General features: G+C 70.9%; 50 protein-coding genes (1 of these 50 only partly in view). 25 read left to right on the forward strand and 25 right to left on the reverse strand.

From position 1 onward, the window contains the following. Window positions 1–429, reverse strand: partial view of an N-acetylmuramoyl-L-alanine amidase gene (locus tag OG379_RS02610; RefSeq protein WP_405658805.1) — the 5' end (the start) only. It extends 903 nt beyond the left edge of the window; the window shows 429 of its 1,332 coding nt (coding positions 1–429); it begins with the start codon at window positions 427–429; its stop codon lies off the left edge, out of view. Between the two features lie 239 nt (window positions 430–668). On the opposite strand from OG379_RS02610, the gene OG379_RS02615 reads away from it, so the two are divergent. After that, entirely contained in the window at window positions 669–2,930 is a 2,262-nt protein-coding gene (locus OG379_RS02615; RefSeq protein ID WP_393754355.1) for a family 2 encapsulin nanocompartment cargo protein terpene cyclase, read from the forward strand. On the opposite strand, the gene OG379_RS02620 is transcribed toward OG379_RS02615, so the two are convergent. Together OG379_RS02620 and OG379_RS02625 are read right to left on the reverse strand one after the other, a co-directional pair. Beyond that, window positions 2,869–3,369: a hypothetical protein gene (locus tag OG379_RS02620; RefSeq protein WP_031095964.1), complete on the reverse strand. Its 501-nt coding sequence runs from the start codon at window positions 3,367–3,369 to the stop codon at window positions 2,869–2,871. The two genes, OG379_RS02615 and OG379_RS02620, sit on opposite strands and share 62 nt — an antisense overlap. Window positions 3,370–3,415: 46 nt before the next feature. After that, window positions 3,416–3,817, reverse strand: a complete 402-nt coding sequence (locus OG379_RS02625; protein WP_405658807.1) for an ACT domain-containing protein — start codon at window positions 3,815–3,817, stop codon at window positions 3,416–3,418. A gap of 120 nt (window positions 3,818–3,937) precedes the next feature. Between OG379_RS02625 and OG379_RS02630 the strand changes: the two genes are divergently transcribed. Continuing rightward, complete coding sequence (locus OG379_RS02630; RefSeq protein WP_405658809.1) at window positions 3,938–5,041, forward strand: nitrous oxide reductase family maturation protein NosD; 1,104 nt, start codon at window positions 3,938–3,940, stop codon at window positions 5,039–5,041. 34 nt (window positions 5,042–5,075) lie between these two features. Continuing rightward, entirely contained in the window at window positions 5,076–6,161 is a 1,086-nt protein-coding gene (locus tag OG379_RS02635; RefSeq protein WP_405658812.1) for a methyltransferase, read from the forward strand. 70 nt (window positions 6,162–6,231) lie between these two features. On the opposite strand, the gene OG379_RS02640 is transcribed toward OG379_RS02635, so the two are convergent. From OG379_RS02640 to OG379_RS02670, 7 genes are all read right to left on the reverse strand, one after another. After that, on the reverse strand, window positions 6,232–6,564 hold the full coding sequence (locus tag OG379_RS02640) for a TcmI family type II polyketide cyclase (RefSeq protein ID WP_393754364.1): 333 nt from the start codon (window positions 6,562–6,564) through the stop codon (window positions 6,232–6,234). A gap of 19 nt (window positions 6,565–6,583) precedes the next feature. Further along, complete coding sequence (locus OG379_RS02645) at window positions 6,584–7,063, reverse strand: SRPBCC family protein (protein WP_401515545.1); 480 nt, start codon at window positions 7,061–7,063, stop codon at window positions 6,584–6,586. A 1-nt stretch (window position 7,064) separates the two neighbouring features. Continuing rightward, entirely contained in the window at window positions 7,065–7,322 is a 258-nt protein-coding gene (locus OG379_RS02650; protein WP_393754368.1) for an acyl carrier protein, read from the reverse strand. A 15-nt stretch (window positions 7,323–7,337) separates the two neighbouring features. After that, a complete protein-coding gene (locus OG379_RS02655; protein ID WP_405658816.1) occupies window positions 7,338–8,597 on the reverse strand; it encodes a ketosynthase chain-length factor in 1,260 nt (419 codons plus the stop codon). Next, on the reverse strand, window positions 8,594–9,862 hold the full coding sequence (locus tag OG379_RS02660; protein ID WP_393754372.1) for a beta-ketoacyl-[acyl-carrier-protein] synthase family protein: 1,269 nt from the start codon (window positions 9,860–9,862) through the stop codon (window positions 8,594–8,596). The genes OG379_RS02655 and OG379_RS02660 overlap by 4 nt, the downstream gene beginning before the upstream one ends. Next, on the reverse strand, window positions 9,859–10,302 hold the full coding sequence (locus OG379_RS02665) for a cupin domain-containing protein (protein WP_393754374.1): 444 nt from the start codon (window positions 10,300–10,302) through the stop codon (window positions 9,859–9,861). Before OG379_RS02665 ends, OG379_RS02660 begins: the two co-directional genes overlap by 4 nt. Window positions 10,303–10,371: 69 nt before the next feature. Continuing rightward, complete coding sequence (locus OG379_RS02670; RefSeq protein ID WP_401515555.1) at window positions 10,372–11,490, reverse strand: TcmI family type II polyketide cyclase; 1,119 nt, start codon at window positions 11,488–11,490, stop codon at window positions 10,372–10,374. Window positions 11,491–11,761: 271 nt separating this feature from the next. Between OG379_RS02670 and OG379_RS02675 the strand changes: the two genes are divergently transcribed. After that, window positions 11,762–13,399 carry an FAD-dependent oxidoreductase gene (locus OG379_RS02675; RefSeq protein WP_405658819.1) on the forward strand — a complete coding sequence of 546 codons (1,638 nt, stop codon included), beginning with the start codon at window positions 11,762–11,764 and terminating at the stop codon, window positions 13,397–13,399. A 38-nt stretch (window positions 13,400–13,437) separates the two neighbouring features. Here the strand turns inward: OG379_RS02675 and OG379_RS02680 are convergent, their stop codons facing one another. Together OG379_RS02680 and OG379_RS02685 are read right to left on the reverse strand one after the other, a co-directional pair. Beyond that, window positions 13,438–14,958 (reverse strand): alpha/beta fold hydrolase, encoded by a 1,521-nt coding sequence (locus tag OG379_RS02680; protein ID WP_405658820.1) that lies wholly within the window; start codon window positions 14,956–14,958, stop codon window positions 13,438–13,440. A 56-nt stretch (window positions 14,959–15,014) separates the two neighbouring features. Beyond that, entirely contained in the window at window positions 15,015–15,578 is a 564-nt protein-coding gene (locus tag OG379_RS02685) for a TetR/AcrR family transcriptional regulator (protein WP_405658823.1), read from the reverse strand. 146 nt (window positions 15,579–15,724) lie between these two features. On the opposite strand from OG379_RS02685, the gene OG379_RS02690 reads away from it, so the two are divergent. Beyond that, window positions 15,725–16,192 carry a DUF1348 family protein gene (locus OG379_RS02690; RefSeq protein ID WP_405658826.1) on the forward strand — a complete coding sequence of 156 codons (468 nt, stop codon included), beginning with the start codon at window positions 15,725–15,727 and terminating at the stop codon, window positions 16,190–16,192. Window positions 16,193–16,307: 115 nt separating this feature from the next. Continuing rightward, a complete protein-coding gene (paaK, locus tag OG379_RS02695) occupies window positions 16,308–17,597 on the forward strand; it encodes a phenylacetate--CoA ligase PaaK (RefSeq protein ID WP_405658828.1) in 1,290 nt (429 codons plus the stop codon). Between the two features lie 88 nt (window positions 17,598–17,685). On the opposite strand, the gene OG379_RS02700 is transcribed toward paaK, so the two are convergent. The 4 genes from OG379_RS02700 to OG379_RS02715 form a co-directional block, all read right to left on the reverse strand. Next, the gene (locus OG379_RS02700) at window positions 17,686–18,570 is read right to left on the reverse strand and encodes a class F sortase (RefSeq protein ID WP_405658830.1); all 885 of its coding nucleotides are present in this window, start codon (window positions 18,568–18,570) and stop codon (window positions 17,686–17,688) included. Window positions 18,571–18,656: 86 nt separating this feature from the next. Continuing rightward, entirely contained in the window at window positions 18,657–19,157 is a 501-nt protein-coding gene (locus tag OG379_RS02705) for a sortase (protein WP_405658833.1), read from the reverse strand. Window positions 19,158–19,444: 287 nt separating this feature from the next. Next, complete coding sequence (locus OG379_RS02710) at window positions 19,445–20,125, reverse strand: DNA alkylation repair protein (RefSeq protein ID WP_405658835.1); 681 nt, start codon at window positions 20,123–20,125, stop codon at window positions 19,445–19,447. Between the two features lie 33 nt (window positions 20,126–20,158). Continuing rightward, window positions 20,159–21,718, reverse strand: a complete 1,560-nt coding sequence (locus OG379_RS02715; protein ID WP_405658837.1) for an acyl-CoA synthetase — start codon at window positions 21,716–21,718, stop codon at window positions 20,159–20,161. Between the two features lie 229 nt (window positions 21,719–21,947). Here OG379_RS02715 and OG379_RS02720 point away from each other — a divergent pair, with 229 nt between their 5' ends. From OG379_RS02720 to OG379_RS02730, 3 genes are all read left to right on the forward strand, one after another. After that, window positions 21,948–23,810 (forward strand): serine hydrolase, encoded by a 1,863-nt coding sequence (locus tag OG379_RS02720; RefSeq protein WP_405658840.1) that lies wholly within the window; start codon window positions 21,948–21,950, stop codon window positions 23,808–23,810. Between the two features lie 27 nt (window positions 23,811–23,837). After that, window positions 23,838–24,482: an SIMPL domain-containing protein gene (locus OG379_RS02725; RefSeq protein WP_405658843.1), complete on the forward strand. Its 645-nt coding sequence runs from the start codon at window positions 23,838–23,840 to the stop codon at window positions 24,480–24,482. Window positions 24,483–24,961: 479 nt separating this feature from the next. Next, window positions 24,962–26,353, forward strand: a complete 1,392-nt coding sequence (locus OG379_RS02730; protein WP_405658846.1) for an endo-1,4-beta-xylanase — start codon at window positions 24,962–24,964, stop codon at window positions 26,351–26,353. Window positions 26,354–26,547: 194 nt separating this feature from the next. On the opposite strand, the gene OG379_RS02735 is transcribed toward OG379_RS02730, so the two are convergent. Next, window positions 26,548–27,711, reverse strand: coding sequence for a LacI family DNA-binding transcriptional regulator (locus tag OG379_RS02735; protein WP_405658849.1), 1,164 nt, complete (start codon window positions 27,709–27,711; stop codon window positions 26,548–26,550). A 224-nt stretch (window positions 27,712–27,935) separates the two neighbouring features. Here OG379_RS02735 and OG379_RS02740 point away from each other — a divergent pair, with 224 nt between their 5' ends. Genes OG379_RS02740 through OG379_RS02790 form a run of 11 tightly spaced genes read left to right on the forward strand, consistent with a single transcriptional unit; the run spans window position 27,936 to window position 41,870 of the window. After that, window positions 27,936–29,204, forward strand: a complete 1,269-nt coding sequence (locus tag OG379_RS02740; protein ID WP_405658851.1) for an ABC transporter substrate-binding protein — start codon at window positions 27,936–27,938, stop codon at window positions 29,202–29,204. 12 nt (window positions 29,205–29,216) lie between these two features. Beyond that, on the forward strand, window positions 29,217–30,182 hold the full coding sequence (locus OG379_RS02745; RefSeq protein WP_405658854.1) for a carbohydrate ABC transporter permease: 966 nt from the start codon (window positions 29,217–29,219) through the stop codon (window positions 30,180–30,182). Then, on the forward strand, window positions 30,169–31,074 hold the full coding sequence (locus OG379_RS02750) for a carbohydrate ABC transporter permease (protein WP_405658857.1): 906 nt from the start codon (window positions 30,169–30,171) through the stop codon (window positions 31,072–31,074). Before OG379_RS02745 ends, OG379_RS02750 begins: the two co-directional genes overlap by 14 nt. Window positions 31,075–31,119: 45 nt before the next feature. Further along, window positions 31,120–31,884: an SDR family NAD(P)-dependent oxidoreductase gene (locus OG379_RS02755; RefSeq protein ID WP_405658860.1), complete on the forward strand. Its 765-nt coding sequence runs from the start codon at window positions 31,120–31,122 to the stop codon at window positions 31,882–31,884. Then, on the forward strand, window positions 31,872–33,659 hold the full coding sequence (locus OG379_RS02760; RefSeq protein ID WP_405658863.1) for a heparinase II/III family protein: 1,788 nt from the start codon (window positions 31,872–31,874) through the stop codon (window positions 33,657–33,659). Before OG379_RS02755 ends, OG379_RS02760 begins: the two co-directional genes overlap by 13 nt. Before the next feature lie 3 nt (window positions 33,660–33,662). Continuing rightward, a complete protein-coding gene (locus tag OG379_RS02765) occupies window positions 33,663–35,657 on the forward strand; it encodes a hypothetical protein (protein ID WP_405658866.1) in 1,995 nt (664 codons plus the stop codon). A gap of 2 nt (window positions 35,658–35,659) precedes the next feature. Beyond that, entirely contained in the window at window positions 35,660–36,262 is a 603-nt protein-coding gene (locus OG379_RS02770) for a hypothetical protein (protein ID WP_401515599.1), read from the forward strand. Then, window positions 36,259–37,338, forward strand: a complete 1,080-nt coding sequence (locus OG379_RS02775) for a DUF1565 domain-containing protein (RefSeq protein WP_405658868.1) — start codon at window positions 36,259–36,261, stop codon at window positions 37,336–37,338. Before OG379_RS02770 ends, OG379_RS02775 begins: the two co-directional genes overlap by 4 nt. Continuing rightward, window positions 37,326–38,477 (forward strand): GDSL-type esterase/lipase family protein, encoded by a 1,152-nt coding sequence (locus tag OG379_RS02780; protein ID WP_405658870.1) that lies wholly within the window; start codon window positions 37,326–37,328, stop codon window positions 38,475–38,477. The genes OG379_RS02775 and OG379_RS02780 overlap by 13 nt, the downstream gene beginning before the upstream one ends. 11 nt (window positions 38,478–38,488) lie before the next feature. Continuing rightward, window positions 38,489–40,891 (forward strand): polysaccharide lyase 8 family protein, encoded by a 2,403-nt coding sequence (locus tag OG379_RS02785; RefSeq protein ID WP_405658873.1) that lies wholly within the window; start codon window positions 38,489–38,491, stop codon window positions 40,889–40,891. A gap of 4 nt (window positions 40,892–40,895) precedes the next feature. Next, window positions 40,896–41,870 (forward strand): acetylxylan esterase, encoded by a 975-nt coding sequence (locus tag OG379_RS02790; RefSeq protein ID WP_393754427.1) that lies wholly within the window; start codon window positions 40,896–40,898, stop codon window positions 41,868–41,870. 9 nt (window positions 41,871–41,879) lie between these two features. On the opposite strand, the gene OG379_RS02795 is transcribed toward OG379_RS02790, so the two are convergent. Next, entirely contained in the window at window positions 41,880–43,454 is a 1,575-nt protein-coding gene (locus tag OG379_RS02795) for a phytoene desaturase family protein (protein ID WP_405658875.1), read from the reverse strand. Between the two features lie 153 nt (window positions 43,455–43,607). Between OG379_RS02795 and OG379_RS02800 the strand changes: the two genes are divergently transcribed. Further along, window positions 43,608–44,234 (forward strand): DinB family protein, encoded by a 627-nt coding sequence (locus OG379_RS02800; RefSeq protein WP_405658878.1) that lies wholly within the window; start codon window positions 43,608–43,610, stop codon window positions 44,232–44,234. Between the two features lie 28 nt (window positions 44,235–44,262). Here the strand turns inward: OG379_RS02800 and OG379_RS02805 are convergent, their stop codons facing one another. Both OG379_RS02805 and OG379_RS02810 read right to left on the reverse strand, forming a co-directional pair. Further along, window positions 44,263–46,503: a tetratricopeptide repeat protein gene (locus OG379_RS02805; protein WP_405658879.1), complete on the reverse strand. Its 2,241-nt coding sequence runs from the start codon at window positions 46,501–46,503 to the stop codon at window positions 44,263–44,265. A 34-nt stretch (window positions 46,504–46,537) separates the two neighbouring features. Beyond that, window positions 46,538–47,428 carry an oxygenase MpaB family protein gene (locus OG379_RS02810; RefSeq protein ID WP_405658881.1) on the reverse strand — a complete coding sequence of 297 codons (891 nt, stop codon included), beginning with the start codon at window positions 47,426–47,428 and terminating at the stop codon, window positions 46,538–46,540. Between the two features lie 157 nt (window positions 47,429–47,585). Here OG379_RS02810 and OG379_RS02815 point away from each other — a divergent pair, with 157 nt between their 5' ends. Continuing rightward, window positions 47,586–48,041 (forward strand): hypothetical protein, encoded by a 456-nt coding sequence (locus OG379_RS02815; protein WP_405658883.1) that lies wholly within the window; start codon window positions 47,586–47,588, stop codon window positions 48,039–48,041. A gap of 5 nt (window positions 48,042–48,046) precedes the next feature. Here OG379_RS02815 and OG379_RS02820 read toward each other — a convergent pair whose 3' ends face one another. Continuing rightward, window positions 48,047–49,204: a methyltransferase gene (locus tag OG379_RS02820; RefSeq protein WP_405658886.1), complete on the reverse strand. Its 1,158-nt coding sequence runs from the start codon at window positions 49,202–49,204 to the stop codon at window positions 48,047–48,049. 72 nt (window positions 49,205–49,276) lie between these two features. Beyond that, entirely contained in the window at window positions 49,277–49,489 is a 213-nt protein-coding gene (locus OG379_RS02825) for a hypothetical protein (RefSeq protein ID WP_362942088.1), read from the reverse strand. 212 nt (window positions 49,490–49,701) lie between these two features. Between OG379_RS02825 and OG379_RS02830 the strand changes: the two genes are divergently transcribed. Next, on the forward strand, window positions 49,702–50,541 hold the full coding sequence (locus tag OG379_RS02830) for an endonuclease I family protein (protein ID WP_405658889.1): 840 nt from the start codon (window positions 49,702–49,704) through the stop codon (window positions 50,539–50,541). 70 nt (window positions 50,542–50,611) lie between these two features. On the opposite strand, the gene glsA is transcribed toward OG379_RS02830, so the two are convergent. Continuing rightward, window positions 50,612–51,964 carry a glutaminase A gene (gene glsA, locus OG379_RS02835; protein ID WP_405658892.1) on the reverse strand — a complete coding sequence of 451 codons (1,353 nt, stop codon included), beginning with the start codon at window positions 51,962–51,964 and terminating at the stop codon, window positions 50,612–50,614. 64 nt (window positions 51,965–52,028) lie between these two features. Continuing rightward, on the reverse strand, window positions 52,029–52,523 hold the full coding sequence (locus tag OG379_RS02840; protein ID WP_405658894.1) for a DUF1269 domain-containing protein: 495 nt from the start codon (window positions 52,521–52,523) through the stop codon (window positions 52,029–52,031). Window positions 52,524–52,659: 136 nt separating this feature from the next. On the opposite strand from OG379_RS02840, the gene OG379_RS02845 reads away from it, so the two are divergent. Beyond that, the gene (locus OG379_RS02845; protein WP_405658896.1) at window positions 52,660–53,775 is read left to right on the forward strand and encodes a chemotaxis protein; all 1,116 of its coding nucleotides are present in this window, start codon (window positions 52,660–52,662) and stop codon (window positions 53,773–53,775) included. 111 nt (window positions 53,776–53,886) lie between these two features. Beyond that, window positions 53,887–54,294, forward strand: coding sequence for a hypothetical protein (locus OG379_RS02850; protein WP_405658898.1), 408 nt, complete (start codon window positions 53,887–53,889; stop codon window positions 54,292–54,294). Between the two features lie 81 nt (window positions 54,295–54,375). Here OG379_RS02850 and OG379_RS02855 read toward each other — a convergent pair whose 3' ends face one another. Further along, window positions 54,376–56,763: a phosphoketolase gene (locus OG379_RS02855; protein ID WP_405658900.1), complete on the reverse strand. Its 2,388-nt coding sequence runs from the start codon at window positions 56,761–56,763 to the stop codon at window positions 54,376–54,378. Window positions 56,764–56,773 lie beyond the last annotated feature (10 nt).

A 56,773-nucleotide genomic window follows, 5' to 3' on the forward strand; every position in this document is an offset into this window, starting at 1 on the left:
CTGCTCGATGCCGATGGAGTGGGAGTTGAGGTACCAGTTGCCCGCCTGCCAGGCGACGTCCTTGTTCTTCACCATCTGTGTGACATGACCGTCGGCCGAACGCACCACGTAGTGGGCGGAGGTCTGGTTGGCCGGGTTCTGGAAGATCTTCAGGGTGGTGTCGTAGTCGACCTCGGTGTCGTGCAGGACGATGAACCGGATGGCGTTGCTGTCGGGACGGTTCGCCGTGTCGTAGTTGCCGTAGGTCTCCTTGTCCGCCGGGTCACCGGTCTGCTGGTAGGCGGCGGGGACCCAGTCGCAGGCGAGCCCGCGCGGACATTCCGGTCGCACGGTGTCCGCTCCTGCCGCGGCCGGGGAGAGGAGCGCCACGCTCAGCGCCCCTGCCGTGGTCAGTGCGAGCGCGAGTCTGATCCTCTGCTTCGACGTCATGACAACCCTTCTTGGCCCGGTGGCAAAGCGGTTCCCGGGGGGACGCTCCCCGCGTTCATCGGTCGGCGCACACTCTGTGGCGGGAGGTGTTGGTGAGTCAAGAGTGCAGTGTGCAGCCGGTCATGCGTTTGTGTGACTATTTCGCGCTGTGCGTGCCCCGTATGGCCGAGGGGTAGTGCTGGCGCCGACAGGACCGGTCCATGTGGATCGCGCGAAGTTCTCGGAAAGGCCGGACGCACATGGCACAGCCCTTCTCACTGCCGGACTTCTACGTGCCGTACCCGGCGCGTCTCAACCCTCATCTGGAGGCTGCCCGGACCCATACCCGGGAGTGGGCGCGCGGAATGGGGATGCTGGAGGGCTCAGGTATCTGGGAGGAGAAGGACCTCGAGTCCCACGACTACGCGCTGCTCTGCGCGTACACCCACCCGGACTGCTCGGCCGAGGCCTTGTCCCTGGTCACCGACTGGTATGTGTGGGTCTTCTTCTTCGACGACCACTTCCTCGAACTGTTCAAACGCACTCCGGACCGTGAGGGCGGGAAGCGGTATCTGGACCGGCTGCCCGCCTTCATGCCGATGGAGCGGGGCGCGGCGACACCGGAGCCGGACAATCCGGTGGAGGCGGGGCTGGCCGATCTCTGGGCGAGGACCGTGCCGGCCATGTCCGATGCCTGGCGGGCCCGCTTCGCCGAGGCGACGGAGAACCTGCTCAACGAGTCCCTGTGGGAGCTCTCGAACATCAACGAGGGGCGGATCGCCAACCCCGTCGAGTACATCGAGATGCGCCGCAAGGTCGGCGGCGCACCGTGGTCGGCGGGGCTGGTGGAGTACGCCGCGAACGCGGAGGTTCCCGACTCGGTTGCGGGTTCGCGCCCGCTGCGCGTGCTGAGGGATGCCTTCTCCGACGGCGTGCATCTGCGCAACGACCTGTTCTCGTACCAGCGCGAGGTCGAGGACGAGGGCGAGAACAGCAACGGTGTCCTGGTCCTGGAGAGGTTCCTGGGCTGCTCGACCCAGGAGGCGGCCGAGGCGGTCAACGATCTGCTCACGTCGCGACTGCAGCAGTTCGAGAACACCGCCCTCACCGAACTCGGGCCGCTCTGCGCGGAGAAGGGTCTCACCCCCGACGGGACGGCCGCTGTCCTGGCGTACGTCAAGGGGCTTCAGGACTGGCAGTCCGGCGGCCATGAGTGGCACATGCGCTCGAGCCGCTACATGAACGGCGGCGGCGCGGGTGAGAGCGTCCCCGGTTTCGGGATGGCCGCGGCCTCGCTGCGCCTCACCCCCCGGTCCGAATCGCTCCGGCTGCGCAGCCACACACATGTGCCGTTCCAGCGCGTCGGTCCGTCGCTGCTGCCCGACTTCGACATGCCGTTCAGCACGACGCTGAGTCCGCACCTGGACGGGGCGCGCGTACGGATCGTGGACTGGTCCCGCCGGATGGGGCTGCTGGAGGCTCAGCCAGGTGTGCCGGGTTCGCACATCTGGGACGAGGAGCGGCTCGTCGCGACCGATCTGCCCCTCTGTGCGGCGGGGCTGCATCCGGACGCCACCCCGGACGAGCTCGACCTGTCCTCGGGATGGCTGACCTGGGGGACGTACGGCGACGACTGGTTCCCCGTGGTGCACGGCCGGACGCGTGACCTGGTGGGGGCGCGGCTGGCCAACGAGCGGCTGTCGCTGTTCATGCCGCTGGACGGGTCGTCCGTGCCCGAGCCGGTCAACGCGCTGGAGCGCGGCCTGGCGGACCTCTGGCAGCGGACGGCGGGGCCGATGGACGAGGGCGCGCGCCGCACCTTCCGGGAGGCGGTGGAGTCGATGACGGCGAGCTGGCTCTGGGAGCTGGCGAACCAGGCGCAGAACCGGATTCCCGATCCGGTTGACTACATGGAGATGCGCCGGGCGACGTTCGGCTCGGATCTCACGATGAGCCTGTGCCGGCTGGGCCACGGCAGGAAGGTGCCGGACGCCGTCTACCGCAGCGGCCCGATGCGTTCCCTGGAGAACGCGGCTGCGGACTACGCGTGCCTGCTGAACGACCTGTTCTCGTACCAGAAGGAGATCGAGTACGAGGGCGAGGTGCACAACGGCGTCCTGGTCGTCCAGAACTTCTTCGGGGTGGACTATCCGACGGGTGTCGCGATCGTGCACGACCTGATGAACTCGCGGATGCGCCAGTTCCAGCATGTCGCCGAGCAGGAACTGCCGGTTCTCTACGACGACTTCGACCTGGACGCGGAGGCGAGGGAGGTCCTGGCCGGTTATGTTCTGGAGCTCCAGCACTGGATGGCGGGCATCCTGATCTGGCACCGGGACTGCCGGCGCTACCGCGAGGAGGATCTGCGCCGGGGCACCGGGACCCCGTGGCACATCAGTGGCCCCACGGGGTTCGGGACATCGGCGGCGCGGGTCACACGACTGCTGACGCAGGGACGTTTCAGCCCTGCTGGAACAGCTCCGCGGGAAGTGGCTTCAGCAGGGCGTACAGATCGTCGGTGATCGGCCGGTCCCAGCTGGCGATGGTGACGAGCACGCCGTCGCTGCGATCGAACTGGACGCAGGAGATCCGGCTCTCGGAGAGCTTGATGCGGCGCACGATCAGCAGGCTGTCACCCTGCATGACGGGCACGTCCTCGGTGCCGGTGACTTCGACCGGCTCGTCGTTCTCGAGAGCGAGGAGCAGCTGGGCGACCTCGAAGGGGACCTGGCCCTCCTCGGTCTCGCGGGCCGGTGAACCCTCCGGCAGATTACCGATGATCATCGCGGGGCCGCGTCCGCCGAACAGGTCGTAACGCAGGAAGACGCCCTGACAGCTCCCGTCGGGAGCGGGGAGCAGACCGGCGCCGAGGTTGCCGGGCCAGTCCCCCGGGTCCATGGCCAGGACGTCGAAGTCCGGGCCCGCGGGTGTGGCGGCGCTGCGGCGGCGGAGGAAGGACATGGGGCCATGTTACGTGTCCCGGCTCACGTTGCGGAGCCGGGCACTCCTAGGCGGACTCCGCTGCCAGCGCTTCGAGCGCCCGGACCGCGTCGGCCGCACGCGCGTACGGCACGAACAGGTGGTCGTGGTGGAATCCGGCGACGACGTTGCAGCTGATCCCCTCGTCCGTGAGGGCCAGGGAGACCGCGGCCGTCAGTCCGACGGCGTCCAGTGCGGAATGCACACGGAGAGTGATCCACGCGGCGACGAAGTGGTACGCGAGCCCTGACTCCTCGGCCTGCGCCTGGGGGACGACGAGCGTCAGCCCTTCCTGCTCGGAGACGGTGACCACCGGGGTGACACCGGTGGGCGCCTCGCCGCCGGGAAGTGTCGTGTAGACGTAGCGGCCGGGCCTGAGCTCCGGTCGTATGGCCCGCAGCAGTGTTCGAAGATCGCGCTCGCCCGTCATGGGGCCACGGTACGGCTGCGGAAGCCGGGGGCGCGGACGCAGTAAGCCATTCAGGCACGCCATGTATCCATACGCTCACCCTGCGTGGCACGGGCGGTTGATCGCCCATAGCTTCGGCTCATGAGCAGAAGACACATGAAATGCCTGGCGGGTGTCACCGTCTCCACAGCCACGGCGCTGGGCCTCGCGGCCGTTCCCTCCGCCGCGTCCGGGCACAGTGACCTCGTGGTGCACCCGGGCGAATCGATCCAGAGCGCGGTGGACGCGGCCCGGCCCGGAGACACCGTCCTCGTCCTGGCCGGCACCTACCGTGAGAGCGTCCTGATCACCAAGCCCGGCCTGACCCTGCGCGGCACCGGTGAGCGGACGGTGATCGCCCCGCCGGCCGCGAAGGGAGCCAAGACCGCCAAGAAGGTCAAGGCCGCCAACGCCTGCGCCAAGGGCGGGAACGGTATCTGCGTCATCGGGACGAAGAGCCGCACGGTCGACGATGTCCGCATCCGTTCGCTGACCGTCTCCGGCTTCACCAAGAGCGGTATCTGGGCGTCCTGGACCGACGGGCTCTCCGTCCGCAGGGTGGCAGCCGGCAAGAACGGCACCTGGGGCATCGCCCAGGAGCGGTCCACCCGCGGTGACTTCCGGCACAACACCGCCACCGGCAACGGCGACGCGGGCATCTTCGTCGCCAACTCGGTCAGCGAGGAGGGCGGAGCGACCGACACCGGCGGGACCCTGGTCGTCGACAACTCCGTGAGCGGGAACCGCATCGGTGTCACCGCCCGCCGGGTGAGGAACCTCGTCATCGACGGCAACACCCTGACGGGCAACTGCAGCGGGGTCTTCGTCGTGGGCGACGAGTCCAAGCCCGCGGCGGGGGCGATGACCATCAGCGGCAACCGGATCGTCAAGAACAACAAGTTCTGTCCGGCCACCCCGCGCCTGTCCGCGATCCAGGGATCCGGCATCGTCCTCACCGGCAGCGAGGCCACGACCGTACGTTCCAACGTCATCCGCGACAACGTCGGCTCCACCCCGCTCTCCGGTGGGATTCTGCTGTTCAAGAGCTTCGTGGGCGCGCTCAACACCGACAACACCATCAGCCGCAACCTCGTGCAGGGCAACAAGCCGGCCGACCTCGCCAACCGCGACACCTCCGGTACCGGCAACACCTTCGTCAACAACACGTGCGGGACGTCCGTCCCGGCCGGGATGTGTGCCGGATGACGGCCCACCCCCGCACAAGGAGAAACGAGACGGTATGACCACCGTGAGTCCCACCCCCGACACCACCCCCGTCGCGGCCCCTCTCACCGCGCCCCCGGTCTCCGCCGCCCAGAACCCGCCGCCGTCCATGCGGCTCCGGGAGCTCGCGTTCGGGGCCGCCTGCGCCGCGGCCGTGCGCGCGGCGGCGAGGCTGCGTGTGGCCGACGCGCTGGGCGAGGCACCGGCATCGGCGGCCGAGCTCGCCCTGATCGTGGACGCCGAGCCCGTACCTCTGCGCCGGCTGCTGCGCGCACTGTGCTGCTACGGGATCTTCGAGGAGACGGCGGACGGGAAGTTCGTCCACACCGAGATGTCCCGGCTGCTGCGCGAGGACGACCCGAACAGCCTGCGCTACATCTCCCTGTGGTGCACCGAACCCTGGACCTGGGAGGTCTGGCCGCGGCTCGACGACGCGGTGCGCTCCGGCACGAGCGTCTTCCCCGAGACGTTCGGCAAGGGCTTCTTCGAATATCTCCACCAGGACGCGGGCGAGTCCGCGCAGGTGTTCAACCGGGCGATGACCACCTCCAGCGTGCAGTCGGCGCAGGATGTCGCCGACCTCCTGGACCTCACCGGGGTGTCCTCGGTCGCCGACATCGGCGGCGGCCAGGGACACGTTCTCGCGAGTCTGCTGGAGAAGCACCCCTCGGTCCAGGGAACGCTCCTGGACCTGCCGGGTGTCGTGGCCCGTGCGGACGCCAGGCTGCGGGACGGCGGCCGCCTCGCGGACCGCGTACGGATCGTGCCCGGCGACTGCCGTGAGGACATCCCGTTCGAGGTGGACCTGTACATCATCAAGAACATCCTCGAATGGGACGACGAGAGCACCCGCAGGACCCTGCGGAACGTGGTCGCCGCGGCCCGCCCCGGCGCGCGAGTGGTGATCATCGAGAATCTCGTGGACGAGACCCCGTCGATGAGGTTCACCACCGCCATGGACCTGCTGCTCCTGCTCAACGTCGGGGGTGCCAAGCACACCCGGGAGAGCCTGGTGGGGCGGATGTCCGACGCCGGCCTGCGGGTCGGCGAGGTCCACCCGGTCAACGCGTACCTGCACGCCTTCGAGTGCGTCGTGCCGTAACGCGGGGCACACGCGGAGATCGCCCCGGGTCCGGCACCTGAGTGCCGGACCCGGGGCGATCAACTGTGTGTCAGGCGGAGCCGTCGCTCTGCCACCGGTAGAACTGCTGCGCCATCGCGTCCTTCGGACCGCGCCAGGTCTCCGGGTCGTACGGGCTCACGAAGGCTGTCAGCCGGTCGCTGATGGCCTTGAACTCCGGGTGCTCCGTCACCTTGGCGATCTCCGGGCCCGGGGGCCGTTCGGATTCGATCAGGTGGAGATACACGTCGCCGAACTGGAACAGGGTGCGCCTGTTGACGCCGACGAGGTGCGGCAGCTCGGTGTTGTCCGAGGCCGCGAACAGCTTCGCGATGTCCGGCGCGGACTCCGGCGCCATCCGGGCGACGATCAGTGCATGGTGCATCTGGCTGCCTTTCGGGGCATCAGTTGGCGGGGACCGAGGCGGAGCGGCGCTCGCGGTCGCGCTGTTCGATCTTGTCGCGGATGAGCTCCAGCTGGACGCGCGAGTTGCGGTTGATGTTGTCGGTCATCCACGCGTCGTCGACCGGTGCGTCGGGGCGCATCGCGAAGTCCTGGCGCCAGTGCATGCGCGTGCCGCCCGGGACCTCCGAGTACTCCCACCGGATGTCCATGTGCTGGAACGGTCCGGTCTCGACGCGCCGGGCTCGTACGTTGCGTCCCTGGCGGTCGGTGGTGCGCTCGGAGACCCAGCTCCAGACCTTGCCGTTGTCGTCGGGGTGCATGGTGAGGCGGAAGGTCGTCTTCTGGCCCTCCCGCTTCATCACCTCGACGGACGCGTACTCGCTGAACAGCTGCGGCCAGTTCTCGAGATCGTTCGTCATGTCCCAGACGAGGTCCAGGGGGGCGGCGATGGTGATCTCGTTCTCGGTGTGTCCAGTCATGTCAGGCTCCTGTCACGAGAGTGTTGTTCACGAGGTCGAGGAACTCGCCGGGCGTCTTGCACCGGTCGGCGTCGACCGGCAGCGGGTGGCCGTACCGGTTCTCCAGCGCGGCAACGATGCCGAGCAGGCCGAGCGAGTCCAGGCCGTACGCGTCGAAGGCGGAGGCGGGACGGCTCGCCATCTCCGACGGGTCGACCGTCAGGCCGGCGCCGCTCTTCATCAGCGCGGCCAGTTCTTCGTACGTCAGCTGAGCGGTCATGAGGGGTACTCCTTCTCAGAGCGGGGTGTCGGTGGGACGGCGCAGCACCAGGGCCGAGTTCGAGCCCATCAGCCCGCGGCTCAGGACGAGCGCGGTGCGCAGTTCTGCGGGACGCGCGCGCCCGGTGACCACGTCCAGGTCGTGGCACACGTCGAAGACGTTGGGCGTCGGCGGGACCATGCCGTGTTCCATGGCGAGTACCGCGGCGGAGGTGTCGAGCACGGGTGCGCCGCAGTAGGCGCGGCCGGTGCCGGTCTTGGGCGCGGTCACCGGGACCCGGCGTCCGTGCGCGCCCAGGGCATCGGCGATGGCGAGTGCCTCGGCCCGGTCCGCCGCAGGCACGCCGAGGGCGTCGGCGAACACGACGTCGATCTCCTCCGGCGCGCAGTTTGCCTCGCGGAGCGCGCCTTCGATCGCCCGGGCCAGTCCCGCTCGGGACTCCTCCCAGCGAGCCGCGCCGGTGAAGGTCGCGGCGTGGCCGGCCAGTTCGGCCCGGACCTTCGCGCCGCGTTCGCGGGCCGTCGTCTCCTCCTCGACCACCAGCATGGCGCCGCCCTCGGCGGGCACGAATCCACAGGCGTCCGCGGTGAACGGCCGATAGGCGCGGGTGGGGTCGTCGCAGAGGCTGAGCTCCTCGTAGCCGAGCTGGCAGACCACCGAGTACGGCGCGAGGGGTGCCTCGGCCGCGCCGACCACGACGGCGTCCGTACCCCGCCGGATGGACCGTGCGGCGTGCATGAGCGCGTCCAGGCCGCCGGCCTCGTCGCTGGCGACGACGGCGCACGGCCCCTTGAAGCCGCCGCGGATCGAGATCTGTCCGGTGCTGGCCGCGTAGAACCAGGCGATGGACTGGTACGGGCCGACGAACCGGGAGCCCTCGCCCCACAGCCGTTGCAGCTCGCGCTGGCCGAACTCACCGCCGCCGGAACCAGCGGCGGTGACCACGCCCACCTTGAACGGTGCGCCCTCGTAGTCCGCGCGTCCGAGCCGTGCGTCGTCCAGGGCGAGATCGGCGGCGGCCATCGCGTAGTGCGTGAAGCGGTCGGTCTGGACGAGGAAGCGCTCCTCGATGAAGGCGACCGGGTCGAAGTCCCTCACCTCGCCCGCGACGCGCAGCGGGAGGTTCTCGCAGCCCTCGCGGGACACCATGTCGAGGACGCTGACCCCTTCCTGGGTCTGCTTCCAGAAAGCACCGGCGCCGGTCCCGTTGGGGGCGACGACACCGATCCCCGTGATGACGGAACTGCGGCGTGCCGGGGTTGCCGGAGCGTTCATGGGGTCCTCCCGCCTGATCTGGTCATGGCGACGGCGGACTGGAATCCGCCGAAGCCACTGCCGACCGAGAGCACGCTGCGCAGCTTGAGTGGCCGCGCGGTGCGGGGTACGTAGTCGAGATCGCACTCGGGGTCCGCGGTCTCGTAGTTGGCCGTCGGCGGCACCGTCTGGTGCTTGAGGGCCAGGACACACGCGGCGATCTCGATCGCGCCGATGGCGCCGAGGGAGTGGCCGACCATCGACTTGATGGAGCTCATCGGAACCTTGTACGCGTGCGCGCCCAGGGCCCGCTTCACCGCTGCCGTCTCGTGCCGGTCGTTCTGCTTGGTGCCCGAGCCGTGTGCGTTGACGTAGTCGACCTGCGATCCGTCGAGCCGGGCATGCGCGAGGGCGGTGTTGATGGCCTCGGCCATCTCCAGTCCCTCGGTGGTCAGCCCGGTCATGTGGTAGGCGTTGCCGAACGTGGCGTAGCCCGATATCTCGCAGTAGACGGTCGCGCCGCGGGCGCGGGCGTGCTCCAGTTCCTCGAGGATGAGGACGGCGCCGCCCTCGCCCATGACGAAGCCGTCCCGGCGGGCGTCGAACGGCCTGGAGGCGTGCTCCGGGTCGTCGTTGTTCGCCGAGGTCGCCTTGATCGCGTCGAAGCACGCCACCGTGATGGGGGTGATCGGTGTGTCGGACGCTCCGGCGACACAGACGTCCACGCGGCCCTCCTCGACGGAGTGGAAGGCGTACCCGATCGCGTCGAGGCCGGAGGTGCAGCCGGTCGAGACCGTCTGCACGGGTCCGTGCGCGCCGACCTCCTCCGCAACCGCGGAGGCGAGGGTGCTGGGAGCGAACGCGCGCTCCAGGTGGGCACCCGCGGGCCGGTGGTCGACGTCCCAGCGCGCACCGCTGCCGCTGACCGCGACGTAGTCGTGCTCCAGGCGCGTGGTGCCGCCGACCGCGGTCCCGAGGGAGACCCCGATACGCCAGGGGTCCTCCTTCTCGAGGTCGAGTCCGGCGTCGCCCAGCGCCTCCCGGGCCGCCACCAGGGCGAACTGGATGTACCGGTCCGAGCGGGCGATCAGGTCCGCGTCCAGGCCGTGGGCGACGGGATCGAAGTCGCACTCGGCGGCGATGCGCGATCGGAACTCCGCCGGGTCGAACAGTGTGATCCCGCGTGTCGCGGTACGGCCGTTGGCGAGCAGGTCCCAGAACGCCGGGGCTCCGATGCCACCGGGTGCGACGACGCCGACCCCGGTGACGGCCACGCGCCGGGTCATGAGGCCGCCCCCGTTCGTTCTGGCGGCGCGTAGCCGTCACTGGCGTCCGCGGTCTCGGTGACCTCGGTGTCCACGTGCCCGAGTTCGGGCCGGGGGGCGAGCGGGCCGAGGTGGAAGACCATGCGCGCCTCCACGTCACCCACGTTGCGGAAGCGGTGCCGGACGTGCGGCGGGATCAGCAGACCCTGGTCGGGACGCATCGGGTGTGATTCGCCGTCCAGGTCCACTTCGAGGAGCCCGTCCACGACGTACACGAATTCCTCGGAGTACGGGTGGTAGTGCTCGCCGATCCGGTCTCCCGGGGCGACGATGGCCAGCCCCATGAAGCCGCTGGTGGCGCCCACCGCCGTGGGTGTGAGCATGGCGCGCAGGTCGCCTCCGCGCCTGCGGTTGGGCTGAGTCTCGCTGAGGTCCACGATGCGAGGCCGGTGGGTGGTCATGGCTGTTCTCCTCCAGGCACGTTGTGCGGTGTGACGGCAGCACGGGGTGGCCCCGCTGCCGGTGACGCGTCAGGACTCGGTGGCCCGACGGTCGGTGATCAGGTTCATCTCGGCCTGCGCGAGGAAGCGCGCGGCCTCCTGGTCGGTCGTCGGCATGCCGTTCGCACCGCCGTCGAGCAGCCGGCCGAGCATGGCCGCCTTGCGGTGGCCGCCGATGCCGAGTGCCTGTGAGGGCTGGGCGTCGAGCGGGCCGCTCACCTCGAGAAGCCGCACCACGATGTCGTCGCGCTGGAAGATGGTGCTGCTCTCGATCGGGCTCGACGCGTCGTTCGCCGCTTCCTCGTCCTGGCCCGCGAGCAGCCGGGCCAGTGCCATGCCGCAGCCTTCCTTGGCCTGGTAGAACAGCGAGTGCCGCTGGACACCCTCGGGGGCGTGCCGGCCCGCTGTCACGTGGTGGACGGTGGGAAGCGCGGCCCTGGTGAAGAACATCCGGGCGGAGTCGGGGTCGCTGAGGTCGCGGTCCTGCTCCAGGTACGGGTTGATCGCCTCCTCGACGGCCCTGACCTCGGGCTGGCGGGAGACGTGGCGCAGAGCCGCCATGAGGTCTCCCTCGACCTCGACCGCTCGCACTACACGGTTTCCGTGCATGAAGAGCGAGGTACGGCGCAGTCGGGTGTTCTCGTCGACGCGGGACTGCGGGGAGTCGTAGTCGGCGAGGATCTTCGCGACCATCTCCTCCGTTCCCGGCTTCACCGTGAAGGTGAGCGCGTGACGTACGACGCCGTCGCCCAGTCGCGGCGCGGCCTGGAGGCGGCCCTTGGCAGGCTCGGGAGTGCCCTCGAAGGCGACCCCGGTCTCCCGCAGGACGCTGAAGCGAAGGGAGCGTGTGTCGCGGACACAGCTGTGCAGCGGCTGCACCGTGGCCACGTGCTCCTCGCTGTTCACCCAGGCGAGGAAGGGCGGCGCGCTCTCCCACTCACTGGTGATGAGCCACTGCGAGGGATTCTCGATGGACTGGCACAGCTGATCGCTGATGTGTCCGGGGATCGAGGCCACCTGGTTGCGCATGTGCTCGTACGCCTCGAGGAACTGGTTCTGGGCGCCGTCGTGCAGGTCCAGCAGCAGTATGACCCGGAGCCTCGAACCGTCGAAGGCGGACTGAGATATCCGTTCCGAGAGGGTTGTCATCTTTCGCTCTCCTTCGAGACGGTGCGGCGGCCACGTCCCGTGGCCTCTCGTCATCCGTCGGTTTCGGTGGAAGCGGCGCAGGTCCCTGCCCGCCGGCATGAAGTCCGCCCCCGCATGGCGAGCATCGCTCCCGCGACTGATCGTGGAACGCTGGTACGAGCGGCGCGAGATTTATGCACCGTTCAGGTGAGGCGTCGGCCGAAGCCCCGCCGAAGACCTCCCGCGAGGGCATGGACACTGCATCCGTCCCGCGTCCGAGCTGGAGCAACTGATGAACGAGAACGTCGACCTCCGCGTACCGGTCCTCATCGTGGGCGGCTCCCTGGTGGGCCTGTCCGCCTCCCTCTTCCTGAGCCGGCTCGGCGTCCGCCACCTGCTGGTGGAGAAACACAGCAGCACCTCGACCCACCCGCGAGGGCGGGGGAACAACGTCCGGACGATGGAGGTGTTCCGGACCGCGGGGGCGGAGCAGCTGATCCGGGACGCCGCATCCGTGCTGGCGGACAATCACGGAATCCTTCAGGCCGGGTCGCTCACCGGCGACGACCAGGAGTGGCTGTTCAAGGAGATCGACCCGGGCGGCGGGATCGCCAGGTTCAGCCCGAGCGGCTGGTGCCTGTGCAGCCAGAACGACCTGGAGCCGGTGCTGGTGTCGCACGCCCGGGCGCAGGGCAGCGAGCTGCGGTTCTCCACCGAGCTGCTCAGCTTCGAGCAGGACGCGGACGGGGTCACCGCCGTGGTCAAGGACCGGGAGACCGGAACGCACACCACGGTGCGCGCCGACTATCTCGTCGCGGCCGACGGGCCTCGCAGTCCGATCCGGGAGCAGCTGGGTATCGGCCGGACGGGCCCCGGAGACCTCTTCCACAACGTGAGCATCACGTTCCGCTCGCGGCGGCTCGCCTCCGTGGTGGGCGACCGGCGCTTCATCGTCTGCTACCTGACCACCCCGGACGCGGACGGGGCGCTGCTGCCCGTGGACAACGAGGAGCAGTGGGTGTTCCACGCACCGTGGCAGCCCGACCGGGGCGAGACGCTGGAGGACTTCACCGACGAACGGTGCGCGGAGCACATCCGCAGGGCGGTCGGTGCCCCGGACCTGGACGTCGAGATCACGGGCAAGGCGCCGTGGCACGCCGCCGAGCGGGTCGCCGAGCGGTACGGTTCCGGCCGGGTCTTCCTGGCCGGGGACTCGGCGCACGAGATGTCCCCCACCGGGGCGTTCGGCTCCAACACCGGTATCCAGGACGCGCACAACCTGGCGTGGAAACTGGCTGCCGTGCTCGACGAAGCGGCGGGGCCGGGGCTTCTCCAGACGTACGAGGCGGAGCGGTTGCCCGTGGCGAAGGCCACGAGTGCGCGTGCGTCGGCCCGTTCGGGAGAGCACAGCCACCCGGGGTACGCCGGATCACCCGGCCCGGGTGGCGGCGGCCGCAAGGGCGGCATGCTCACGGTCGCCCTCGGCTACCGCTACGTGCGCGGCGCCGTCCTGGACGTCGACCCCGGCCTTCCGGTGGTGCCCGACGGCATGGGCCTGACGGGTGAACCCGGCACCAGGGCCCCGCACATGTGGCTCGGGCGGGACGGCGGGCGTGTGTCGACGCTGGATCTGTACGAGAAGTCGTTCGTGCTGCTGTGCGACGCCCGGTATCCGGACTGGCGTACGGCGGCCGAGCAGGTGGCCAAGCGCCTGTCGGTCCCGCTGGAGGCCTTCGGGATCGGCGCCGCCCCGGGCGCCGACCTGGCGCCCGAGGAGGGGGCCGACTGGGCCGCCGCCCATGGAACGTCCGCCGAAGGCGCCGTGCTGGTGCGGCCCGACGGCTTCGTGGCCTGGCGTTCGCACGGCGCGGCGGCGGACCCGGAGGCGACGCTGTACGAGGTCATGGTGACTCTGCTCCACCGCGGCTGACGCGGCTGGAGTGCGGTCGGTGGGCCCTGCGGGGCCCGTCAGCCGACGCCGAAGGACTTGAGGGCATCGAGGAACGCCTTTGGATTGTCGGCGTGCACGAGGTGGCCGGCGTCGACGGAGGCAAACCGTCCTCCGGGTATCTGCTCTGCCATCCAGGCCAGTTGCCCCTGGTCGACATGGCTGCGGGACCCTCCCACGACAAGTACCGGGGCGGTGATCTCGCCCAGGCACTCCCGTGCGGCCGGGTCAGGGGCGTTGAGCTGGGCGTCGATGGACGGAACGACCTGCCAGTCGAAGCCGAGCTCGCCCGGCGGCCGTTCGGCCGGCGCACGGGGCGGGTCGAGCGGGAGCAGGGGCGGGGCGTCCTCGACGACCAGGGACCCGACCAGTTCCGGGTGCCGCTCGGCCAGCAGCAGGGCCGCCGCTCCGCCCATCGAGTGCCCGATCACCGTGGCGCCGGGAAGATTGCGGGCCTCCAGGAAGGCGTGCAGGTCGTCACGGAAGAACTCGAAGGAGTAGCGGCCCGGCCAGTCGCTGAGGCCGTGGCCCCGGAAGTCGAGTGCGTACACCCGGTGGCGTGCTGCGAGTTGTTCGGCGATGCCCGTCCAGTCCAGGCTGCTCCCGCCCCGCCCGTGGGCGAGGACGACAGGCGGGGCCGAGGGGTCGCCCCATGTGCGGTACGCGAGCCGGATCCCGCCCGCCTGCACACTGCTGACGTCGGGGTCGAGGAAGGCCGTGACGGTGCGGACGAAGGCACCGGGGTCGTCCATCCACGGAAAGTGGCCGGCTCCACGCTGGACGACGAACTCCGAGTGGGGGAAGAGCGCGGCAAGTTCCGCCGCGCGGTCGGGGCTGGGGCCTCCGTCGTACTCCCCCGCGAGGACGAGCACGGGCACCGGCAGCTCGCGGAGTGCGGCGACCGCGGCGTCGGTCTCGAGGCCGCCCTCCGGGTAGTAGAGCGACCCGGCCAGGGCGTTCCGCTGCGCGGGGGATTCGGCGGCGTGGGCCTGGGCGGCGGCGTCCCAGCGCCCGTACATGAACGGCCGGATCCCCGCCCACGCCTCGGGCGTGGCGCGTCCGGCCTGGATCTCGTCCAGCGCGGCCCTGGCCTCGGCGTACCAGGGCTCGTGGGCGCGCAGCGCTGCGGCGTCGCGCCGGTCCTGGTCGGTGGCGGGAAGCCCCAGGGTGCCCGTCCCGGGCGTGACGAGGGTGAGGGAGCGCAGTCGCCGGGGGTACTTCGCGGCGTAGAGCGCTGCGAGTTCACCGGAGGCGGAGTGGCCCAGCACGTCGGCCTGTTCGAGCCCGAGGTGCGCGCGGAGCGCCTCGACGTCCTCGACGAGACGGTCGATCCGGTAGGTCGAGGGGTCGTCGGGGACGGCGGATTCCCCGGTGCCCCGCAGATCCAGCAGCACCAGCTGCCGCACCCGGGACAGGCCGCCGAGGTCGCCGAAGTAGCGGGCCGCCCGCATGGGTCCGCCCGGCAGGCAGATCAGCGGTTCGCCCTCGCCCACCAGGTGGTAGGCGAGTCCGGTTCCGTCGTACGTGCTGAAGATCGGCATGGAAGTCATCCAAACAGTGCGGGCGTCCCGTTGCAGGTGCGTACGCCCAGAGCGAATCAGGTGACGGCGGCATCCGACAGGAGCCGCGCGGCCGCCCTCCGGGCCTGGTGTGCGGGCTCGGGTGTTCCGGAGACGGCCGCGGTGACGATCGCGCCTTCGGCGAGCAGCACGTAGGCGACGGCGGATTCCTCCGGCTCTCCCGCGGCCACGACCAGGCCGGCGACGTAAGCACGGAAGGCTTCCTTGTGAAGGCGCGCGACGCCGGCGACGGAGGCGTCCGTCGCACCGATCTCGCCGAAGCTGTTGGTGAAGGCGCAGCCGCGGAAGCCGGGCTCGGAGAACCACAGGTGCAGCCAGTCGAAGACCGCGAGGACCCGGTCCTGGGGCGGGCCCGGGCGACTGTCCACGTATGCGGCGAGTTGTGCGCGCCACCGGGTGTCCCTGGCCTCGAGGCAGGCACGGACCAGCGCGGACTTGGAGGGGAAGAGCGCGTACAGGCGCTTGAGCGAGACACCCGAGGCGGCGCGGATCTCGTCCATGGAGACCACTTGGATGCCGCGGGCGTAGAAGAGGTCCTCGGCGGCTTCCAGCGCCGCGGACCGAGCTTGTGCGGGATCCACCGCGATTTCCCCCTCGTCGCCGTATGTGCGTACCCGCGTCCGCGTGCCGTGTCCGCCCTGTCGGCGGCCTTGCGGGAGAACGAGCGTTCTCCTACAGTACGGCACCGTGAGGAGAACGCTCGTTCTCCCGCCTCCGGAGGGGTCGTATGAACGCACAGCCGCTCGTTCCGCCGTTCACGCAGGAGTCCGCCGTCGCAAAGGTCCGCCGCGCAGAGGACGCCTGGAACACCCGGGACCCGGAGAAGGTGGCGCTCGCCTACACACCGGACTCCCGCTGGCGCAATCGCTCCGAGTGGGTGACCGGGCGGCAGGAGATCATCGGCTTTCTGACACGGAAGTGGGCCCGGGAGCTGGACTACCGTCTCGTCAAGGAACTGTGGGCGTACGACGGCAGCCGGATCGCCGTGCGTTTCGCCTACGAGTGGCACGACGACGGAGGCCGCTGGTACCGCTCCTTCGGCAACGAGAACTGGGAATTCGACGGCGACGGGCTCATGCGGGTGCGCCACGCGTCGATCAACGACGCCCCGGTCGAGGAGTCGGGGCGCCGGTTCCGCTGGACGCCCGGCCGGCGGCCGGACGACCACCCCGGACTCACCGAGCTGGGCTTCTGACCAGGAGTTGTCCACAGGCGACCCGCACCCCTTGCCAGAACCCCCCACCTCCTGAATTACTGCTTCCAGGAGGCGACCGAATGGTCGGTCGCCGGTCGGTGAGGGGATGATCCGTATGACCGCGCTGCTTGACGCCGGCGAGCGGCTCGGCCGCGACGAGCTCGAATCCCTGCAGCTGAAGCGGCTCCAGGCCACGCTGCGGCACGCCTACGAGAACGTCGCCTTCTACCGCGCGGCGTTCGACAGGGCAGGGCTGCGCCCCGAGGACTGCCACACGCTCGCCGATCTCTCCCGCTTCCCGTTCACCGTCAAGGCCGACCTCCGCGACAACTACCCGTTCGGGATGTTCGCCGTCCCTGAGGACCGGGTGCGGCGGATCCACGCGTCCAGCGGCACGACCGGCCGGCCCACGGTGGTCGGGTACACGGAGCGCGACCTGGACACCTGGGCGGACGTGGTCGCCCGGTCGATCAGGGCGGCGGGCGGACGGCCGGGCCACAAGGCCCATGTGGCCTACGGATACGGTTTGTTCACCGGCGGTCTGGGGGCGCATTACGGGGCGGAGCGCCTCGGCTGCACCGTCATTCCGGCGTCCGGGGGCATGACGGCGCGCCAGGTGCAGCTGATCCAGGATTTCCGGCCGGAGATCATCATGATCACGCCCTCGTACATGCTGACCCTGCTGGACGAGTTCGAGCGCCAGGGAGTCGATCCCAGGGCGACATCGCTGAAGGTGGGCATCTTCGGCGCCGAGCCGTGGACCGAGCAGATGCGCGGCGAGATCGAGGAGCGGTTCGCCATCGACGCCGTCGACATATACGGGCTGTCGGAGGTGATGGGCCCCGGGGTGGCTCAGGAGTGCGTCGAGACCAAGGACGGGCTGCACATCTGGGAGGACCACTTCTATCCGGAGGTCGTCGACCCGTTCACCGGTGAGGTCCTGCCGGACGGGGAGGAGGGCGAGCTGGTCTTCACCTCGCTCACCAAGGAGGCCATGCCGGTGATCCGCTACCGCACCCGCGACCTGACGCGGCTGCTGCCGGGGACGGCCCGTGTCTTCCGCAGGATGGAGAAGATCACGGGTCGCAGTGACGACATGGTGATCCTGCGCGGGGTGAATCTCTTTCCCACGCAGATCGAGGAGATCGTGCTGCGGACTCCGGGAGTGGCTCCGCACTTCCAGCTGCGACTGACCCGGCAGGGGCGGATGGACGCGCTGACCGTACGGGCGGAGGCACGGGGCGGCGCCTCGACAGCCGAGCGAGAGGAGGCGGCCCGGTCCATCGCGGCGGCGGTGAAGGACGGTATCGGCGTGAGCGTCGGGGTCGAGATCGTCGATCCGGAGACGCTGGAGCGGTCGGTCGGCAAGATGAAGCGGATCGTCGACCTGAGGGAGGCCCGCTGAGGGGGCCGGGCGGGGCGGCCGGGCTGGGGGGCATGGGCGGCCGGCCGGTCGAGCGAGGCCCCCGGATGCACGGTGCGGCCCGGGGTGTTCAGCGCGAGGCGGTCATGGAGGCGAAGACCACGACGTTGTCCTGGTAGCCCGTCTTCTTGTTGTAGGCGCCCCCGCAGGTGATCACCCGCAGTTCGGGCCGGGCGGAGGGGCCGTAGACCTTGTCGTCCGGGAAGTTCGTCTTGTTGTAGACCGCGACGGCGTAGACGGTGAAAACGGCCGTGCGCCGGTCTGCCCGGACGATCTCGATGGTCGCGCCCTTGCGCACGGATCCCAGCTTGTGGAAGACGCCGGGCCCGAGGCGGGTGTCCACATGCCCGGCCGCGACGGCGGTGCCCACGGCGCCGGGCACCGTCCCGCCCGCGTACCAGCCGGCGAGTACGGGGTTGTTGTCGGGCGGAGGCTCGAGCGCTCCCGCCGTGTTCAACGCGAGCTTCATCATGGGCGCGTCCACCTTGAGAGCCGGGATCCGAAGCCGGAGCGGAGTCGCGGGCGGGAGCGGCTGTACGGAGGGGGGCGGGGCGGAGGCGCCGCCGCCGGCCGCCGGGCTCGTGGAGGCCGGACGGGCGGGGGCCTGGTCCGGCGGACTCACCGGCATGGGGGCCAGGGGGCCCGGGCGGGCGGACGTCGGGGCCGCAGGCGCCGGTGCCATGGCGGGGCGGCGCAGGTAGGAGGGCGGCCGGGCCACAGGCCGTTCCGGGGCCAGGTAGGCGAGAGCCTGCGCGGGCCTCGTGGGGGGCGACGGGGCCGACGTGGCGGACGGCGCGGCGGCGGGAGCGGCTGCCCCGGCCGCGGGTGGCTGGGGCGGGCGGTCGTCGCGCATTCCGCTGATCACCAGGGCTGTACCCGCCACCAGGGCCCAGGCGAGGTGCTTCACCGCCGGGAACGACGGCGGTGTCGTGTGGTCGGTACTCCCGGATTCCATCGCATGCCTCTGCTTCGCAGCGGGTGGGTGGGGCGCCGCGGGCCGGGAGCGTACGGCTTCCCGGCCCGAGGACGTGGGCCGCGCTGTCAGGAGCGCGCCGCGGCGGTCCTGCGGCGCATCCTGAGCACTCCCCCGGCCGCCGCCGCGGCGAGCAGCACACTGCCGGCGGCGAGCTGCGTGTTCTGGTCGGTGGGCGCTCCGAAGCCGGCGTCGACCCCGCCGGTGGGTGCGCGGTCGGCGATCTGGTAGGTGTCCGTGATCCTGGTCCGCGGCGGGCACTTCACGGTGACGGTGTCGGTGCCCGGCCGGGTCCCCGCCGGGATGACGAACACGCCGACCAGCACCCCCGCCCGGTCACCCTTGAAGAGGTGAAAGGCCCCTCCTGCCTCCGACGTGCCCTTGCCGTAGGTCTCCTTGCCGCAGGCTCTGGTGACGACGGTCACCTCTGAGCCCGGTGAGGCTTTCGCCGGGCTGATGCGAATGGTCTGTTCACCTGCGGAGTCGGCCGCCGCTCCGGCGGCCGGGGCCGCGAGTGCGAGAGAACCGACGGCCAGACAGATACCCGCGCCGATGCGTGTGTTGCGCATGTGGATCCTCCAACGGGAGCAGGGTCCGGCCGGTCTGCGCGGTACCTCTGCTGTGTTCCGCTTTCGAGGCAACCGACAGCACGTCACCCGCGCAACAGGAGGTCCTGCCGCACACGTCACCCGGCCAGGCTCCGGGCTCGGCGGAGGGACGGCCGTTTCCGCAGGTCACCGGAGCCGGGAGGAGATCTGAAAGGGGATCACACCCGGGACGGCGAACGGGCTAAGACGCACCTCGGCCGATGGCTCCGCGGCTCCGCGGCTCTGCGGGAAAGGGCCGCTGCCGCCGGTCAGGCCGCGGGCCCGCCCTGCCGACGGCTCACCATCTCGGTGATCCAGACGGGCGCGTACGGAGACGTGCAGCCCGGGGAGGTCGGGTAGTCCTTGAACACCTCCAGGCGCTCACCGATCTCCATCGCACGGGCGCGCTGACCGGCATGTTCGATCCCGATCTGAGCCAGGCAGTGGTTCATCGCCCACTGCAGACGGGGCGGGGCGCTTTGCATCCGTGCCTCGATGACGTCGAGCAGTCCCGCGAGGTCGAGCCCCTCGGGCTTCTTCGCCACACGTTCGGTGGTCAGCGCCCACCCGGCACCGGCGACCACCGGGTCCGGATCGGCGGACCAGGCCAGACGCAGCTCTTCGGCGTGCGGGTTCTTCTTCACCACGTAGTTCACGAGCCAGTCGTGCACCTTGGGTGTGCGCGCCTGGCGCAGCATGGCGTCCAGTTCGTCACGTCCGAACGCCTTCGGGCGGCAGATCAGGAGCGCCAGCAGCCTCGCCGCGGTGTCCTCCGTCTCCCAGAGCCGGCATGCGAGTTCCTGCTGCGTCTTCAGCCGCTTCGCGAGCGAGCGCAGCCTGCCGAGGTTCACACCGTGATCGTCGCCGTGTCTCTCGTTCACCTGGCGTGTCTTCGGGTCCTCGAGCTCGGCGAGCTCGGCCATCACCTCGGCCACCGTCGTCCCGGCCACGCCACTCTCCTGTCCCTCACGTGAGGCCTCAGCCTACGAGGGGAGCCGGTCCTCCGTCGTACCGGCCGGCGGCGGAGCCGCTGCGGCGTCCTTCTCCGAGAAACGGTCCCGCAGCTCCCTCTTCAGGATCTTGCCACTGGCGTTGCGTGGGAGTTCACCGACGAAGAGGACCCTCTTCGGTGCTTTGAAGTGGGCGAGTGCCGAGCGGGCGTGCTCGATCAGTTCCGATTCCGAGGCCTCGCCCCGGAGCACAACGATCGCGGTGACGGCCTCGATCCAGCGCGCGTCGGGCAACCCCACCACGGCGGCCTCGGCCACCGCGGGGTGGGTGTAGAGGGCATCCTCCACCTGCCGGGAGGCGACGAGCACGCCTCCTGAGTTGATGACGTCCTTCACCCGGTCGACGACCGTGAAGTAGCCTTCCGGGTCGCGCACGGCGAGGTCACCGGAGTGGAACCAGCCGTCGCGGAAGGCCTCTGCGCTCTCCTCCGGTTTGTCCCAGTAGCCCTGGCACAGCTGAGGGGAGCGGTAGACCACCTCGCCCGCCGTGCCGTCGGGCACCTCCTTGCCGTCCTCGTCGACCACCTTCGCCTCCACGAAGAGCACGGGTCGCCCGCAGGAGTCCATGCGCCCCTCGTGCTCGTCAGGTCCGAGGACGGTGGCGAGGGGGCCGATCTCGCTCTGTCCGAAGCAGTTGTAGAACGCCAGCTCCGGCAGTTGCTCGCGCAGCCGCTCCAGGACGGGCACCGGCATGATCGATGCGCCGTAGTACGCCTTGCGGAGCGCTCCGAGCTCACGGGTGGCGAATTCCGGGTGGTTGGCGAGTCCGATCCAGACGGTCGGCGGGGCGAAGAGGCTGTCCGCCTGACCGGCTTCGACCAGATCGAAGATCCGGCCGGCGTCGGGAGCGTCGAGGATGGTGTTCTCGGCGCCCACGGCGAGATAGGGCAGCAGGAACACATGCATCTGCGCGGAGTGGTAGAGGGGCAGTGAGTGCACCGGCCGGTCCGTGGCTCGCAGGTCCAGGGCGGTGACGGCACTGACGTACTCGTGGACCAGTGCGCCGTGCGTCATCATCGCGCCCTTGGGCTGGGCGGTCGTGCCGGAGGTGTAGAGCAGCTGCACCAGGTCGTCGGCGCCGGGTTCGCGCGCGGGGGTGAAGGCGCGGGGGGTGTCCAGTTCGCCGAGGAGCGAGCCCGGCGCGTCGCGCAGCGGCCGTACGTGGTGGCCCGCCGGGACACGGGGGGCCAGTCCGGGGTCGGTGAGGACGAGTGCGCTGCCGGACTGGCGGAGGATGTACGCCAGGTCCTCGCCGGTGAGGTTCTGATTGACCGGCACATGGACCAGCCCGGCACGGGCGCAGGCCAGATAGGCGATCAGGTACACGTCCGAGTTGTGGGCGTAGGAGGCCACCCGGTCGCCGGGGCGGAGTCCGTGCGCGGTGGTCAGCACGGCGGCCGCCGTACTCACCGCCTCGTCCAGGGCCGCGTAGGTCCAGGACCGCTCGGTGTACCGCACTGCGGTGCGTTCCGGGGTGCGCCGTGCGCTGCGGGTCAGGACGCCGTCCACTGTGCTGCTGCGTACACCTGTCATGGCGTGATCCTGGGTGGCCGGCCGTCGAGGGTCAAGGGCCCGGAACGCCCGTGTCGACGTAGACCCCCTCCGCCTTCTGACGCTATGTCAGATTCTTTGTTCCGCGAGGGGCCCCTCGGGCGGCAGTGGTGACAGTAATCTCTGCTTCGGCAGGAAGTTTCATCACCGTACGAGAATTCGAAAGTTACTTTCGCGCAGGTGCTTTCGACGTGAGGGGAAGGGGTTCCGGATGGCCGGAGACGTGTCGGGACGGGGAATGAGCCGCCGGAGGCTGGGCGGCGGGATACTGGCGCTGGGCGGGGCGTTCGCTCTCGCCCCGATCCCCTTCGCGGGGGCGGCGGGAGCGGCGGCCGGCGCCGAGCGGGGCACCGGGCCGCTGGGCGGCGGAGCATCGGAGACCGGGACGGGTATGGGATCAGGGCGGGGGCGGCCGACACTGCGCCGCGGGTCGGCCGTACGTGCCGGGCTGCTGCCGGACCAGCTCGACCTGCTCGTCGCCGATGCGGAGAAGTACCTCACCGACTCCCCGGCACATCCCTGGTACGCGGGCGCGGTCCTGCTCGCGGGCCGGGGCGGCACCGTGGCCCTTCACCGGCCGATCGGCCACGCGGTGCGCTATGCGGCGTACGACGAGAAGACCGACACCGGAGTCGAGTTCCCGCCCGGCCGGCAGATCGCGATGGCCGAGGACACCGTCTTCGATCTGGCCTCGGTGTCCAAGCTGTTCACCTCGATCCTCGCCGTACAGCAGATCGAGCGAGGCGCGCTGGAGCTCGAGGCGACCGTCGCGTCCTACCTCCCCGATTTCGCCGGCGGCGGCAAGCAGGACATCACGGTCCGTCAGCTGTTGACGCACACCTCGGGCTTCCGGTCCTGGATCCCGCTGTACAAGGAGCCGACCCGTGAGGGGAAGCTGCGCCTGCTCTGGGACGAGGTGCCGGCCTCGGCTCCCGGCACGGCGTATCTCTACTCCGACCTCAATCTGATCTCGCTGCAGCTGATCCTGGAGAAGATCACCGGACGCACCCAGGACGCCCTGCTCCGCGACGAGATCACCGCTCCGCTCGGGATGCACCGCACCCGTTACAACCCGCCCGCCTCCTGGAAGCCGAAGATCGCGGCCACCGAGGACGCCCGGCTGCCCTGGTCGGGGCTGGAGCGCGGGCTGGTCTGGGGCGAGGTCCATGACGAGAACGCGTACAGCCTGGGCGGGGTCGCCGGCCACGCGGGTGTCTTCTCGTGCGCCTGGGATCTGGCCGTGCTGGCCCGCACGCTGCTCAACGGCGGAAGCTACGGCACCTCCCGGATTCTGTCCGCGGAGTCCGTGGAGCTGCTGTTCACCGACTTCAACACCGCGTTCCCCGGCGATGAGCACGGCCTGGGCTTCGAGCTCTACCAGCACTGGTACATGGGCGCGATGGCCACCCCGCGCACGGCGGGCCACACCGGATTCACCGGCACGAGTCTGGTCCTCGATCCGACGACGGACTCGTTCCTGATCGTTCTGGGCAACTCCGTCCACCCGGTGCGCACATGGCGTTCCGGCAGTGCTCCGCGGGTGGCGGCGGCCAACCGGATGGCACGCGCGGTGCCCGTCCGTCCGGCCCGGGGCCGTACCGCCTGGTTCTCCGGCATGGCGAGCGCCGCCACCGCGACACTCACACTGCCCGCGGTGCGCCCGGTCTCCTCCCGCCCGGCGCTGAGCTGCGCGTTGTGGTGGGACACCGAGCCGGCTTCGGACGTGCTCCGCCTGGAGGCGTCGTCGGACTCCGGGGCCACATGGCGGCCCGTCCCCTTCACCACCGTACCGACGCACGAGGACCGGCCCGGGGAGTCGCGGTCGCACCCGGACGGATCTGCCTCCGGCTGGTCGGGACGCGTCTGGCACCGGCTGGAGGCCGGCCTCGAAGCATGGCGGGGCACCGAGGTCCGGCTGCGCTGGCGTTACGTCACCGACCAGTTGTACGTCGGGCGCGGTGTCTACGTGGACGACGTCCGGGTGGAGGACAGCGGCCGCACGCTCTTCGACGGGAACAGGCCTCGCGACGCCGGACGCATCGAGGCCGAGGGATGGACCGTCTCCTCCGACTGAGCCGGCCCGCCTGGTTGGATGACCGGCATGAATGGAACCCAGTCCATAGACACCCCATGGGGCGTGTCGGTGTTCGGAGCGGCGAGCGTCGACGCCGTCCCCGACCTGGCACGCCTCCGCGTCGCGATATCGCAGACCAGGAACCAGCCGGGCGAGGCGTTCGCCGCCACACGGAGCGGGGTGAACCGGATCCGGGAGGTCCTGCGCGGGCACCAGGTGCCGGAGGCCGCCGTGTCGACTTCGAGGCTGAACCTGTCGTCGCAGTGGAGCTACGGCAATGAGCGCACGTTCCTCGGTTACGAGTGCACGGCCTCCTTCGTGATCGAGCTGCGCGAGCTGGATCTCCTGGAGACCGTGCTCATCGACGTCGTCGACGCCGGGGCCAACGAGGTCAAGGGTGTCGAGTTCGACGTACGCGCGAAGAGGGAACTGCGCGCCCGTGCGCGCACGGCGGCCGTGACCGCGGCGCGGGAGAAGGCGGCTCTGTACGCGGAGGCGGCCGGAGCGCAGCTCGGGCCCGTCATCCACATCAAGGACGTGGACGCGGAGCAGGTGCAGAACTACCGCAGCCACAGCAGCCACCAGAGCGGTGGCGGCGAAGGTGATCTGTCACCCGGCAAGGTGACCGTCTCGGCGGGGGTCGTCCTCGGCCTCTCGCTCATCGGCGGCTGAGGACACCCGCGCCGGGAAGATCCGCACCGGCGCGAGACCGAGCGCGGGCCCCCAGGGGCCCGCGCTTCCTCATTTCCCGGCCGTATCCGGAGTGTCTTCCCCCGCCATGGAAGCATTCCGAAAGTTTCGCCATGTGGCATGAACGCCTTTCGTCGCGCCTATGCCCGATTACCGGAGTCTTCGCGAAACGACCTCGCACAGCCCTCCCGGATTCCCCGTACATGCAGGCTTAATGGACAACTGCCCTCAGATGAGCGGCAGTTCACTCGGAAATATTTCGGAAATACGGCGTTGACGCGACTTCCCATGGGGCGCATACTCTCCCTCGCTCCCCTTGTTCCGCAGCTCGTCCTTCCGCCGACGGACGCCCTACCGGCGTGTCCGCCGATGGCTCGACAGCACCTCGAACGGTCCGAATCCCCCTGCCCGGGCGCCCAGTTCGACCCGCCCGGCAACCGGAAGAAGAGGCTGGAAACGTGATGGCCCAGATTCCCCCAGGCGGCGTCCCCGCCCGCCCGCACCTGCCGGCCCGTGCCGGACGGGCACTGTCCCTCGTCACGGCGGGCGTCCTCGCCGCAGCCGGTGTCGTCGCGCTCGCCGGCAACGCCCATGCCGTCGGAGCCCTCGGCGACGCCGCCGCGGCGAAGGGCCGCTACTTCGGCACGGCGGTGGCGGCCAACCACCTCGGCGAGGCGGCGTACGCGTCGACGCTGGATGCCCAGTTCGACTCGGTGACGCCCGAGAACGAGATGAAGTGGGACGCCGTGGAGAGCTCCCGCAACTCGTTCAACTTCTCGGCGGCCGACCAGATCGTCAGTCATGCGCAGAGCAAGGGGATGAAGGTCAGGGGCCACACCCTCGTGTGGCACTCACAGCTTCCCGGCTGGGTGAGCGGCCTGGGCGCCGCGGATCTCCGCTCCGCCATGAACAACCACATCACCCAGGTGATGACCCACTACAAGGGCAAGATCCACTCGTGGGACGTGGTGAACGAGGCCTACCAGGACGGCAGCAGCGGGGCCCGGCGCAGCTCGCCGTTCCAGGACAAGCTCGGCAACGGCTTCATCGAGGAGGCGTTCCGCACCGCCCGTACGGTCGATGCCGATGCCAAGCTCTGCTACAACGACTACAACACCGACGGTCAGAACGCGAAGAGCAACGCGGTCTACGCCATGGTGAAGGACTTCAAGCAGCGCGGTGTCCCGATCGACTGCGTGGGCTTCCAGTCGCACTTCAACAGCAACTCGCCCGTCCCCTCCGACTTCCAGGCCAACCTGCAGCGCTTCGCCGATCTCGGTGTCGACGTGCAGATCACCGAGCTGGACATCGAGGGCTCCGGATCGGCACAGGCCGCGAACTACACCAAGGTGGTGAACGCCTGCCTGGCCGTCACACGGTGCACGGGCATCACCGTCTGGGGCGTCACGGACAAGTACTCGTGGCGCAGCAGCGGCACCCCGCTGCTCTTCGACGGTGACTACAACAAGAAGCCGGCCTACGACGCGGTGCTCGCCGCGCTCGGGGGTTCCGGCGGAGGCGGGGACGACGGCGGTGAGGACGGCGGCGGCACCGGCGCCTGCACGGCGACGTACACGCAGACCTCGACGTGGAACGGCGGTTACAACGGCCAGGTGACCGTCAAGGCCGGCGGTTCGAGCATCACCGCCTGGACGGTTCCGGTGACCGTACCGTCGCCTCAGAAGGTCTCCGCCGTCTGGAACGGGACCGCCACCACATCGGGCGACGTGATGACGGTCAAGCCCGCCTGGAACGGGACACTGGCGGCAGGCACCTCGACGAGCTTCGGGTTCACCGTCACCACGAACGGCAACACCTCGGCGCCGGTCGTAGGAGCCTGCACCGCTTCCTGACCACCCCGGACCGCCTCCCCGTCACAAGGAGGGACCCCGGCCGGAACCGGGCGCGGTGAGGCCCGCACCCCCTTCCGTCCCCTCCGGCCGGACGGGACGGGGCGGGACGAGCCCGCACTCGCCGCCCCGTCCTCCCACAGCGCCTCGCCCCGCCCGGTCGGCCGACCGGGCGGGGCGAGGCGCTGTCCGTCCGGTCAGCCGGCGGCCCGGCCGCCGGCCCCCGTGGCGGCGAGTGCCGGCGAGGGGGTGGACGGGGAAGGGACGGTGGAAGCCGACGGGTCGGCGGATCCGGCCTGAATCCCGGCCCCGCCCGGTACCGGTGCCGGTGCTGTCGATTCACGCACCACCAGCCGGGGTCTGATCAGCAGGGACCGCCCGGCCACGGGGGCCGAGTCGATCCGGGCCCGCAACTGCTGGAACGTCTCGGCGGCCATCTCCGGAAGCGGCTGACGGACCGTGGTGAGCGGCGGCTCGAAGAGGTCGGCGAGCAGGATGTCGTCGAATCCGACCACCGAGACGTCCCGCCCCGCGCCGCGTCCGGCGTCCTTGGCACCCCGGCAGATACCGATCGCGCACATGTCGTTGATCGCGACGAAACCGGTGGGCGGGTCCGGCCGGTTGAGGAGCTCCCTGGCCGCGTTCCGGCCGAGTTCGGCCGCGTCCTTGTCCCCGAACTCGGTGGTGTCCGCGCCGGGCCAGACGATCGCCCCGGCCGGATCGAGGCCGCCTGCCTCCAGGGCCGCCCGGAAGCCCCGCAGCCGCTCGCGCCGGTTCACACTGTGGACGGAACCCGAGACGAAGGCCAGTTTGCGGTGGCCCAGTTCGATCAGATGACGGGTGGCGAGCTCGGCCCCCATCGCGTTGTCCACACTGATGCTGGCCAGTGACGACGGGTCCCCCGCCTGCGCCGTCCGGTCGAAGGCCACCATCTTGAGTCCCCTGCTCAGCAGCGGGGTCATATGGTCGAGCGAGGGCAGCGAGGAGCAGAGCACCACACCGCTCACCCCGTCGGCGAGCAGCTCCTCGCCGTACTTCAGCTCACGGGCGGGATCGCGCTCGCTGTTGCAGAGCAGTACGTGGTAGCCCTCGGCCAGCGCGATGGCCTCCAGCTCTCTGGCCAGCGCCCCCCAGAACGGGTTGGCGACGGACGGCACGATCAGGCCGATGACCTTGATACGGCCGGTGCGGAGCATGCGGGCGGCCCGGTTGGGTCGGTAGTTGAGCTGCTCGATCACCTGCTCCACGCGAGCCAGGGTGGCCGCCTGCATGCGGTCGGTACGTCCGTTGAGGACGTTGGAGACCGTGCTCGCCGAGACCCCTGCGGCCTCCGCGACCTGATGGATCGTTACCCCGCTCATGCCACCTCCGGTTCGGAACGCACTGCCGATCCTAGTGTACCGATTTACTGAACGCGCTCTACCGGTACACCCGTTAACATCCCTGAAAATTGTTGTGCATCAGCTGTTGACGCCACTCTCAAGGCGTTCCTAGCATCACTGCATCGATTTACCAGCACTTCCCAGCCATGTCCGGGACGTCCGCGCTGGATCGATCCACCGCTCCACCTCAAAAGGGGTGCCCCATGGAACTCAACAGACGGTCCGTGCTCGCCGCGATCGGCGCGGGCACCGCTGCTGCCGCTCTCGCGGGCTGTGGCGGCGGCGCGTCGTCCGCCGGTTCGGCCGACGGCCCGGCCGAGGGCGAGATCACGCTGCTCACGCCGATCTACGAAGGCGCCGACGGAAAGACGCTGCTGGAGAAGAAGATCCTCGGCGGGTTCCGGAAGAAGTATCCGGACGTCAAGGTGAACGTCGACTACACCACCTACGCGCAGCTCAACGAGAAGATCACCACCGGGCTCGCCGGCGGCCTGCTGCCCGACGTACTGATGATGGGCGTCGGCTGGATCCCCCCGTTCGCCTCGAAGAAGGCGATCGCCGAGCTGCCGGAGGCGCTCGCCTCCGCGCACGACTACGAGAAGCGCGTGCTGGAGCCCTCGCGCTACGACGGGAAGCTCTACGCCCTGCCCGTCGTCCTCGACACCCGCATCGTCGTGTACCGCAAGGACCACTTCGCCGAGGCCGGGGTGAAGAAGACGCCGGAGAACTGGACCGAACTGCGCGCGGTCGCGAAGCAGCTGACCCGGGACGGCCATGTCGGCTTCGACCCGTTCTCCATCGACCTGCGCCAGTGCTGGGAGACGTTCCTCTTCGCCAACGGCGGTCAGCTCTTCAGCGCCGACGGCAAGAAGGTCCTGTTCAGCGGGGCGCGCGGGGTCGAGGCTCTCCAGTTCTTCAAGGACCTGATCCAGGACGGTTCGGCCGACTACGCGAAGAAGACGGACGCCGGCGCACCGTCCAACGTCCAGACCGGCAAGGCGTCGATGATGATGACGACCAGCGCCCTGTGGGTCCAGGTGAAGGACCAGAACCCCGATCTCATCGAGGACGACAAGCTCGGCTCGTTCGTGCTCGCCAACCGTCGGCCCGCGATGCTCCAGGGCGGCACGCTCGTCACACAGGCCGCGCGCTCCAGGCACCCGGCGGCGGCCCGCGCGCTCGTCGAGTACCTCGGCACCCCCGAGTCGATCCTCGGGGCCGCCGAGCAGCGCGGTTCGGTACCCGGCCTGCGGGACCTCGACGACACCGGATACGTCAAGGAGAACCAATTCGTCGATCTCTCCCTGAAGAACCTCCAGCACGCCTTCTCCGAGGGCGGTACCGCGGCCTGGATGGAGATCCGGGAAAAGATCAAGCCGACGCTGGAGCCCGCGATCGTCGGCGATCAGTCCGCGAAGGACGCCATCGCGGAGCTCGGCCGTCTCGCCGAGGCCGCCATCGGCCGGATGTGAGGACCCGTCACCATGGGAGCGACAACCGTAGTGAAGGCCAGGCCGGCGCGGCCGCCTTCCCCTCCTGACACCTCGGCGCCGCGGCGTACCGGCCGGGTCCCCACCGGCCCGGGACGCCGTCGCCGCCGGGCGGGCATGCTCATGGTGGCGCCCGCGCTGCTGCACGCCTCGCTGTGGATCGGTCTTCCGGTCGTGGTCTCGGTGTGCCTGGCCTTCACGAAGTACGACGTGCTGACCGCGCCGGAGTTCGTGGGCCTGGCCAACTTCCGGGACATGCTGGACGACGCGGTCTTCCGTAAATCCATCGTCAACACCCTTCTGTACACCTTCTTCACCGTGCCGTTCGGGATGGCGCTGGGCCTGCTGGTGGCCCTCGCCCTGCACACGGGGCTCAAGGCGCGAGGTATCTTCCGCACCGCCGTGTTCCTGCCCCAGGTCACCGCCACCGTCGCGATCGCGCTGGTCTGGCTGTGGATCTACAACCCGGGCAACGGGCTGCTCAACACGCTGCTGTCCTTCCTCGGCATCGAGGGCCCGGCCTGGCTGTCCTCGACCACCTGGGCACTGCCGTCGGTGATCCTGGTCGGCATCTGGCAGGGCATCGGCATGAAGATGCTCATCTACCTCGCCGCACTGCAGTCCCTGCCGAGGGAGCTGTACGAGGCGGCGTCGGTGGACGGGGCGTCCAGGGTGCGGCAGTTCTTCTCGATCACACTGCCGCTGCTCAAGCCGGCGACGTTCTTCGTGCTCATCACCTCGATGATCAGTGCGTTCCAGTCCTTCGACCAGATCTACATCCTGACCGACGGCGGTCCCGCCAACAGCACCACGATGATGACGTACGAGATCTACAAGTCCGCCTTCCGGGAGTTCCGCGTCGGTTACGCCAGCGCGCAGTCACTGGTGCTCTTCGTGCTGCTGATGGGCTTCACCCTGGTCAACAAGCGGATCATGGGAGGCAGTCGTGGCCACAACTGAGCTGCTGAAACCGGCTCCCGCGCCGCGGAGGCGGGCCGTTCCCCTCGGCCGGATCGCGCTCTACGCGACGCTGTCCGTCGTCTCCCTGCTGATGGTGGTGCCGTTCGCCTGGATGGTGCTCACCTCGCTCAAGACCCCGGTCGAGATCGCGTCGCAGGACGCCGGGCTGCTGCCGGAGCACTGGGAGTTCGGGAACTACGCCGAGGCGTTGAAGGCGGCCCCGTTCGCCACGTACGCCCGGAACAGTTTCGTCATCGCGTTCAGTCACACCGTGCTCAACGTACTGGTGGCGTCGATGGCGGGGTACGCGCTGGCGCGCATCAGGTTCCGCGGAAGCGAGACGATCTTCTATCTCTTCGTCGCGGCCCTCATGATCCCCACATACACCAAGGTGCTGCCGGAGTTCCTGATCGTCCGCTTCATGCCGCTGGCCGGGGGGAACGACATCCTCGGACAGGGCGGCAGCGGCTGGCTGGACAGCTGGTGGGCGCTCATCATCCCGGGTGCGGTCACCCCGTTCGCCGTCTTCCTCTTCCGGCAGTTCTACCTGGACCTGCCGGTGGAGCTGGAGGAGGCGGCCCGGCTCGACGGGCTGGGCGAGTTCCGGATCTACGCCCGGATCATGTCGCCGCAGGTCAAGCCCGCCTTCATCACCGTGGCGCTGCTGACCTTCGAATCATCGTGGAACAACTTCCTCTGGCCGCTGCTGGTGACCCACACGGACAGCCTGCGGGTCATCCAGGTGGGGCTCTCCGTCTTCAGGACGGAGAACGGCACCCAGTGGCACTTCCTGATGGCGGGCACCACGCTCGCCACCCTGCCCATGGTCGTCCTCTTCCTCATCGGCCAGCGCTACTTCGTGCAGGGCTTCGCAACCGCCGGTCTCAAGTGACCGGTTCCGGCCCGCTGCGGGCCGGCCACCGAAAGGGCTTCACCCATGTCTGCTGATCTCAACGGCTCCCGCGCTCTCGTCACGGGGGCGGGGCACGGCATCGGCCGCGCCATCGCTGTCGCCCTGGCCGAGGCCGGCGCCGATGTCGCCGTCCACTACCACTCCTCGGCGGACGAGGCGGCGAGGACCGTCTCCGCGATCGAGGCGCTGGGCCGCAGGGCCAAGGCGTTCCGGGCCGACGCGACGGTCACCGCCGAGGTGGACCTGCTGGTCGAGGAGGCCACCGGGTTCCTCGACGGGCTGGATATCCTCGTCTGCAACGCGGGCCATCTCATCGGCCGCGAGAAGATCGCGGAGATGTCCGACGACCATTTCGAGCGGGTCATCTCCACCAATCTCACGTCGACCTTCCGCACGGTGCGGGCAGCCCTGCCGCATCTGACGCAGTCCTCCGCGGGACGCGTCATCACGATGTCGTCGCTGGCCGCGCACAACGGCGGCGGTCCCGGCTCGGTGGCCTACGCGGCCGCCAAGGCCGGCGTCCGGGGCTTCACCAAGGGCCTCGCGAAGGAGCTCGCCGGAACGGGCGTCACGGTCAACACGGTCGCCCCCGGCTTCATCAAGGGCACCGCGTTCCACGACACGTTCACCGCCGCCCCGGCACAGGAGGCGATGGAGGCCGGTATCCCGGTCGGCCGGGCCGGCACCCCGGAGGACGTCGCCCACGCCGTCGTCCATCTGGCCTCGCCCGCCTCGGGATTCCTCACCGCCACCACGATCGACATCGACGGTGGCGTATGGCCGCGTTGAGGCGGATCCCCCGGGAGCGGGGCGGCTGGTGGCATGCGTACGTCTGCCCGGCGCACGGCGTGGAGCTCGATCACGGTGACGTTCTCGCCGGGACCTTTCCCGAGGGCGGGGCGCGGTGCGCGCACGGCTGCCGGGTGGACACGGCGGCGGTGCGCGGCGCATGGGTGGTCCTGTCGCACCAGGCGTGGGCCCGGCACCTCCGGGTGCTGGCCCACCGGGGCGAGCGCGCGGAGGCGGTGGCCCGGCTCGTCGAGTACGCCGGGCTCCACGCGTCCCTCGCCACGGAGCAGCACGGCGAGGCGCAGGGCTGGATGCTGCGCGGCCGGCTCTTCCACCAGGCGCTGACCGACGCCATCTGGGCGGTGAACATCGGACACGCCGTGATCACACTGGCCGAGGACGGCACCGAGGATCTGGCGGCGGTCCTGCCGCTGCTGGACGAGCTGGAGCGGGCGGCGCTGGAGGCCCGAGGTGTGCTGACGGGCCGGGGTCAGCTGGCGTCCAACTACACCGCATGGCTGAACGCGGCCGGTGCCTCCGCGAGCCGCGCCGCGTCGGCGGCGCGCGGCCTGGAGTGGGACGGCGCGAAGCAGTGGCTGGAGGGCGAGCACGGGCTCTACGCGCACCTGCGGGTGGCCGTCGCCGACGACGGCTGGGAGTGGGAGGGCAGCACCTACTACCACGGCTTCGTGCTGCGGGCCGCTCTGCTCGCACTGCGCTCCACCGATCCGGCGGCGATCCCGTCCGACGTGGTGGGGGTGCTCGCCGGGATGACGGACGTCCTGGCGGTGATCGCGACGGACGGCGGGATCCTGCCGGCGCTGCACGACGGCCCGTATCTACGCGCCCCTCTCGCTCTGGAGTGGCTCGAACTGATTTCGCTGGCACAGCAGTTGGTACCCGCCGACGGTCTGGAGGCGGTGGCGGCGCGGGCCCGTGAGGAGCTCGGCACCCACGACGACGGACTGGACCGGGAGCTGGACGGCTGGTTCACGGGACCGCCCCTCCCCCGCCGCCCGGCACCGGGCACGGTCACCGTCTTCCCGTCGGCCGGTTACGGAGTGGTGCGCGCGGCGGGCATCCACGCCCTGCTGGACTTCGGCCCGCACGGGGGCTCGCACGGGCACCGCGACAAATTGTCGCTCTATCTGTACGGCGACACGACCCCGTGGCAGCCGGACCCCGGCCAGGTGCCGTATGCCCACGCCGAGTTCCGGGACATGTACGCGTCGACCGAGGCGCATCCGGCGTTCCGGGTCGACGGCGCCGAGCAGGCGGAGTGCGCCGGAGCGCTCCTGGCTTCGGACGCCCGCTCGGTGACCGCCGAGGTCACCACGGCGTACGAAGGGGTGCGTGCGGTGCGCAGGGTGGTGGCGGCCGGCTGCTGTCTGGTGGATCTGCTGACCGTGACGGGCCGGGAGGTGCGGCGCGTCACCGGACAGCTGCGCCCGGGGACCGCTCTCGACGTACAACACCAGGCGACGGGTCCTGTGCGCACCACCTGGTACGGCGACGAGACGCTGCACGGCTGGCACACGCACACCCCGGGGGCCGAGGTCCGCCCGTTCTCGCGGCCGGGTCCCGGTCCTGCCGACGATCCGCAGCGCACGCGCACCTGGGTCGACTTCACCGGCGAGGCGGAGCGGATCACGTTCGCGTCGGTGTACCAGGCGGCGTCCGCGGGACCGGCGGTGACCGGCGTACGACTCGACGGCGAGGAGCTGACGGTGGAGCTGGCGGACGGTTCGGCCGAGCGTTTCGGAACGGGGCGCTGATCCGTGCTGCTCTCCGCCGTTCCGCCGCCCGGCCCGCGCCCCGCCCAGGAGCTGCGGCTCCGGGAGGAGGCCGCCCGGCACCGCGGCCTCACGCCGCCCCGTACGCACCCACTGGCCAGCATCACCTGGCTCGGCCCTGCCGCCTCCAACCCCGCGCTGGCGTTCCGCACCACCGGTGACCGCGCGCATCTGGACGAGAGCCGGCGCTGGATCGAGGCCGCGGTCCGGCTGCCGCACTGGGGCCGCGCCCATATGCCGGACCACGATCTGGACGCGGGCTGGCTGCTGCACCATCTCTCGCTCGCCTACCGGTGGATCGGTGACGAACTGCCGGACGAGGTGCGGGCCCTGCTCCGGTACAAGCTGCTGCTCCAGGGCCGCCGGATGTACGAGTTCGCGGTGGCGAGCGAGGGCCGCTGGTGGTCGTCGTCGTACTGGCAGAACCACAACTGGATCTGTCACGCGGGTCTGGCGACGGCCGGTTACGTGCTGGGCAAGGAGGAGTGGACCGAGCGTGCCAAGGACAACCTGGGCACGGTCCTGGACCTGATGCCGCCGGACGGTTCGCACGCGGAAGGCGTCGTCTACTGGCGTTACGGTGTGCCGTTCCTGGCGATCCATCTGGACCTGCTCCAGGAGGCCGAGGGCGTCGACTGGTGGGGACGCGGCGGCTTCCTCTCCTCGACGTTCCGCTACCGGCTCCACCAGACGGCGCCGGGCTTCGCCTTCAACGTCGACCACGGTGACTGCCACGACCGGCGCAGCGGCCACAGCGCCGGGCTGTACTACCGGCTCGCGGCCCAGTACGGGATCGCGGAGGCCCAGTGGATGGGCGATCTCGCCTCGGGCGAACTGCTGTGGAAGGAGGCCTCGGAGAGCGGGGTGCGGCCGGGGATCCTGCCGGAGGCCTATCTGGAGTACCTCTGGTACGACCCGTCCGTGCGGCCGTCCCGGCCGACGGAGACCCATGCGTTCTTCCCGGACCTCGGGCTGCTCGCCGCCCGTACGAGCTGGGACGACGACGCCACGCTGGTGTCGTTCAAGGCGAGTCCCGGGGGCGGTCACACGGCATGGGAGACCTCGGCGAAGCACCGGGCGGAACTGGGGTGGGAGACCTTCAACCAGGGGCACCACCACCCCGACTCCGGCTCGTTCGTGCTGGTCTCGCAGGGGGAGTTCCTCGCCGTCGACGAGGGCTACAGCAACCGCAAGCGGGCGGCGCACCACAATCTCCTGCTGGTGGACGGCCAGGGATACGCGGACGAGGACCGCTACCACGTCTACGAGGCCGTCCCCCACGAACGACAGGCCCGCCAGCGCGATGTGCTGGCGGACGCCGAAGGCGGCTGGGCGCACGCCACCGCGGAGATCGCCGCGATGTACGACCCCGGGCTGGGTGTGCGGCGCCTGGACCGGACCCTGGTGTTCACACCGTCGGGGCGGCTCGTCCTGCTGGACCTGGCCGAGGCGGAGCAGGAGCGTGAGTGGACGTTCCTGCTCCAGACCGACCGCCCGACGGAGCTCATGCCCGACGGCAGCAGACTGATCCGGTCGGGGCCGGCCACCGCCCGCCTGACGCGGTTCGCCCCGGTCGGCGCCTCGGTCGGCTGCGAGGTGACCGAGGTCGAGGCCAACCCGACGTCCAGCACCCCGGAGCTGCGTCTGACCCGCACCCTGCACACGTTGCGTGCGACGACGCCCCGGTCCCTCGAAGGGCTGTTCCTCACGGCCCTCACTCCTGACGGGACGCCGGGCGCCGAGCAGGTCGCGTGCGCGGAGGGGCACGGGGTCGCCTTCGCGGAGACCGGGGAGACCGTCCTCCTGTCCCCCGTCGGCAGGCGCATCCGTACGCAGGGGGCGGAAGCCGTCGACGCCGATGCCGCCGCCGTGCTGCTCGGCCCGGGCATCACGCCGTACGTGGTGCGGTGCACGCGGCTGGTGCTGGACGGGCGCGTACTCCTCGACGTGACCGAGCCGTACACAGGAAAGGTCGGCTGACGATGCAGGCAATTCTCCCGTCCGGTGGGACGGCGCTGCTGCGCCGGCTGGAGTTCATCGCCTTTCCGGCCGCGGCCGGAGCGGCGTGCTCCGCACTGTCCCTGGGCGTCGTGACCTGGCTGCCCGCCCTGGCCGCGATGGCTCACGCCCTTCAGCTCTGGCGTGCAGAAGGGGACAGCCGCGTCTTCGCGAACACCGTCGCGGCGTTCCCCCGCTACTGGCGGGCGCTGTGGCGGCACGGGCTCCTCTCCACGGCGGCGGCGGTCGTCCTCACGGCGAACATCGTGTACCTGCTGGGGCGTTCCGAGCCCTGGACGTTCGTCGTGCTCGCCGCCCAGGTGGGCATCGCCGCTGCCCTCGTGATCCACCACATCGCCCTGGCGGCCGAGGCCGGCCGGTCCCGCGAGGGCACGGTCCGCGCCTGGTCGGCCGGCGCGCTCGCACTCGGTTTCGGGTCCCCGGCCCGGGGCACCGCCCTGCTCGGCGCGGTGGTCTCCGCCGTGCTGCTCTCCCTCGTCGTACCGCTGGGGCCGCTGCTGCTGGGCCCCAGTGTCCCCGTACTGCTCGCTCTGTCCTTCGCCGATCCCAGGAGGCACACCTCATGAGCCGTTTACTGCGTTCCGCCCTCGTCGCCGCGCTCGCCGTCGGCAGCCCGCTCCTTCTCGCCCCGCCGTCCCCGGCCGCCGAGGCGGCCACCGCCTACTACGTCTCGCCGTCCGGGGACGACTCGGTCTCCGGTACGTCGGCGGCGGCGCCGCTCGCCACGATCCAGAAGGCTCTCGATCTGGCACCCACCGGTGCGGTGGTGCATCTCGCGGCCGGCACCTACCGGCAGGACGTGGTCACCACCCGCCCCGGTGTCACGCTCACGGGGCCGTCGAACGCGGTGGTGAAGGGCGCGGGCGACAGCAGGATCATTCAGGTGCGGCACGACTCGACGACGCTGAGCGGCTTCACCGTCGACGGGCTGCACGGCGCGGCCGACGACGTCGCGGGCTACCGCCTCAAGCTCATCTACGTCATGAGCACGACGCCGGGGAACGGTGTGGGCGCCCTGCGTGTCACCGGGATGACGCTGAGGAACGCGGCGGACGAATGTCTGCGGCTGCGCTATCTGGTGACGGGGGCGGAGGTGGACGACAACACCATCACCGACTGCGGGGTCGCCGACTTCAAGTTCGGAGGGGGTGGCAAGAACGGCGAGGGGATCTACCTCGGTACGGCGCCCGAGCAGCAGGGCGCCAACGGGGCCCCGGACGCGGCGGCCGACGTCAGCAGGAACAACCGCATCCACCACAACACCATCGTCACCCGGGGCAACGAGTGTGTGGACGTGAAGGAGAACTCGACCGCCAACTACGTCGAGTACAACGACTGCAGCGGCCAGAAGGACTCCAGTTCCGGCGGTCTCGACGCACGCGGCAGCGGCAACATCTTCCGCTACAACACCGTGCACGACAACGTGGGCGCGGGTGTCCGCCTCGGCGGTGACACGGCGACCGACGGCGTCGACACGAGCGTGTACGGCAACACGATCACCGGCAACGCGGGCGGTGGCATCAAGTTCATGCGCACCCCGCAGGGCCCGGTGTGCACCAACACCATGAGCGGCAACACCGGCGGCGACGCGGTCGGCACCTACGCCGACGAGTACGACCCGGCCGGGGCGTGCCCGCAGTGACCGTCCGGGGGCCCGCGAGACGTGGGGTACTGACGGCCGCCGCCGGAGTGGCCGCCGTCGCGGCCACGGCGCCGACGGCCAGGGCGTCGCAGCGGGGCGGACCAGGAGCGGCCTGGGCCACGTCCTGGGCCACGGCGCAGACCGCGCCGACCGCTGCGGACCCGGTGGCGACGGCCGGGCTGACCGAGGGCGTCTGCACAGCGACCGTGCGCCTCTCGGCCGGCGGCCGGGTGCGCCTCCGGTACGGACACGCCTTCGGAGCCGTGCCGGTCCTGGTCGGCCCCGTGACCGCCGGCGGGCGGGCGGTGACGTTCGGCGGACGGAGGCAGGCGTGGCTGGCCGCGGGAGCATCCCTGACCAGCGATCCGGTCGACGGACTGAGCTCCCCGGACGGGTCGCAGCTGACGGTGGAGACCCGGCTCCCGGGGCCCACCGGGCCGTTGTCCTTCCACCGCAACACGCACGCCTCGCACAGCGTCGACGGAGCGCGCACCACCTCGGTGTTCCTCCTGACGGGCGTCGAGGTGACCGGTGCCCACGGGCCCGTCGTCGCGGTGCTCGGCGACTCGGTGGCGGAGGGCGTCGGCACGCCCGACGACGCCGATCTGCGCTGGCCGGACCAGCTGGCCCGGCGGCTTCCCGGCTCGGCCGTCGCGAACCTCGGCATCAGCGGCAACAGACTGCTGCTGGACGACGCCCGCTTCGGGCCGGGAGGCCAGGCGCGCTTCGACCGGGACGTCCTCGCGCTGCCCGGCCTGCGCACCGTGCTGGTCCAGCTCGGCGTCAACGACCTCCAGCAGCCGCCCGCCCAGACGGACTCCTCGCTCGTCCTGGCCGGTTACCGCCAGCTGGTGCTGCGGGCCCGGAGCGCGGGGCTGAGGATCGTCGGCTCGACCATCTCCCCGTTCGAGGGCTGGACCCGCTGGACGCCGCAGCTCGACGAGGTGCGGCGGCGGATCAACCGCGCCGTGCGCACCGGCCACCTCTTCGACGCGGTCGCCGACTTCGACACGGCGCTGCGCGACCCCGCACGTCCGTCACGCCTGCGGCCGGCTTTCGACAGCGGTGACGGCCTGCACCCCAATCCATCCGGTCACGCCGCGCTCGCCGGGGCCGTCGACCGTCGACACCTGCTGTGAGGACCCGAACCATGCACCCAGGCACCGGCACGACACGCCGAACCGTCCTGGCCGGGGCGGCGGCGCTCGGCGCGGCCGTCACCCTGCCCCTCACCCTTGGCCCCGGGACCGCTCACGCCGCCGCCGGGGAGGCCGGCGCGCTGCGCGCCCGGTGGCACACCCTGCTGACCGGGGGCGCCGGCCTCGACCTCGGCGACGAGCGGATCGCGGCGGCCGTGGCCCGGACCGGCAAGGCGGCCGCCACCGCGGCCAAGGGCCTCGATCCGTCCCGTACCGACGGGCTGTTCGAGGATCTGACCAGCACGACACTCTCCAACCACGTCACGACCTCGTTCAAGCGCCTCGCCACGATCGCGACCGCGTGGGCTGTCCCCGGCACTCCGCAGCACGGTGACACCTCGCTGCGTGACCTGCTGCTCGCGGGCGTCGACTGGATGCTGACGAACCGTTACGGTCCCGGGCACACCCGCTTCGACAACGACTGGGACTGGGAGATCGGCTCGGCCCTCGCGCTGAACGACGCGTCCGTCCTGCTGTACGACGAACTCGGTGCGGACCGGCTGGAGCGGATCACCACGGCGGTGCGGCATTACACCCCCGACCCCAATCTGTGGCGCGCCGACCGGCAGATCGCCACCGGGGCCAACCGGGTGTGGGTCTCCACCGTGGTCGCCGTCAACGCGGTGCTGCGTGACGACGGGGACGCCCTGGCCCGGGTACGTGACGCTCTTTCGGACGTCGAGGGTTCGGGGGCCAACAGCGTCCTGGCCTTCAACGACCGTACTGACGGCACGACGGGCACGGGAGAGGGCTTCTACGCGGACGGCTCGTTCCTGCAGCACTACAAGCACCCGTACAACGGCGGTTACGGCAAGGAGCTGCTCAACAGCCTCTCCCGGCTGCTGAATCTGCTCGCCGGCACGGAGTGGACGGTCACCGACCCCGAACTCGACAACGTCCGGGGCTGGGTCCTCGACGGCTTCGACCCGCTGCTGGCACGGGGCGATGTGATGGCGTCGGTGTGCGGGCGCGAGATCGCCCGGCCCAGCAAGCAGGGCCACGCCTCGGCGCAGACGGTCATCGAAGCGGTGCTGCGGCTGATCCCGGGCTTCCCCGGCGGGACGGGCGAGGACTTCACGTCGCTGGTCAAGCAGTGGATCGCCGAGGACACCTACCGGGACTTCCTCGCGGTCACCGATCCGGCGTCCCTCGTCGCCGCGTTGCGGGTCATCGATTCGCCCGTCCCGGCGCGCGGGCCCCTGGTCGCCCACAAGCAGCACCCCCGGATGGACAAGGCGGCGCACCACCGGCCCTCGTTCGCCCTGGGCCTCTCGGCGTACTCGAGCCGGATCTACAACTACGAGTCGATCCAGAACGAGAACCTGCACGGCTGGCACCTCTCCGACGGCATGGTGCTGCTGTACACCGACGACCTCGGCCACTACAGCGAGGACTACTGGCCCACCGTCGACCCCACCCGGCTGCCGGGCACCACGGTCGTCGCCGGCCGGCCGGCGGACGCCGCGGGCCAGCGCACGACGAGCGACGCCGACTGGGCGGGCGGCACCGCCCTGCCCGGCACGACGCTCGGCGCGTACGGCATGGAGCTGCGGGCGTACGGAAGCACGCTGCGCGGTCTGAAGAGCTGGTTCTGCCTGGACGACGTGATCGCGTGCGTCGGCTCCGGCATCGACGCGGACACGGGCACCGTGGAGACGGTCGTCGAGAACCGCAAGCTGCGCGATCCGGGCGCGGCCCTCCTCGTCGACGGCCGCCCGGCCCCCACCGGGACGGACTGGTCGGCGCGGCTCGACGCGGTCCGGTGGCTGCACCTCGAGGGAACCGGGGGCTACATCTTCCCCGAACGTGCCGACCTGCGCGGTCTGCGTGAGGAGCGCACGGCGGCCTGGCGGGAGATCAACCTCAAGTACGGCACGGACACCCCGGTCACCCGGCCCTATCTGACGCTGTGGCAGGACCATGGCGCGGCCCCAGCCGGTGCCGGCTACTTCTGGCTCCAGGCCCCGGCGGCCTCCGCGGCCCGCACCCGGCAGTGGTCGGCGGCGCCTCCGGTGCGGCTGCTCTCCCGCTCCACGGCGGTGCACGCCGTACGCCGCCCGGCCGACGGGCTGCTCGCCGCCAACTTCTGGACCGCGGGCACGGCGCAGGAGCTGACCAGCGACGGCCCAGCCTCGGTCCTGGTGCGCCCGGGCGGCAGGACGGTCACGGTCACCCTGTCCGATCCGACGCAGCTGCGTTCCAGTGTGGTGCTCGATCTCGACCTGCCCGGCCTCACGGTCGCCGCCGCGGATCCCCGTGTCCGCACCACCGCCACGGGCCGGGGGCTGCGGATCACCGCGGAGACGGCAGGCCTGCACGGCGCGACCCTGAACCTCACCCTGAAGAGGAGCTAGACCCTTGCTGTTCGACATGCCCCTGGAGAAGCTGCGCGAGTACCGGCCGGAGCCCGAGGAGCCCGCCGACTTCGACGCGTTCTGGGAGAAGACGCTCGGCGAGAGCGCACGTCACGGCCTGGACGCCGAGTTCGTCCCGTACGACGCCGGGTTCGCGACGGTGGACGTGTACGACGTGACGTTCACCGGCTGGGGCGGGCAGCCGGTGAAGGCCTGGCTGATGCTGCCGCGTGTCCGCTCGGGTCCCCTGCCGGCTGTGGTGCAGTACATCGGGTACAACGGCGGCCGGGGCATCCCGTACTCCTGGCTGACCTGGAGCGCGCTCGGCTACGCCCATCTGGTGATGGACAACCGAGGCCAGGGCGGCGGCGGGAAGAACACCGCGGACACCCCGGACCTCGGCCCCGACGGCCACGGGTCCTCGTCCCCCGGCTTCCTCACCCGTGGCATCGAGGACCCGTCCCGGCACTACTACCGGCGCCTCATCACCGACGCCGTGCGCGCGGTCGACGCGGTGAAGGCCCACGAGGCCGTGGACCCCTCGCGCGTCGCGGTGCTCGGCGGCAGCCAGGGAGGCGGTCTCGCGCTCGCCGTCGCGGGGCTGCGTGACGACGTGGCGGCGGCCGTGGCGGATGTGCCGTTCCTCTGCCACTTCCGGCGCGGCTCGCAGATCACGGACTCGGGGCCGTACGCGGAGATCGCGCGCTGGCTGTCCGGGCACCGCTTCCGGATCGAGGAGGCGATGGAGACCCTCTCCTACTTCGACGGGGTCAACTTCGCGGCGCGGGCCACGGCCCCGGCGTGGTTCTCGGTGGGCCTGATGGACCGGATCTGCCCGTCGTCGACGGTGTTCGCGGCGTACCACGCGTACGCGGGCCCCGCCGAGCTGGAGGTGTTCCCGTACAACGGTCACGAGGGCGGCGCCGAGTACGACCTGCCGCGCAAGCTCGGGGCGTTGCGCGGGGTGTTCGGTCAGTAGGGAGCTCGGTCACCGGCCCAGCGCCGCCATGGCGGCGTTGTGGCCGGGCACCCCGCTGACCCCGCCGCCGCGCACGGCGCCCGCCCCGCACAGCAGGACGTTGGCGTGGGCGGTCTCCACGCCCCAGCGGCCCGTCTCCACGGTGGCGTACGGGAAGGAGAGGTCCCTGTGGAAGATGTGGCCGCCCGGAAGCCTCAGGTCGCGCTCCAGGTCGAGGGGTGTCTTCGCCTCGATGCACGGCCGGCCGTCGGCGTCGAGGGCCAGGCACTCGGTGACGGGCTCCTCGAGATGGGCGTCCAGTTCGGCCAGGGTGGCCCCGAGCAGGGCTTCCCTCGTCGCCCTGTTGTCCGCCGCGAACAGCCGCGCGGGGGTGTGCAGGCCGAACAGGGTGAGGGTCTGGTAGCCACGGGCCGCGAGGTCGGGGCCGAGGATCGAGGGGTCGGTCAGCGAGTGGCAGTAGATCTCGGAGGGCGGGGCGCCGGGCGGACGTCCGGCCGCGGCCTCGCGGTGGGCGGTGGCCAGTTGCTCGTACCCCTCGGCGATGTGGAACGTACCGGCGAACGCCCGGTGCGGGTCGACCGAGTGGTCACGCAGCCTCGGCAGCCGGGTGAGCAGCATGTTCACCTTCAGCTGGGCGCCCTCGGCCCGGGCGGGCGGCTCCTCGCCGAGGAGCTCGGCCAGCGCCTGCGGCGACGCGTTGACCAGGACCCGGCGCGCGCCGACGACATGTTCCCCGTCGGGTGAGCGGACGGTGACCTCGGCGCGGGTGCCGTCGGTCTCGATACGGGTCGCCTCGTGCAGCACGCGGATCTCGGCTCCCGCCGCTCGCGCGGCCCCGGCCAAGGCGTCGGTGAGCGCGCCCATGCCGCCGACCGGGACGTCCCAGTCCCCCGTGGAATTGCCGATCACGTGGTAGAGGAAGCAGCGGTTCTGGAGCAGGGACGGGTCGTGGGCATCGGCGAAGGTCCCGATCAGCGCGTCGGTGAGCACGACTCCGCGGACGAGGTCGTCGGCGAAGTTCTCCTCGACGGCGACGCCGATGGGCTCCTCGAACAGCATGCGCCAGGCATCCGCGTCGTCCACACGGGTCCTCAGGTCCTCGCGGGCCGGCAGGGGCTCGGTGAGCGTGGGGAACACCCGCTCGGCGACGCGGCCCGTCATCCCGTAGAAGCGCTGCCAGGCCTCGTACTCCCGGTCGTCGCCGGTGAGCGCGGCGAAGGACTCCCGGGTGCCGTCACCGCCGACGAGCAGTCCGGTGGCCCGGCCGCCGCGCACCGTCGGGGTGTACGAGGAGACGGTCCGCTTCCGTACGGCGAAGTCGAGCCCCAGCTCGCGGACGATCTTCTGCGGGAGGAGCGAGACGAGGTAGGAGTAGCGGGAGAGCCGGGCGTCGATCCCTTCGAAGGGGCGGGTCGACACGGCTGCTCCCCCGGTGCTGCCGAGACGCTCCAGGACGAGTACGGACTGCCCGGCGCGGGCGAGGTAGGCGGCGGCGACCAGGCCGTTGTGGCCACCGCCGACGATCACCGCGTCGTAGGCGGGGTGCGCGGGGGCGCCGGGTGAGGACGTCTCGTCTGCGGGCATGCCCCTTCGTAACACGGGATGATCGCCTCTGGACAGGGGTCACGGCTCGTGGCGGGCGGGGCGTGGACGGCGAAAAGCCGTGGGCCCCCCGGCGAGCTCTGTGGCAGGGTGCTGCCCGGACCTCGTCTTCCCGCGCCCGGCACAGGAGAATCCATGAACGCACCCGCCCGTCTGATCCCGTTGCTGGAGCAGTTCGACTGGGCGCGCGAACGGCTCACCGGACGGCTCTCGGGTCCGTTCGTGGACAGCGGCAACGGCACGGACGTGGAGGTGCCCGCGCTGACCGACGAGGAGTACCGGTGGGAGCCGGTGCCGGGGTGCTGGTCGGTCCGCCTCCGGAGCGCCGGTCCCGGGCGGGGCGCGACCGTCCTGACCGGTGCGGGCGAGTGGGGACGCGACACGGCGCCCTTCCCGCATCCTTCGCCACCGCCCTTCACGACCCTCGCGTGGCGGCTGAGCCACCTCAGCGAGCTGCTGGCCCTGCGCGCCGATCACACGGCGGGGAGCCACAGCCTCACCCGGGATGACTACCGCGTGGTGGGCGACGCGGCGGGGGCCCTCGCGGACTTCGGCGCGTCGGCGGACGCGTGGCGTGCGGCCCTGCTCGGCGCCGACGACGCGGCCCTCGACACGGTCGGGTACAGCACCTATCCGTACGGCAGCGACCCGGAGGACCCCTTCCTGGACACTGTGTGGTGGGTCAATCAGGAGCTGCTGCACCACGGAGCGGAGATCGCGCTGCTGCGGGACCTCTACCGCGTACGGAGCGGCCTGGCCTGACGGGCCGTGGGCCCGCCCGGCCCCGGGTTCAGTGCGGCGGCATCCCGCGCTGCCTGCGGAGGTCGGCGACCCGCCGGTAGAGGTCAACCGCCTCCGTACTGCGGCCGAGCTGTTCCAGGCAGTGCGCCTCGTCGTTGCGGCCGGCGAGGGTGTCGGGGTGGTCGGCGCCCAGCACCCGTTCGCGGATCTCGGCGACCGTGCGGTAGTCGGTGAGCGCCTCGGCCCAGCGGCCGAGCCAGCCCAGCCCCACGGCCACCTCGCGGCGGCTGACCAGGGTGTCGGGGTGGTCGGGGCCCAGGGTGCGTTCCCGGATCGCGCAGACCTCGCGTGACTCGGCGAGGGCCTCCTCCCAGCGCGCCATCCGCCCCAGGTTGACGCCGAGCCCGTGCCGGGCGCGCAGCGTCTCGGGGTCGTTCGGGCCGCCGGCCCGGGTGCGGTCCTCGACCAGGGAGCGGTAGAGCTCCAGCGCCTCGGCGCTCCGGCCCAGTCTGCCGAGGCTGATGCCCACCTCGTAACGCGCGGACAGGGTGTCGGGGTGGTCGGGGCCGAGCGCGGCGGCGCGGCCCTGCGCCACGTCGCGGTAGGTCTGCAGGGCCTCGGTCCAGCGGTCCAGGCGGCCGAGTGTGTACGCCACTTCGTACAGCGTGACCAGGGTGTCCGGGTGTGTCGCGCCGAGCAGACGGCCGCGGGCCGCCGCCACCTCGCGGGCCATGCGGTACGAGTCCTCCAGGCGGCCGAGCCTGCTGAGGTTGAAGGCGAGGTTGTGGCGGCAGCGCAGGGTGTCGGGGTGCTCCGGCCCCATGGAGCGCTCCCGCGAGGCGAGCACCGAGGCGTAGACCTGGTGGGCCTCGAAGTGACGGCCGAGCTGGCCGAGGACGTACGCCGTCTCCTGCCGGGCCGCGAGGGTCTCGGGGTGGTCGGGGCCCAGGGTGCGTTCGCGGCCGTCGGCGACCCGGGCGAACTCCCGGAGCGCGTCGGCGGCCCGTCCCGTGCGGCTAAGGGTGAATCCGACCTCGTACCTGCTGGCGAGGGTGTCGGGGTGGTCGGGACCGAGAGCCTGTTCGCGTTCGGTGGCGACCGCTCGGTGTACCTCGCCGGCCTCCTCCCAGTGCCCCAGCCGCGCCAGGTTGAGTCCCGCGCTGTGCCGGCCGGCCAGGGTGGCGAGCAGCCCGGGCGGCGGGGTGGGGCGGCCCCCGGACGGTGGTCCCCCGACGGGAGCATGACCGGCCCCGGTGGTCCATGCCCCGGTCAGCGCGGCCGCGTGGTCGATGGCGGCCGTGCCCGTGTACGCCGCGCCGGTCGCCTTGTGACCGGTGGTCATGTCGCGCGTCCAGGAGGGCAGCCGTGACGCGCTGCCGCCGGGGTGCCGGACCGGGACGGGAGGGGCGAGCCGGACCTGTCCTGTCTCCGGCTGCTCACCGGTGCGCCCGAGTGCGATGCGCTGCCGCAGGTCGCGGGCGTCGGCCGGTCGTCCCCCGGGTGTCTTGGCCAGCAGGTCCAGGACGACCTCGTCGAAGAATTTCGGGAGTTCGGCCCGGTGGGTGCGCGGCGGCTCGGGAGCGGTGTCCCGGTGCCCGACGAGAACGGACCAGGCATCGTCCATGTCGAACGGCGGTACGCCCGTGGCGATTTCGTACAGCACACAGCCGAGCGAGTAGAGATCACTGCGGTGGTCGACCTCCCCGCCGCTGATCTGTTCCGGCGACATGTAGTGAGGGGTGCCCATCGCGATGCCGGTACCGGTGAGGCGCGAGGTGAAGCCGATGTCGTGGCCGAGCCTGGCGATGCCGAAGTCGCAGATCTTCACTGCACCGTCGTCGAGCCGCATGATGTTCGCGGGCTTGAGGTCGCGGTGCACGATTCCCTGCTGGTGGGTGTAGCCGAGCGCGTCGGCGACCTGGTCGGCTATGTCCACGACGTCGGCCACCGGCAGCGGATGCTGCTTGTTGTCCTCGAGGAGCTGGCTGAGGTTGCGGCCCTCCAGGAGCTCCATGACGAGGTAGAGGACGCCGTCCGACTCGCCGAAGTCGTGGACGACGGTGACTCCGCGGTGCTGGAGTGCCGCGGCCACCCGCGCCTCCCGGCGGAAGCGCTCGCGCAGTATGCGGGTGAAGGCCTGGTCGTGCTGCGGCCCCATCGGTTTCAGGCACTTGACGGCCACCTGCCGGCCCAGCGATTCGTCGCGCGCGCGCCACACCTCGCCCATGCCTCCGCGCCCGATCAGATCGAGCAGCCGGTACCGGCTCTGGATCAGCCTGGTGTCCGCCATCGCCTGTTGTCGCCCCCGTTTGCTTCGCTGCCCGCTATCGCTGCTGCGCCCTCCCCGGCCCGTCCAGTATGGCTCCCTGTCTGCGGAGTTTGTACGGGGCGGGTCGGCTCCCCGGGCCGAGTCGTGCCGTCGCCTTCACGATGTGGCCGGGCGGCAGTCGCCAGCGGAGGCGGGCGGGGACGGAGCGCAGGGCGGTTCCCGTGGTGCGCAGGCGGCGGTCGACCGCCGCCTGGGGCGGTGCGGCCCTGCCGTACAGCTCATGGGCGTACGCGGGCAGGGAGTCGTAGGCGAGCGCGGCCACGCGTCGCCAGAGCAGGGCACGCGCCGGGACCAACAGGGCGGGTACCGGTGGGTCACGCAGGAAGTCGGCGACGTCCGACGCCTCCCGGCCCGCGGCGAGCTGGGGCCTGACGTGATCGAAGTAGGCGGCCAGGGCAGCGGTCGTGGCGGGGACGCCGGACGGATCGAGACCGACGAGGCGGGCGCCCTCCCGCTGCTCGTCCACGTAGCGGTCGGCCTGGGCGTCGCTGAGCGGGAAGCCGGAGCGGCGTTCGACCTGGAGGTAGGAGTCGACCTCGGCGCAGTGCACCCAGAGCAGCAGCCGGGGTTCGTCGATGCCGTAGACCTCGCCGGTCACCGGGTCGGTGGCCTTGAGGAGCCGATGGATCTTGCGGACGCGCGCCCCGTACTTCTCGGCGTCCCGCGTGGTGTCGTAGGTGAGGGTGCCGACGAAGTCGGCCGTACGCAGCAGACGGCCCCAGGCGTCCTGGCGGAAGTCGGAATTCTGCGTGACGCCGCGCACGGCGCGCGGGTGGAGCGCCTGGAGATAAAGGGCGCGGACGCCGGCCACCCACATCATGGGGTCCCCGTGCATCTGCCACGTGACGGAGCCGGGACCGAACAGTCCCGGGTCTCGGTCGTTCATCGGCTCGTGCCTTCCCGTTCGGCGGCGGAACCGGGCCTCTGGGCCGGGTCGTCGTGCCGGGCGCGGTCGTGCCGGGAAGATCGTGACTCGTAGGATGACGTCCCGGCGCTGATACATGCATACCGCAAGTGCGCACGTTCCGGGGAGGGGTGGGGCTGTGCCCAGGTGGGGGCTGGTGGTGGAGCAGAACCTCGGGTTCGGCCGCCAGGGGCGGATGTGGTCGGTCGGCGTGATGGACCACGTTGAGGGAACGCGTGAGGACGCGCTCGATGCTCTCCGGGTGCGGGCCGAGCGCTTCGAGCCAATCCATCCGGCCAACCCGAAACGCCGGGCGCTGTACCGCGAGGCGGATGGCTTCCTGCTGGTCGTCGAGGGGGTCTGGCAGCCCTTCCACTGCCGGTTCACCGTGGCCGAGCAGCTGTACGACAGCGCGGCTCCCGAGCCCGCGGCGGAGCGGCCCGACTCTCCGGCGAGGGAGCAGGAGGAGCCCGGAGTGCGGGAGCCCCCGCCGCGGAAGGCGCTGTCCCCGGAGCCGGAACCCGGGCCCCCGCCCGCCTGGGACGCGCACGTGCCCGAGGTGCCGTCCTGGCTGGGCCGGGACGACCTCCCCTGACGCGGTCAGCGCTTGACGGCCCGCAGGACCACGAACTTCGGGTCCCCCGCGACGGTGACGCAGTTGCCGAAGATCCGTCGAAGCTGGGTGTGGTAGGCGAGGTGCCGGTTGCCGACGACCCACAGCTCGCCGCCCTGACGCAGCGCGGCTCGCGCTCCGTGGAACATGTTCCGGGCCGTGGCGTCGGTGACCGCCTGGTGCGAGTGGAACGGTGGGTTGCAGAGGACCAGGTCCACGCTTGCCGGGGGCATGTCCGCCATCCCGTCGCCGACCACGAACTCGCCCTTGGCGTCCGCTCCCACGTTGTCGTGGAAGGTCGCCTCGGCGGAGGCGACGGCCCGGTACGACTCGTCGACGAAGGTGACCGTGGCGTCGGGGTTGGCGAGCGCAGCCGACGTGCCCAGGACGCCGTTTCCGCAGCCGAGGTCGACGACGCGGTCGGGCCCCGTCCGATGCGGGAGGTGCTTCAGGAAGAAGCGGGTGCCGATGTCCAGGCGTTCGGCGCAGAAGATCCCGGCGTGATTGGTGACCGTACGGCCGGAGACCACGCCGACGTCGTCGGGCAGGTCATAGCGGTGGGGCCAGGGGCTGGGGGTCCTGGGCAGGGACGCGTCCGGGGTGCAGAAGATGAGGCGCGCCTTCTTCACCGCGAGGGAGGTGCGTGTGGGACCGATGATCCGCTCGAACAGCTTGAGGGTGGAGGTGTGGATCTCCTTCACCATGCCGGTGCCGATGACGACGGTCCCCGCGTGCACGGCGGGCGCGATCCTGTGGAGCTGGTCCTCCAGGAGCGCGAGGCTCTTGGGGACCCGCACGAGCAGCAGATCGACGCGGTCCGGCGGGGTGTCGCGGACCGACAGCATGCGCACCGAGTCCGGAGCGGCGCCGTTGCGCGCCAGATTGGCCTGGGTGGCCCGCCGGGCGAGGTACGAATCGGTGATCTGTACGGGGCTGTGCGCGGCCAGCACGGTGGCGAGAGCGCCCCAGCGGTCGCCGACGACGGCCACGGTGCCGGTCGGGCGGACCGGTTCGCTCCCCTCCGCTCCCTCCAGCCGCCGCAGCAGGTACTCGTCGGCGGCGTCCCACGCACGGAACGGGTCGCGCGGGTTCTCGGGAAAGCGGGCGAGATCGAATTCGCCCTGTGACGTCGTCAAACGGTTCATATTGCGTTCAGGCTAACCGAGTGGCGGGGGGCACTCCGCACGCTCCCCGCCACAGCGGTGGTCCCACAGGTCCTAGGGGAGCCGCTTGTCCATGGCGGAGCGGCCCTCCTCGGACAGCCTTCGCTGTGCCCACTCCAGGCTCTCGGGGGTCAGATCCCGCCCGGAGGCGAGCACCAGATCCTCCGCGGTGGGCTGATCGCCGCCTCCGGTGTGCAGCAGACGGTCAGGGGTCACCCCCCGCACTTCCGGCACGGATACGGATACGGATTCGGACTCTTCGCTCATACCGCCTCCTCGTCCTTGCGGCAATTCTCGCGCCGGGGCGACATCCCCGCATCCGATGCCCCCACAGGGCCGGGAGAAGTGTCACTTGACCTGCACATGATGAATACGCAACGTTCACACGACCGGCACCGTGCGTGTGGAAGGCTCCCGACCGAGCAGTCAACGTCCGGCCGTCACGACAGCGTTCCGCCACCCCGGAGAGGACACCCCACATGTCCAGTCGTCGCCGTTTCTACGCGCGTCCACTACTCGCCACAGCCGCATCGATCGCCGTTCTCACAGGCGTCGCGGCCACCGCGCCCGCCGCGACCCCCACGACCGCCACGACCGCCACGACCGCCGGATCGTCCTCGCCGGCCGTCACGCTCGACGACACCTACTACCAGGACGCTCTGGGCAAGACGGGCGCCGCTCTCAAGAGCTCGCTGCACTCGATCATCAGCGAGCAGACCACGCTCTCCTACAGCCAGGTCTGGGACGCGCTCAAGGCGACCGACGAGGACCCCGCCAACTCCTCCAACGTGATCCTCCTCTACACGGGCCGCTCCCAGTCCAAGAGTGAGAACGGGGGCGACACCGGCGACTGGAACCGGGAGCACGTCTGGGCCAAGTCCCACGGCGACTTCGGCACCGCGACCGGCCCCGGCACCGACATCCACCACCTGCGCCCCGAGGACGTCCAGGTCAACTCCACCCGCGGCAACAAGGACTTCGACAACGGCGGCAGCGCCGTCTCCGGGGCGCCCGGCAACTACACCGACGGCGACTCCTTCGAACCGCGCGACGCGGTCAAGGGCGATGTCGCCCGGATGATCCTCTACATGGCGGTGCGGTACGAAGGCGACGACTCCTTCGCCGACCTGGAGCCGAACGACAGCGTGAGCAACGGGTCGGCCCCGAACATCGGGCGGCTCTCCGTGCTGAAGCAGTGGAGCCAGGAGGACCCGCCGGACAGCTTCGAGCAGAACCGCAACGAGGTCATATTCGACCAGTTCCAGCACAACCGGAACCCGTTCATAGACCACCCCGAGTGGGTCGAGGCCATCTGGTAGAAGGCGGCAGGGGGCTATCGGGCTCCACCGGCGTGAGGCTCCGCCCCCTCGCCGGGAGGGGCCGCCCGGCTCAGCCCGGTCCGGCCATGGCCTGCGCAACATGCTCGACGGCCTCCTCGCGGGAGGCGAAGCGCGGCAGGTCCTGGCCGGTCCGCTCCCGGACCAGATCCGGCGGGCCCAGCCGGTCACCCGGGTCGACGACGGCCGCGCGCCGCCCGTCCCGGGCGAGCCGGGACAGGCCGGAGTGCAGCAGCGCGAGGGCGAGGGAGTCGGCGCCGGTCACCTCCCGCAGGTCGAGCACCACCGCCCCGTTCCGCTCCGGGCCCGACTCGTCCAGCGCGTACAGCACGCGCTCGGCGGCGGTGAAGTCGAGCGCCCCCTGGGCGGCGACGACACCCACGCGCTCGTGCAGCGCCCGCTCCCGCCTGCCGGAGGGCGCCGAGGGCAGCACATCTGCGGTGGTGACCAGAGTGACGGTGGAGCCGGGCAGCGCGGGGTTCCTCATGAGGTGGAGTTCGAGGCGTTCCGAGAGTTCGCCGAGCGCCGCCCGGCCGCGTACCGACGTGCCGGTCGCGTCGAGCGGCGGGCTGTAGGCGGCCAGGCCGAAGCGGGCCGGTCCGGCGGCGATCAGCCCGCCGGACACACCACTCTTGGCGGGCAGCCCGACCCTCAGCAGCCAGTCGCCGGAGCCGTTGTACATCCCGCAGGTGGCCATGACCGCGAGGACCTGCGCCGCGACCTCCGGGGAGACGACCCTCTCCCCGGTGACGGGATTGACACCGCCGTGCGCCAGGGTGGCGGCCATCACGGCGAGGTCGAGGGCATTGACCCGCACCGCGCACTGCCGGAAGTAGGTGTCCACCGCGGCCACCGGGTCGACGGGCAGGGTCCCCGTGCTGCGGATGAGGTAGGCGAGCGCCCGGTTGCGGTCCCCGGTCGCGGCCTCGGAGGCGTACACGGCCTCGTCGACGTCCAGCTTCCGCCCGGCGAACCGACTCAGACAGGTCAGGATGCGCTGGAAGGCGGGCGCCTCGCGGCTGTCGGGGATCAGGGCGGTGGTGACGATCGCGCCGGCGTTGATCATCGCGTTGGCCGGCCGGCCGGTGTCGGGTTCGAGACTGATGGCGTTGAACGCCTCGCCGCTCGGTTCGGCGCCCACCCAGCGGCCCACCTCGTCGAGGCCGAGGGAGGCGAGGGCAAGGGCGTAGGCAAAGGGTTTGGAGACCGACTGCAGGGTGAAGGGGGTGTCCGCCGCACCCGCGCTGTAGGAGTGCCCGTCCATGCTGACGAGGGCGAGCCCGAAATCGTCGGGGTCGGACCCGGCCAACTCCGGAATGTAGGTGGCGCGCTGCCCGTCGCGTACGCCGGCGAAGCGTCCGTGGAGTTCGCGCAGCGCGTCCGTGACGGCCTCGGAAGCGCTCATCGGGGGCCCGCCGGATGCCGCCCCGAGCCTCCGGCGGACCGCGCGGGAAGCGGCCTCTCCGTCATCATTCCGCGTCGTCGCCGAAGATCTCGCGGAGCTTGGCCTCACGCTCCGCGTCGAGGTTGCTGTGGAGCAGCTCGGCGCCGCCGCCGGGCAGCGACTCGCTGATGCGGCTGGGCACCTCGTCCATGGTGAGCAGGAAGAGCGCCGAGGTCCCGGGCGTCACCTTCTGCTTGACCTCGGCGATGAACTCGTCGTCGATGCCCACGTCCGCGAGCTTTCCGCCGAGCGCACCTGCGGCGGCTCCGACGGCCGCGCCCAGCAGTGGCATCAAGAAGATGAGCCCGAAGAGCATCCCCCAGAAGGTGCCGCTCAGCGCCCCCGCGCCGACGAGGTTGATCAACTGCTTGGTCTTCGGCTTGGAACGCTCGGCCGGCCAGGTCACGACGGCGGCGTCGAGGATCTTGACCAGGCCCTCCTTCTGGAGGGCCTTCAGAGCGGTCTCCACGTTCTCCGCGGCTTCGGCCGTCCGGAATTTCCACACCGTGAGCGTGGACATCGCATCTACCTCCGAAAACACAGGGAACAATTCGCCCATATTATGATCAAAAGGTATGAATTGACTCGTTGGACGACCGCTCCGCACCGAGGGACGGCTCCAGCACCGCGGACCCCGAACCCTCCGGGAGGGAACGATGGATACGGACGCCCTGACGCCCGGCCTGTTGCAGGAACTTCGCGCGACCAGGCCCTATCCGGCTCTGTCGCTGACGATGCCGACCCACCGACGCGCGCCGGACAACGCCCAGGACGCCGTACGGCTGCGGAACCTCGTGACCGAGGCCGGAAACCGGCTGGACGCCGACCCCCGGGTGACCCACGAGGCCCGGGCGGCGGTGAAGGCGCAACTCGACCGCGCGGTGGCCGAGGTGGATCAGCGCCGCGCCCTCGACTCCCTCGTCATCCTCGCCGACGCCGACGAGTACCAGATCTGGCAGCTGCCGCGCACCGCACCCGAACGAGTGGTCCTGAGCGACAGCTACCTCACCCGCAACCTGGTCGCGGCGAAGGCGGGGGCGCACCACTTCTGGGTGCTCACCATTTCCGCCGAACACGCGGCACTCTGGTCGGGGACGGACGAGGCGCTGCGGGCGGAGGACCGGCACGGATTCCCCCTGAGCCCACCGCACGAGAACTTCGACCCGGAGCGCCAGGCCAGGAGCGGCGGCGCTCCGAGCATCTACTCCAACGAAGACACCCGAAGCTTCTTCCGCACCGTCGACGGCAAGCTGCGCGCCGCACTGGCGGCGGACCCTCGGCCCCTGTTCCTGGTCGGACTGCCGCAGGCACTCTCGCTGTTCGAGGACGTCGGGGAGTGCGCGAGGTCGGCCGCCTGCAAGGTCCCGAAGGGAACGACGGCGGAAACGACCGCACCCGAGCTCGCCAAGGAGCTGAGGGCGGCACTGGACGACTGGCGTGAGCAGACGGACGCCGCCGTCCGGGAGAGGCTCGACAGCGCCCGTGGTGCCAAGTCCTTCACCAGCGGGCTCGACGAGGTGTGGACGGCCGCCAGGGAAAGCCGCGTGGCCCTCGTCGCGGTCGAGGAGCAATTCCACGAGACGGTCCGGGTCGACGACAACCATCTGCGGCCCGTGGACCCGGCGGACGTGGCGCCGGGGGACGACGGGGTCCGCGAGGACATCGTGGACGAGCTCATCGAGACGGTTCTGGACAACGGCGGCGAAGTGGTCTTCGTGGCCGACGACTCCCTCGCCGACCACGGCCGGATCGCAGCAGCTCTACGCTTCTGACCGCGTGTCTTTGCGTGAGGATTATGTGAATTATGTCTAGGTTTGGCGCTCCGAAGTCGATCTCACCGCGTTGATCCCACTGATCACGTCGTGCACGAAGGAGAGCCATTCATGGACCGATTCAGGCGCGCATCGGCGGCCGCCCTGCTGACAGCGGTGGCACTGGCCGGCGCGGTGGGCGGGGCCGCGGCGTCGTCCGGGGTCCCCGCCCCGCCGTCCGGGGAGCGCGCGCAGGACCTGGCGACGCGTCCGGCCCTCTCCGCCCACGCGACCGCCCGCACCGTGACGGCATGGGAGGAGTTCCGCATCCACGGCTCCGCCCGGAACGTCGGCGCCGGCACCCCGGTCACCCTCCAGCAGAAGCAGGGCAAGCGCTGGGTGTCCCTGCCCGCCACGATGAGGACCGCCCCCAGCGGCGAGTACACCCTCCGCGTGAAGCTGGGCATCAAGGGCGAGAACGCCCTCCGGATCGTCGGCGGCGGCGCTGTCTCGCCGGTCGTCCGCACCACCGTGAACTGAGCCTCCGCCTCGCGCACTCCGGCCGGCCCGCGAGGAAGCGGGCCGGCCGGAGTGCGTCGCCGGGGCGGACCGCCCCCGCGTTCAGCCCTCCCAGGTCCAGTCGGCCACCTCGGGCAGGTCCGTTCCGTGCTCCCGGATCCAGGCGTGGTGGCGGGTGCGTACGTCCGCCATCGCCTGCCGGACTGCCACGGCGCGAACCCCCAGACCGGGCACCCGGTCGACCACGTCCATGACCAGCCGGTAACGGTCCAGGTCGTTGCGGACCACCATGTCGAACGGCGTGGTGGTGGTCCCCTCCTCCTTGTAACCCCGGACATGCAGATGGTCGTGGCCCGCTCGCCGGTACGCGAGCCGGTGCACCAGCCAGGGATAGCCGTGGTAGGCGAAGATCACGGGCTTGTCCCGGGTGAAGAGGGAGTCGTACTCCGCGTCCGGCATCCCGTGCGGGTGCTCCTCATGAGTCAGCAGCCGCGTCATGTCGACCACGTTGACCACACGCACGGCGAGCTCGGGGAGGTGACGCCGCAGCAGCCCGGCCGCGGCCATCGTCTCCAGCGTGGGTACGTCCCCGGCGCAGGCCAGCACGACGTCGGGCTCGCGGCTGCCGTCCTCGGTACCTGCCCATTCCCACACCCCGGCTCCCCGGGCGCAGTGCACGCGGGCCTCGTCGAGGGTGAGCCAGTCGAAGCCGGGCTGCTTGCCGGCGACGATCACATTGACGTAGTCGCGGCTGCGCAGCACATGGTCGGCGGTGGACAGCAGCGTGTTGGCGTCCGGCGGCAGATAGACCCGGACGACCTCGGGGCTCTTGTTGAGGATGTGGTCGACGAACCCCGGGTCCTGGTGCGAGAAGCCGTTGTGGTCCTGACGCCAGACATGCGAGGTGAGCAGGTAGTTCAGGGAGGCGATGGGCGCGCGCCAGTGCAGCCTGCGCGAGGTGCGCAGCCACTTGATGTGCTGGTTGACCATCGAGTCGACGATGTGGGCGAAGGCCTCGTACGAGGAGAACAGGCCGTGCCTCCCGGTGAGGAGATATCCCTCCAGCCAGCCCTGGCAGAGGTGTTCCGAGAGCACTTCCATCACCCGGCCGTCGCGGGCCAGATGCTGGTCGGTCGGGAGGATCTCCGCCTGCCATGCCTTGCCGGTGGCTTCGTAGAGCGCGCCCAGGCGGTTGGACTCGGTCTCGTCGGGGCCCACCACACGGAAGTTCCTGCGGTCGGCGGTGGCCGCCATGACGTCTTCGAGGAGTCCGCCCAGGACCCGGGTCGGCTCGTGCACGCCGGTCCCCGGCTTGTCGACCCGCACCGCGTGGTCCTCGAGCGGAGGGAGCGGCAGATCGCGCAGGAGCAGCCCGCCGTTGGCGTACGGCGTCGAGCCGAGCCGGGCGGCGCCCTCGGGGACGCAGTCCAGGACCTGGGCGGTGGGGCGGCCCTCGGAGTCGAAGAGCTCCTCGGGCCGGTAGGAACGCATCCACTCCTCCAGCTGGCGCAGGTGGTCGGGGTTGTCCCGGACCCCGGGCAGCGGGACCTGGTGGGCGCGCCAGGTGTTCTCGACGGGGACGCCGTCCACCTTCTCGGGCCCTGTCCAGCCCTTGGGGGTGCGCAGCACGATCATCGGCCAGCGGGGCCGCACGGAGGCGCCCTCGGCGCGGGCCGCTCGCTGGTACTCCTCGATGCGGTTCACGGCGAGGTCCATGGCGGCGGCCAGCGCGCGGTGGACCGCGGCGGGCTCGTCGCCTTCGACGTAGAGCGGGTCGTGGCCGTATCCGCGCAGGAGTGCGTCGAGTTCGTCCTCCGGCAGCCGGGCGAGCACCGTCGGGTTCGCGATCTTGTATCCGTTGAGATGGAGGATCGGCAGGACGGCGCCGTCGTGGACGGGGTCGAGGAACTTGTTCGAGTGCCAGGAAGCGGCCAGCGGCCCCGTCTCCGCCTCTCCGTCCCCGACGACGCAGGCGACGAGCAGCTCCGGGTGGTCGAAGGCCGCTCCGTAGGCGTGGGTGAGCGCGTATCCCAGCTCGCCGCCCTCATGGATGGAGCCCGGCGTCTCCGGGGCGACGTGGCTGGGCACACCGCCGGGGAAGGAGAACTGCTTGAACAGGGCTCCCATTCCGGCGCGGTCGCGGCTGATATCGGGGTACGTCTCCGAATAGCTGCCTTCCAGCCAGGAGTTGGCGAGGACGGCGGGGCCGCCGTGGCCCGGCCCCCAGACACAGAGTGCCCGCCGGTTCCGCGCCTTGACGACCCTGTTGAGATGGGTGTGGACCAGGTTCAGCCCGGGCGAGGTGCCCCAGTGGCCGAGGAGTCTCGGTTTGATGTGCTCGGGGGCCAGTGGCTCCTCGAGGAGGGGGTTGGCCATCAGGTAGATCTGGCCGACGGCGAGATAGTTGGCGGCACGCCAGTGCGCGTCGAGTGCGGCGGCCTCGGTGTCGGACAGAGTGGTTGCCACGGCCGGTGTTCGGGCATCGGTCATCAGGCGTCTC

This window comes from Streptomyces sp. NBC_01166 (assembly GCF_045039765.1).
In the GTDB taxonomy this organism is placed as follows: Bacteria; Actinomycetota; Actinomycetes; order Streptomycetales; family Streptomycetaceae; genus Streptomyces.

Coding starts and splice junctions, on each gene's coding strand:
- OG379_RS02690 (WP_405658826.1), top strand. CDS start 15,725: ATGAACGCACAGCCGCTCGTTCCGCCGTTCACGCAGGAGTCCGCCGTC.
- OG379_RS02840 (WP_405658894.1), bottom strand. CDS start 52,523: ATGTCCACGCTCACGGTGTGGAAATTCCGGACGGCCGAAGCCGCGGAG.
- OG379_RS02625 (WP_405658807.1), bottom strand. CDS start 3,817: ATGACGGGCGAGCGCGATCTTCGAACACTGCTGCGGGCCATACGACCG.
- OG379_RS02730 (WP_405658846.1), top strand. CDS start 24,962: ATGGCCCAGATTCCCCCAGGCGGCGTCCCCGCCCGCCCGCACCTGCCG.
- OG379_RS02675 (WP_405658819.1), top strand. CDS start 11,762: ATGAACGAGAACGTCGACCTCCGCGTACCGGTCCTCATCGTGGGCGGC.
- OG379_RS02645 (WP_401515545.1), bottom strand. CDS start 7,063: ATGACTGGACACACCGAGAACGAGATCACCATCGCCGCCCCCCTGGAC.
- OG379_RS02845 (WP_405658896.1), top strand. CDS start 52,660: ATGGATACGGACGCCCTGACGCCCGGCCTGTTGCAGGAACTTCGCGCG.
- OG379_RS02635 (WP_405658812.1), top strand. CDS start 5,076: ATGACCACCGTGAGTCCCACCCCCGACACCACCCCCGTCGCGGCCCCT.
- OG379_RS02660 (WP_393754372.1), bottom strand. CDS start 9,862: ATGACCCGGCGCGTGGCCGTCACCGGGGTCGGCGTCGTCGCACCCGGT.
- OG379_RS02620 (WP_031095964.1), bottom strand. CDS start 3,369: ATGTCCTTCCTCCGCCGCCGCAGCGCCGCCACACCCGCGGGCCCGGAC.
- OG379_RS02770 (WP_401515599.1), top strand. CDS start 35,660: ATGCAGGCAATTCTCCCGTCCGGTGGGACGGCGCTGCTGCGCCGGCTG.
- OG379_RS02855 (WP_405658900.1), bottom strand. CDS start 56,763: ATGACCGATGCCCGAACACCGGCCGTGGCAACCACTCTGTCCGACACC.
- OG379_RS02850 (WP_405658898.1), top strand. CDS start 53,887: ATGGACCGATTCAGGCGCGCATCGGCGGCCGCCCTGCTGACAGCGGTG.
- OG379_RS02725 (WP_405658843.1), top strand. CDS start 23,838: ATGAATGGAACCCAGTCCATAGACACCCCATGGGGCGTGTCGGTGTTC.
- OG379_RS02705 (WP_405658833.1), bottom strand. CDS start 19,157: ATGCGCAACACACGCATCGGCGCGGGTATCTGTCTGGCCGTCGGTTCT.
- OG379_RS02670 (WP_401515555.1), bottom strand. CDS start 11,490: ATGACAACCCTCTCGGAACGGATATCTCAGTCCGCCTTCGACGGTTCG.
- OG379_RS02830 (WP_405658889.1), top strand. CDS start 49,702: ATGTCCAGTCGTCGCCGTTTCTACGCGCGTCCACTACTCGCCACAGCC.
- OG379_RS02755 (WP_405658860.1), top strand. CDS start 31,120: ATGTCTGCTGATCTCAACGGCTCCCGCGCTCTCGTCACGGGGGCGGGG.
- OG379_RS02720 (WP_405658840.1), top strand. CDS start 21,948: ATGGCCGGAGACGTGTCGGGACGGGGAATGAGCCGCCGGAGGCTGGGC.
- OG379_RS02650 (WP_393754368.1), bottom strand. CDS start 7,322: ATGACCGCTCAGCTGACGTACGAAGAACTGGCCGCGCTGATGAAGAGC.
- OG379_RS02630 (WP_405658809.1), top strand. CDS start 3,938: ATGAGCAGAAGACACATGAAATGCCTGGCGGGTGTCACCGTCTCCACA.
- OG379_RS02735 (WP_405658849.1), bottom strand. CDS start 27,711: ATGAGCGGGGTAACGATCCATCAGGTCGCGGAGGCCGCAGGGGTCTCG.
- OG379_RS02775 (WP_405658868.1), top strand. CDS start 36,259: ATGAGCCGTTTACTGCGTTCCGCCCTCGTCGCCGCGCTCGCCGTCGGC.
- glsA (WP_405658892.1), bottom strand. CDS start 51,964: ATGAGCGCTTCCGAGGCCGTCACGGACGCGCTGCGCGAACTCCACGGA.
- OG379_RS02785 (WP_405658873.1), top strand. CDS start 38,489: ATGCACCCAGGCACCGGCACGACACGCCGAACCGTCCTGGCCGGGGCG.
- OG379_RS02760 (WP_405658863.1), top strand. CDS start 31,872: ATGGCCGCGTTGAGGCGGATCCCCCGGGAGCGGGGCGGCTGGTGGCAT.
- OG379_RS02680 (WP_405658820.1), bottom strand. CDS start 14,958: ATGCCGATCTTCAGCACGTACGACGGAACCGGACTCGCCTACCACCTG.
- OG379_RS02740 (WP_405658851.1), top strand. CDS start 27,936: ATGGAACTCAACAGACGGTCCGTGCTCGCCGCGATCGGCGCGGGCACC.
- OG379_RS02820 (WP_405658886.1), bottom strand. CDS start 49,204: ATGAACCGTTTGACGACGTCACAGGGCGAATTCGATCTCGCCCGCTTT.
- OG379_RS02665 (WP_393754374.1), bottom strand. CDS start 10,302: ATGACCACCCACCGGCCTCGCATCGTGGACCTCAGCGAGACTCAGCCC.
- OG379_RS02615 (WP_393754355.1), top strand. CDS start 669: ATGGCACAGCCCTTCTCACTGCCGGACTTCTACGTGCCGTACCCGGCG.
- OG379_RS02800 (WP_405658878.1), top strand. CDS start 43,608: ATGAACGCACCCGCCCGTCTGATCCCGTTGCTGGAGCAGTTCGACTGG.
- paaK (WP_405658828.1), top strand. CDS start 16,308: ATGACCGCGCTGCTTGACGCCGGCGAGCGGCTCGGCCGCGACGAGCTC.
- OG379_RS02745 (WP_405658854.1), top strand. CDS start 29,217: ATGGGAGCGACAACCGTAGTGAAGGCCAGGCCGGCGCGGCCGCCTTCC.
- OG379_RS02655 (WP_405658816.1), bottom strand. CDS start 8,597: ATGAACGCTCCGGCAACCCCGGCACGCCGCAGTTCCGTCATCACGGGG.
- OG379_RS02825 (WP_362942088.1), bottom strand. CDS start 49,489: ATGAGCGAAGAGTCCGAATCCGTATCCGTATCCGTGCCGGAAGTGCGG.
- OG379_RS02795 (WP_405658875.1), bottom strand. CDS start 43,454: ATGCCCGCAGACGAGACGTCCTCACCCGGCGCCCCCGCGCACCCCGCC.
- OG379_RS02700 (WP_405658830.1), bottom strand. CDS start 18,570: ATGGAATCCGGGAGTACCGACCACACGACACCGCCGTCGTTCCCGGCG.
- OG379_RS02715 (WP_405658837.1), bottom strand. CDS start 21,718: ATGACAGGTGTACGCAGCAGCACAGTGGACGGCGTCCTGACCCGCAGC.
- OG379_RS02640 (WP_393754364.1), bottom strand. CDS start 6,564: ATGCACCATGCACTGATCGTCGCCCGGATGGCGCCGGAGTCCGCGCCG.
- OG379_RS02810 (WP_405658881.1), bottom strand. CDS start 47,428: ATGAACGACCGAGACCCGGGACTGTTCGGTCCCGGCTCCGTCACGTGG.
- OG379_RS02805 (WP_405658879.1), bottom strand. CDS start 46,503: ATGGCGGACACCAGGCTGATCCAGAGCCGGTACCGGCTGCTCGATCTG.